The sequence below is a fragment of the Thiobacillus sp. genome, from assembly GCF_030696885.1.
In the GTDB taxonomy this organism is placed as follows: domain Bacteria; phylum Pseudomonadota; class Gammaproteobacteria; order Burkholderiales; family Thiobacillaceae; genus Thiobacillus.
This window is the reverse complement of record NZ_JAUYRI010000020.1, coordinates 1-54,926: the sequence shown is the minus strand read 5'-3', so window position 1 is coordinate 54,926 and position 54,926 is coordinate 1. Positions and strand designations below refer to the sequence as shown.

At 63.9% G+C, this 54,926-nt stretch carries 57 protein-coding genes, 1 tRNA gene, 1 pseudogene and 1 riboswitch (1 of these 60 running past the window's edge); of the genes and pseudogenes, 29 read left to right on the top strand and 30 right to left on the bottom strand.

All coding sequences use genetic code 11. The features are described 5' to 3' along the window. From Q8R61_RS10365 to Q8R61_RS10355, 3 genes are all read right to left on the bottom strand, one after another. Window positions 1-1,511, bottom strand: the 5' portion of a protein-coding gene (locus Q8R61_RS10365; protein ID WP_305536902.1) for a nitric oxide reductase activation protein NorD. The gene continues 754 nt to the left of window position 1, outside the view; only the first 1,511 of its 2,265 coding nucleotides appear in the window; its start codon is at window positions 1,509-1,511; its stop codon lies beyond the left edge, outside the window. A gap of 33 nt (window positions 1,512-1,544) precedes the next feature. After that, window positions 1,545-2,348 (bottom strand): CbbQ/NirQ/NorQ/GpvN family protein, encoded by an 804-nt coding sequence (locus tag Q8R61_RS10360; protein ID WP_305536901.1) that lies wholly within the window; start codon window positions 2,346-2,348, stop codon window positions 1,545-1,547. A 130-nt stretch (window positions 2,349-2,478) separates the two neighbouring features. Beyond that, complete coding sequence (locus Q8R61_RS10355) at window positions 2,479-3,861, bottom strand: ribulose-bisphosphate carboxylase (protein WP_305536899.1); 1,383 nt, start codon at window positions 3,859-3,861, stop codon at window positions 2,479-2,481. A 153-nt stretch (window positions 3,862-4,014) separates the two neighbouring features. Here Q8R61_RS10355 and Q8R61_RS10350 point away from each other — a divergent pair, with 153 nt between their 5' ends. The 5 genes from Q8R61_RS10350 to Q8R61_RS10330 all read left to right on the top strand — a co-directional run bounded on the left by Q8R61_RS10350 (window position 4,015) and on the right by Q8R61_RS10330 (window position 7,669). Further along, a complete protein-coding gene (locus Q8R61_RS10350) occupies window positions 4,015-4,920 on the top strand; it encodes a LysR family transcriptional regulator (RefSeq protein ID WP_305536897.1) in 906 nt (301 codons plus the stop codon). A gap of 149 nt (window positions 4,921-5,069) precedes the next feature. Beyond that, on the top strand, window positions 5,070-6,407 hold the full coding sequence (gene chrA, locus Q8R61_RS10345; protein ID WP_305536895.1) for a chromate efflux transporter: 1,338 nt from the start codon (window positions 5,070-5,072) through the stop codon (window positions 6,405-6,407). Between the two features lie 9 nt (window positions 6,408-6,416). Beyond that, window positions 6,417-6,791 carry a rhodanese-like domain-containing protein gene (locus Q8R61_RS10340; RefSeq protein WP_305536893.1) on the top strand — a complete coding sequence of 125 codons (375 nt, stop codon included), beginning with the start codon at window positions 6,417-6,419 and terminating at the stop codon, window positions 6,789-6,791. Next, window positions 6,788-7,243 (top strand): chromate resistance protein ChrB domain-containing protein, encoded by a 456-nt coding sequence (locus tag Q8R61_RS10335; protein ID WP_305536891.1) that lies wholly within the window; start codon window positions 6,788-6,790, stop codon window positions 7,241-7,243. Before Q8R61_RS10340 ends, Q8R61_RS10335 begins: the two co-directional genes overlap by 4 nt. 93 nt (window positions 7,244-7,336) lie before the next feature. Next, entirely contained in the window at window positions 7,337-7,669 is a 333-nt protein-coding gene (locus Q8R61_RS10330) for a TusE/DsrC/DsvC family sulfur relay protein (RefSeq protein WP_305536889.1), read from the top strand. A gap of 66 nt (window positions 7,670-7,735) precedes the next feature. Here Q8R61_RS10330 and Q8R61_RS10325 read toward each other — a convergent pair whose 3' ends face one another. Together Q8R61_RS10325 and Q8R61_RS10320 are read right to left on the bottom strand one after the other, a co-directional pair. Then, the gene (locus Q8R61_RS10325; RefSeq protein WP_305536887.1) at window positions 7,736-8,206 is read right to left on the bottom strand and encodes a cupin domain-containing protein; all 471 of its coding nucleotides are present in this window, start codon (window positions 8,204-8,206) and stop codon (window positions 7,736-7,738) included. Between the two features lie 102 nt (window positions 8,207-8,308). After that, window positions 8,309-8,656, bottom strand: coding sequence for a DMT family protein (locus Q8R61_RS10320; RefSeq protein ID WP_305536885.1), 348 nt, complete (start codon window positions 8,654-8,656; stop codon window positions 8,309-8,311). Window positions 8,657-8,737: 81 nt separating this feature from the next. Between Q8R61_RS10320 and purE the strand changes: the two genes are divergently transcribed. The 3 genes from purE (at window position 8,738) to Q8R61_RS10305 (ending at window position 10,815) form a co-directional block, all read left to right on the top strand. Continuing rightward, the gene (gene purE, locus Q8R61_RS10315; protein ID WP_305536883.1) at window positions 8,738-9,232 is read left to right on the top strand and encodes a 5-(carboxyamino)imidazole ribonucleotide mutase; all 495 of its coding nucleotides are present in this window, start codon (window positions 8,738-8,740) and stop codon (window positions 9,230-9,232) included. Then, a complete protein-coding gene (locus tag Q8R61_RS10310) occupies window positions 9,222-10,358 on the top strand; it encodes a 5-(carboxyamino)imidazole ribonucleotide synthase (RefSeq protein WP_305536881.1) in 1,137 nt (378 codons plus the stop codon). The genes purE and Q8R61_RS10310 overlap by 11 nt, the downstream gene beginning before the upstream one ends. A 94-nt stretch (window positions 10,359-10,452) precedes the next feature. Then, a complete protein-coding gene (locus Q8R61_RS10305) occupies window positions 10,453-10,815 on the top strand; it encodes a DUF192 domain-containing protein (RefSeq protein ID WP_305536879.1) in 363 nt (120 codons plus the stop codon). A gap of 9 nt (window positions 10,816-10,824) precedes the next feature. On the opposite strand, the gene Q8R61_RS10300 is transcribed toward Q8R61_RS10305, so the two are convergent. The 4 genes from Q8R61_RS10300 to purM all read right to left on the bottom strand — a co-directional run bounded on the left by Q8R61_RS10300 (window position 10,825) and on the right by purM (window position 14,313). Then, on the bottom strand, window positions 10,825-11,814 hold the full coding sequence (locus Q8R61_RS10300) for a DUF3108 domain-containing protein (RefSeq protein WP_305536877.1): 990 nt from the start codon (window positions 11,812-11,814) through the stop codon (window positions 10,825-10,827). Window positions 11,815-11,830: 16 nt separating this feature from the next. Next, a complete protein-coding gene (locus Q8R61_RS10295; protein WP_305536875.1) occupies window positions 11,831-12,529 on the bottom strand; it encodes a DUF3108 domain-containing protein in 699 nt (232 codons plus the stop codon). Window positions 12,530-12,531: 2 nt separating this feature from the next. Beyond that, window positions 12,532-13,164, bottom strand: a complete 633-nt coding sequence (purN, locus tag Q8R61_RS10290) for a phosphoribosylglycinamide formyltransferase (RefSeq protein ID WP_305536873.1) — start codon at window positions 13,162-13,164, stop codon at window positions 12,532-12,534. Between the two features lie 120 nt (window positions 13,165-13,284). Then, window positions 13,285-14,313 carry a phosphoribosylformylglycinamidine cyclo-ligase gene (gene purM / locus Q8R61_RS10285; RefSeq protein ID WP_305536871.1) on the bottom strand — a complete coding sequence of 343 codons (1,029 nt, stop codon included), beginning with the start codon at window positions 14,311-14,313 and terminating at the stop codon, window positions 13,285-13,287. Here purM and Q8R61_RS10280 point away from each other — a divergent pair. The 3 genes and pseudogenes from Q8R61_RS10280 to Q8R61_RS10270 form a co-directional block, all read left to right on the top strand. Beyond that, a pseudogene (locus Q8R61_RS10280) lies at window positions 14,303-15,355 on the top strand (AI-2E family transporter); the annotation flags it as partial. The gene purM and the pseudogene Q8R61_RS10280 sit on opposite strands and share 11 nt — an antisense overlap. Before the next feature lie 87 nt (window positions 15,356-15,442). Further along, complete coding sequence (locus tag Q8R61_RS10275) at window positions 15,443-16,339, top strand: phosphoribosylaminoimidazolesuccinocarboxamide synthase (protein ID WP_305537012.1); 897 nt, start codon at window positions 15,443-15,445, stop codon at window positions 16,337-16,339. Between the two features lie 175 nt (window positions 16,340-16,514). Then, complete coding sequence (locus Q8R61_RS10270) at window positions 16,515-17,777, top strand: YeeE/YedE family protein (protein ID WP_305536870.1); 1,263 nt, start codon at window positions 16,515-16,517, stop codon at window positions 17,775-17,777. Window positions 17,778-17,850: 73 nt separating this feature from the next. Here the strand turns inward: Q8R61_RS10270 and Q8R61_RS10265 are convergent, their stop codons facing one another. Further along, the gene (locus Q8R61_RS10265; protein WP_305536868.1) at window positions 17,851-18,600 is read right to left on the bottom strand and encodes a DUF3530 family protein; all 750 of its coding nucleotides are present in this window, start codon (window positions 18,598-18,600) and stop codon (window positions 17,851-17,853) included. 94 nt (window positions 18,601-18,694) lie between these two features. On the opposite strand from Q8R61_RS10265, the gene Q8R61_RS10260 reads away from it, so the two are divergent. Further along, window positions 18,695-19,816 (top strand): HD domain-containing phosphohydrolase, encoded by a 1,122-nt coding sequence (locus tag Q8R61_RS10260; RefSeq protein WP_305536866.1) that lies wholly within the window; start codon window positions 18,695-18,697, stop codon window positions 19,814-19,816. Between the two features lie 12 nt (window positions 19,817-19,828). Then, a complete protein-coding gene (locus Q8R61_RS10255) occupies window positions 19,829-22,348 on the top strand; it encodes an ATP-binding protein (RefSeq protein ID WP_305536864.1) in 2,520 nt (839 codons plus the stop codon). Here the strand turns inward: Q8R61_RS10255 and Q8R61_RS10250 are convergent. The 5 genes from Q8R61_RS10250 to Q8R61_RS10230 form a co-directional block, all read right to left on the bottom strand. Then, window positions 22,328-23,245, bottom strand: coding sequence for a crotonase/enoyl-CoA hydratase family protein (locus Q8R61_RS10250; RefSeq protein WP_305536862.1), 918 nt, complete (start codon window positions 23,243-23,245; stop codon window positions 22,328-22,330). The genes Q8R61_RS10255 and Q8R61_RS10250 overlap by 21 nt on opposite strands. 166 nt (window positions 23,246-23,411) lie before the next feature. Continuing rightward, window positions 23,412-24,224: a sulfite exporter TauE/SafE family protein gene (locus Q8R61_RS10245; protein ID WP_305536860.1), complete on the bottom strand. Its 813-nt coding sequence runs from the start codon at window positions 24,222-24,224 to the stop codon at window positions 23,412-23,414. Further along, window positions 24,225-24,680 (bottom strand): EVE domain-containing protein, encoded by a 456-nt coding sequence (locus Q8R61_RS10240; protein ID WP_305536858.1) that lies wholly within the window; start codon window positions 24,678-24,680, stop codon window positions 24,225-24,227. Window positions 24,681-24,698: 18 nt separating this feature from the next. Further along, entirely contained in the window at window positions 24,699-25,583 is an 885-nt protein-coding gene (gene argB / locus Q8R61_RS10235) for an acetylglutamate kinase (protein ID WP_305536856.1), read from the bottom strand. Between the two features lie 84 nt (window positions 25,584-25,667). Then, window positions 25,668-26,087 (bottom strand): Hsp20/alpha crystallin family protein, encoded by a 420-nt coding sequence (locus Q8R61_RS10230; RefSeq protein WP_305536854.1) that lies wholly within the window; start codon window positions 26,085-26,087, stop codon window positions 25,668-25,670. 131 nt (window positions 26,088-26,218) lie between these two features. Between Q8R61_RS10230 and Q8R61_RS10225 the strand changes: the two genes are divergently transcribed. From Q8R61_RS10225 to Q8R61_RS10205, 5 genes are all read left to right on the top strand, one after another. Further along, window positions 26,219-26,785 (top strand): sigma-70 family RNA polymerase sigma factor, encoded by a 567-nt coding sequence (locus Q8R61_RS10225; protein WP_305536852.1) that lies wholly within the window; start codon window positions 26,219-26,221, stop codon window positions 26,783-26,785. Next, window positions 26,782-27,039: a zf-HC2 domain-containing protein gene (locus Q8R61_RS10220; protein ID WP_371133599.1), complete on the top strand. Its 258-nt coding sequence runs from the start codon at window positions 26,782-26,784 to the stop codon at window positions 27,037-27,039. The genes Q8R61_RS10225 and Q8R61_RS10220 overlap by 4 nt, the downstream gene beginning before the upstream one ends. Before the next feature lie 70 nt (window positions 27,040-27,109). Next, window positions 27,110-27,460, top strand: a complete 351-nt coding sequence (locus Q8R61_RS10215; RefSeq protein WP_305536850.1) for a hypothetical protein — start codon at window positions 27,110-27,112, stop codon at window positions 27,458-27,460. Window positions 27,461-27,472: 12 nt separating this feature from the next. Continuing rightward, window positions 27,473-28,324 (top strand): DUF692 domain-containing protein, encoded by an 852-nt coding sequence (locus Q8R61_RS10210; protein WP_305536848.1) that lies wholly within the window; start codon window positions 27,473-27,475, stop codon window positions 28,322-28,324. Further along, window positions 28,299-29,063: a DUF2063 domain-containing protein gene (locus Q8R61_RS10205; protein ID WP_305536846.1), complete on the top strand. Its 765-nt coding sequence runs from the start codon at window positions 28,299-28,301 to the stop codon at window positions 29,061-29,063. Before Q8R61_RS10210 ends, Q8R61_RS10205 begins: the two co-directional genes overlap by 26 nt. Before the next feature lie 11 nt (window positions 29,064-29,074). Here Q8R61_RS10205 and Q8R61_RS10200 read toward each other — a convergent pair whose 3' ends face one another. Then, on the bottom strand, window positions 29,075-29,533 hold the full coding sequence (locus Q8R61_RS10200) for a copper chaperone PCu(A)C (RefSeq protein ID WP_305536844.1): 459 nt from the start codon (window positions 29,531-29,533) through the stop codon (window positions 29,075-29,077). 334 nt (window positions 29,534-29,867) lie between these two features. Here Q8R61_RS10200 and Q8R61_RS10195 point away from each other — a divergent pair, with 334 nt between their 5' ends. The 3 genes from Q8R61_RS10195 (at window position 29,868) to Q8R61_RS10185 (ending at window position 34,070) form a co-directional block, all read left to right on the top strand. After that, window positions 29,868-32,039 carry a TonB-dependent receptor gene (locus Q8R61_RS10195; RefSeq protein WP_305536842.1) on the top strand — a complete coding sequence of 724 codons (2,172 nt, stop codon included), beginning with the start codon at window positions 29,868-29,870 and terminating at the stop codon, window positions 32,037-32,039. Window positions 32,040-32,274: 235 nt separating this feature from the next. Then, window positions 32,275-33,531 (top strand): ATP-binding protein, encoded by a 1,257-nt coding sequence (locus Q8R61_RS10190; protein ID WP_305536840.1) that lies wholly within the window; start codon window positions 32,275-32,277, stop codon window positions 33,529-33,531. Continuing rightward, a complete protein-coding gene (locus Q8R61_RS10185) occupies window positions 33,528-34,070 on the top strand; it encodes a response regulator transcription factor (protein WP_305536838.1) in 543 nt (180 codons plus the stop codon). The genes Q8R61_RS10190 and Q8R61_RS10185 overlap by 4 nt, the downstream gene beginning before the upstream one ends. 10 nt (window positions 34,071-34,080) lie before the next feature. Here Q8R61_RS10185 and Q8R61_RS10180 read toward each other — a convergent pair whose 3' ends face one another. From Q8R61_RS10180 to thiC, 3 genes are all read right to left on the bottom strand, one after another. Next, the gene (locus Q8R61_RS10180) at window positions 34,081-34,911 is read right to left on the bottom strand and encodes an undecaprenyl-diphosphate phosphatase (protein WP_305536836.1); all 831 of its coding nucleotides are present in this window, start codon (window positions 34,909-34,911) and stop codon (window positions 34,081-34,083) included. Between the two features lie 94 nt (window positions 34,912-35,005). Beyond that, window positions 35,006-36,718 (bottom strand): diguanylate cyclase, encoded by a 1,713-nt coding sequence (locus tag Q8R61_RS10175; RefSeq protein ID WP_305536834.1) that lies wholly within the window; start codon window positions 36,716-36,718, stop codon window positions 35,006-35,008. Window positions 36,719-36,764: 46 nt separating this feature from the next. Beyond that, complete coding sequence (gene thiC, locus Q8R61_RS10170; RefSeq protein WP_305536832.1) at window positions 36,765-38,711, bottom strand: phosphomethylpyrimidine synthase ThiC; 1,947 nt, start codon at window positions 38,709-38,711, stop codon at window positions 36,765-36,767. A 49-nt stretch (window positions 38,712-38,760) separates the two neighbouring features. Next, a riboswitch (TPP riboswitch) is annotated at window positions 38,761-38,868 on the bottom strand. Between the two features lie 71 nt (window positions 38,869-38,939). Here thiC and Q8R61_RS10165 point away from each other — a divergent pair. The 3 genes from Q8R61_RS10165 to Q8R61_RS10155 are packed head-to-tail and all read left to right on the top strand — an operon-like array spanning window position 38,940 to window position 41,251. Continuing rightward, window positions 38,940-39,593, top strand: a complete 654-nt coding sequence (locus tag Q8R61_RS10165; RefSeq protein ID WP_305536830.1) for a protein-L-isoaspartate O-methyltransferase — start codon at window positions 38,940-38,942, stop codon at window positions 39,591-39,593. Window positions 39,594-39,604: 11 nt separating this feature from the next. Further along, window positions 39,605-39,922 (top strand): rhodanese-like domain-containing protein, encoded by a 318-nt coding sequence (locus Q8R61_RS10160; RefSeq protein ID WP_305536828.1) that lies wholly within the window; start codon window positions 39,605-39,607, stop codon window positions 39,920-39,922. A gap of 24 nt (window positions 39,923-39,946) precedes the next feature. After that, complete coding sequence (locus tag Q8R61_RS10155) at window positions 39,947-41,251, top strand: TolC family outer membrane protein (protein ID WP_305536826.1); 1,305 nt, start codon at window positions 39,947-39,949, stop codon at window positions 41,249-41,251. 46 nt (window positions 41,252-41,297) lie between these two features. Here Q8R61_RS10155 and waaA read toward each other — a convergent pair whose 3' ends face one another. Beyond that, on the bottom strand, window positions 41,298-42,569 hold the full coding sequence (gene waaA, locus Q8R61_RS10150) for a lipid IV(A) 3-deoxy-D-manno-octulosonic acid transferase (RefSeq protein WP_305536824.1): 1,272 nt from the start codon (window positions 42,567-42,569) through the stop codon (window positions 41,298-41,300). A gap of 98 nt (window positions 42,570-42,667) precedes the next feature. On the opposite strand from waaA, the gene Q8R61_RS10145 reads away from it, so the two are divergent. Further along, the gene (locus tag Q8R61_RS10145) at window positions 42,668-43,678 is read left to right on the top strand and encodes an NAD-dependent epimerase (RefSeq protein ID WP_305536823.1); all 1,011 of its coding nucleotides are present in this window, start codon (window positions 42,668-42,670) and stop codon (window positions 43,676-43,678) included. Between the two features lie 62 nt (window positions 43,679-43,740). Then, window positions 43,741-44,358 (top strand): hypothetical protein, encoded by a 618-nt coding sequence (locus tag Q8R61_RS10140; RefSeq protein WP_305536821.1) that lies wholly within the window; start codon window positions 43,741-43,743, stop codon window positions 44,356-44,358. 98 nt (window positions 44,359-44,456) lie between these two features. On the opposite strand, the gene Q8R61_RS10135 is transcribed toward Q8R61_RS10140, so the two are convergent. Then, window positions 44,457-44,759, bottom strand: coding sequence for a HigA family addiction module antitoxin (locus tag Q8R61_RS10135; protein ID WP_305536819.1), 303 nt, complete (start codon window positions 44,757-44,759; stop codon window positions 44,457-44,459). 22 nt (window positions 44,760-44,781) lie between these two features. After that, the gene (locus Q8R61_RS10130; RefSeq protein ID WP_305536817.1) at window positions 44,782-45,060 is read right to left on the bottom strand and encodes a type II toxin-antitoxin system RelE/ParE family toxin; all 279 of its coding nucleotides are present in this window, start codon (window positions 45,058-45,060) and stop codon (window positions 44,782-44,784) included. Window positions 45,061-45,172: 112 nt separating this feature from the next. Here Q8R61_RS10130 and Q8R61_RS10125 point away from each other — a divergent pair, with 112 nt between their 5' ends. Beyond that, on the top strand, window positions 45,173-46,588 hold the full coding sequence (locus Q8R61_RS10125; RefSeq protein WP_305536815.1) for a DHA2 family efflux MFS transporter permease subunit: 1,416 nt from the start codon (window positions 45,173-45,175) through the stop codon (window positions 46,586-46,588). Window positions 46,589-46,620: 32 nt separating this feature from the next. Here Q8R61_RS10125 and Q8R61_RS10120 read toward each other — a convergent pair whose 3' ends face one another. Continuing rightward, window positions 46,621-47,448 (bottom strand): flagellar brake protein, encoded by an 828-nt coding sequence (locus Q8R61_RS10120; RefSeq protein ID WP_305536813.1) that lies wholly within the window; start codon window positions 47,446-47,448, stop codon window positions 46,621-46,623. Window positions 47,449-47,744: 296 nt separating this feature from the next. On the opposite strand from Q8R61_RS10120, the gene Q8R61_RS10115 reads away from it, so the two are divergent. Continuing rightward, window positions 47,745-48,344: a polymer-forming cytoskeletal protein gene (locus Q8R61_RS10115; protein ID WP_305536811.1), complete on the top strand. Its 600-nt coding sequence runs from the start codon at window positions 47,745-47,747 to the stop codon at window positions 48,342-48,344. A 132-nt stretch (window positions 48,345-48,476) separates the two neighbouring features. Here the strand turns inward: Q8R61_RS10115 and Q8R61_RS10110 are convergent, their stop codons facing one another. Next, window positions 48,477-49,217: a pteridine reductase gene (locus Q8R61_RS10110; protein WP_305536809.1), complete on the bottom strand. Its 741-nt coding sequence runs from the start codon at window positions 49,215-49,217 to the stop codon at window positions 48,477-48,479. 72 nt (window positions 49,218-49,289) lie between these two features. Between Q8R61_RS10110 and Q8R61_RS10105 the strand changes: the two genes are divergently transcribed. Then, entirely contained in the window at window positions 49,290-50,435 is a 1,146-nt protein-coding gene (locus Q8R61_RS10105) for a class I SAM-dependent methyltransferase (protein WP_305536807.1), read from the top strand. Window positions 50,436-50,448: 13 nt separating this feature from the next. Here the strand turns inward: Q8R61_RS10105 and Q8R61_RS10100 are convergent, their stop codons facing one another. The 6 genes from Q8R61_RS10100 to Q8R61_RS10075 all read right to left on the bottom strand — a co-directional run bounded on the left by Q8R61_RS10100 (window position 50,449) and on the right by Q8R61_RS10075 (window position 54,884). Further along, the gene (locus Q8R61_RS10100; RefSeq protein ID WP_305536805.1) at window positions 50,449-51,303 is read right to left on the bottom strand and encodes an HlyC/CorC family transporter; all 855 of its coding nucleotides are present in this window, start codon (window positions 51,301-51,303) and stop codon (window positions 50,449-50,451) included. A gap of 7 nt (window positions 51,304-51,310) precedes the next feature. Continuing rightward, window positions 51,311-51,769 carry an rRNA maturation RNase YbeY gene (ybeY, locus tag Q8R61_RS10095; RefSeq protein ID WP_305536803.1) on the bottom strand — a complete coding sequence of 153 codons (459 nt, stop codon included), beginning with the start codon at window positions 51,767-51,769 and terminating at the stop codon, window positions 51,311-51,313. Then, window positions 51,759-52,718 carry a PhoH family protein gene (locus Q8R61_RS10090; protein ID WP_305536801.1) on the bottom strand — a complete coding sequence of 320 codons (960 nt, stop codon included), beginning with the start codon at window positions 52,716-52,718 and terminating at the stop codon, window positions 51,759-51,761. The genes ybeY and Q8R61_RS10090 overlap by 11 nt, the downstream gene beginning before the upstream one ends. After that, entirely contained in the window at window positions 52,715-54,055 is a 1,341-nt protein-coding gene (miaB, locus tag Q8R61_RS10085; protein WP_305536799.1) for a tRNA (N6-isopentenyl adenosine(37)-C2)-methylthiotransferase MiaB, read from the bottom strand. The genes Q8R61_RS10090 and miaB overlap by 4 nt, the downstream gene beginning before the upstream one ends. Before the next feature lie 78 nt (window positions 54,056-54,133). Beyond that, a tRNA-Met gene (locus tag Q8R61_RS10080) sits at window positions 54,134-54,210 on the bottom strand. Window positions 54,211-54,329: 119 nt separating this feature from the next. Beyond that, entirely contained in the window at window positions 54,330-54,884 is a 555-nt protein-coding gene (locus Q8R61_RS10075) for a hypothetical protein (protein ID WP_305536797.1), read from the bottom strand. Window positions 54,885-54,926 lie beyond the last annotated feature (42 nt).

Here is a 54,926-nt window from a genome sequence, read left to right as displayed (position 1 = left end):
GCGAGCGCGCTGTGCTTGGCGAGCAGGCGGTCGATGTCGGCGGCGTTGCCGGCAGGATGCAGCGCGGCGTAGACGCTGGCCCAGTCGGGGCGGTAGGTCTGGCTCGCGTAATCCCATTCGGGGTAGTGGCGCGGCGGCAGACCCTGGATTTCCTCGCCCGGTTCGATCGTGCGCGTCTCGTCGAAGGCCTCTTCCTCGTCGCCCGCCTCGATGAATTTCCACAACTGGCGATTGTCGTCGCGGTAGTCGACCACGGTGTCGTCGAAATGCACGCGGGCGAACTGGTCGCTCTGCAGGCGGGTCTTGGCGACATAACTGAGCGCCAGCGCGGCGATTTCTCCGGTAGAGGATTCGCCTTGCTGCATGACGGCATGGAAGCGGCCGACGAAGTCGTTCAGGGCCGCATCGACATAGCCGTGATCGGGATCGAGCAGCGCGCGCGACAGCATCGCCATGCGGTGGCGCAGGCAAGAGGTGGTTTCGGGATCGCAGGCGTTCTCCGCAGGCTTCGGATGCAGCGCGAGGAACAGGCGGCGCAGGCCGGGGTATTCGCGGATCAAGAGCGTCTCGATGCGGCAGTCCTCGAAGAACTCGACCGCCATGCGCTGGAACGGGCTCCAGTTGTCGGCGATCTGCGCCTCGGACCAGCGGCGGTGGCCGACGATATGGGCGAGCACGGCGCGATAACGGTCGATGCCGGATATTTTACCGGCGTCGTCGTACACGTCGGGCAGGCGGATGCCGAGCTTGTCGTAGTAGGGAATGGGTTTCCGCAGTTCGTCGAACGCCGTGGAATACGGCACCAGGTGGTCGCCGTCCTGCCACAGGCCGCGCAGGTACAAATCGAGCTTGTGTTCGACGTCCACCAGCAGGGTACCGTGGCGTTCGCGCTGCAGCACGGCGCGGGCGTCGGCCGACTGCAGGCTGAAATAATCCTGCTGCCGCTCGGGGTGGGTGCGGTAGTTGCGGATGCCGTATTCGACCCAGTTTTTCAGGCCGGCGAGCGTCAGCTGGTTGAGGAGCGCCGGCGCCTGGGCGAGAAAATCCGGCAGGCCGGGACTGGGAAAGGTGGTGTGGTGGCCGTGGATGGAACCGGTGGTGCGCGCCTTCAGGTCCAGCGTGATGTCGAGGTAGTGCTGCAGCTGCTCTTGCGACTGCAGCCGGCGCGCCACCGGCGCCAGCGTTTCCAGAAAAGGCGTGATGGCGCTGCCGTTGGGCGACTTCTGCAAGCGCTGGATCAGCGCCATGACCGCCGGCAACGCCGCCTCGCCGACCGCATTGGCGGTGGACGGCCACTCTTCCATGAACGCCAGCATCGGCTCGACGCCGCGCCCCAGCTTGCCGATGACGCGGCCCGCTTCGAGATAGGCGTCGATGCCTGCGCGCGTCAGCACCGCCAGCGCTTCCGCCATCAGATCGTCAAACACCGCCTCGACCTGCGGAAAGCGGGTGTCGAGCTGCTTCCAGTAGGCAGCCATCAGGGGATGCTGGTACACGGTTTCGGTCGTCATGCCGGGCGAGCCTTGGCGTATATCGACGCAGGCTTAGGCAAACGTCGCATCGATCGCGTGATCCAGTGTGTCGCGGATGTCGGCATCGTCGGTGATCGGGCGCACCATGGCCATGCGGCAGGCGTCGCGCGGCTCGACGCCGTCCTTGATCAGCGTTGCGGCGTACACCAGCAGGCGGGTGGAAATGCCTTCGTCGAGGCCATGCCCTTTCAGGTTGCGTGCCACACCGCCGATCTTCACCAGCTGCGCGGCGACCGTTTCATCCATGCCGGTTTCCTTGGCCACGATCTGCGCCTCCAGTGCGGCGTCAGGGTAGTCGAAATCGAACGCGGTGAAGCGCTGCTTGGTCGACTGCTTCAGGTCCTTCATCAGCGTCTGGTAGCCGGGGTTGTAGGAGATCACCAGCTGGAAGTCGGGGTGCGCGTGGATCAGCTCGCCCTTCTTGTCGAGCGGCAGCGTACGGCGGTGGTCGGTCAGCGGGTGGATCACGACCGTCGTGTCCTGGCGCGCCTCGACGATTTCATCCAGATAGCAGATCGCGCCGATGCGCGCGGCGGTCGTCAGCGGGCCGTCGAGCCAGCGGGTGCCGTTGGCTTCCAGCAGGTAACGCCCCACCAGATCGGACGCGGTCATGTCCTCGTTGCAGGCCACGGTGATCAAGGGCTTGCCGAGCTTCCACGCCATGTATTCGACGAAGCGCGACTTGCCGCAGCCGGTGGGACCTTTCACCATTACCGGCAGGCGGTTGCGGTAGGCCGCCTCGTACAGCGCGACTTCGTTCTTCTGCTGTTGGTAGAAGGGTTCCTGCTCAAGCTTGTACTGGTCTTTGTTCGTCATGTTGATTCCTCACGGCGGAAGAAAAAACGCCCCCAGCAAGCCGGGGGCGTGTAGCGCTGGGGCGGCTTGCGGCGGCTAGGCCCGCCTCAACTGCCCCACAAGGGGACGATATGCTTCGTCCTCCGCGTACTTACTTGTGCACGCCCAGCTTTTCACGCCAGCCGGGGAAAATCTTGTCGGCGTCGCCGGGGAAGGACTCGAACGCGCGGGCGAACTCCTTGTGCTCTTTCGCGTATTCGATCGGGTCTGCGCCCGACTTCCAGCACTCGTACGACTGGCGCAGCGAGATCGCGCCGGCCGCCGGGCTGTCGATGTGGCCGTAGGAGCCGCCGCCGGAGGTGTTGATGACGTTGCCGTGACCCAGGTTCTCGAAGAAGCCGGGCAGACGCAGTGCGTTCATGCCGCCGGAGATGATCGGGGTGGTGGGCTTCATGCCGTACCACTTCTGGAAGTAGACCGGGCCCTGGCACTCGTCGCGCTCGATCATGTAGGCGATGTTCTTGTCGCTGTTCTCGCCTTCCATCTTGCCGTAGCCCATGGTGCCGACGTGGATGCCCGACGCTCCCTGCAGACGCGAGATCTTCGACAGCACGAAGGCGGTGTAGCCGCGCTTGGCGGACGGCGAGGTGATCATGCCGTGGCCGGCACGGTGGTAGTGCAGGTACTGGTTGGGGTACTGACGGCGGGCGGTGGTGATCATGCCGGGGCCGCCGACGAAACCGTCGACCAGGAACGCGACTTTGTCCGCATCGGGGCCGAAGGCTTCCAGGATGAAGTCGGCGCGGGCGCACATTTCATAGTGGTCGTCGGCCGTGATGTTGGCGGAGAACAGCTTGGCCTGGCCGGTTTCGTCCTGGGCGCGCTTCATCGCGTCGTACACCAGCGGGTAGACCTTCTTGGCCGGGCAGAACACCTGGTTGCCCTGGGGTTCGTCGTTCTTGATGAAGTCGCCGCCCAGCCAGAACTGGTAGGCCGCCGCCGCGAACGGCTCGGGACGCAGTCCCAGCTTCGGCTTGATGATGGTGCCGGCGATATAGCCGCCGTTGACGACCGGGCGGCCGAGGATGCGCCACATGTCGGAAATGTCCTTGGACGGGCCGTCAAACAGCTGGATCGCGCGCTCGGGCATGTAGAAGTCGTGGATCTTGGCGTGCTCGATGTCGCCCATGCCCTGGTTGTTGCCGATCACCAGCGTCAGGAAGGAGACGATCATCATGCGGCCGTCGGTGATGTTGCGGTCGAACAGCTCGATCGGGTAAGCGATCCGCATGTCTTCGGTGGCTTCGTCGATGTAATAGACCAGCGCGTCGACGCCTTTGGTGAAGTCGTCGGTGGTCGAGACTTCAACGTTGGTGCCGGTCGACGACTCGGCGGCGAAGTGGGCCGCACACGACAGGTAACTGCCGAAACCGGGCTTCGGCTTCATCTTGTAGGCGACGAGGATGTGCTTGCCGCCCTTGATCAGGTCTTCTTCCTTGAGGGAAAGGTCGGCGTAACGTGCGGATTGGTCCATAGATTGGCTCCTGCGGGTGATTAATACAGCCCAGGAGCCCTGCCCCTGAACACGACAGGGGCGGACTATACGGACGGGTTTATATAATTAATATTCAATTATTATGATAAAAACCATATCAATAGACTTATACATGGACAAACACGCCCACGCATGCGCCGTCTGACGCTCCGCCAATTCCGGGTTTTTGAGGCCGTCGCCCGTCATCTTTCTTTTTCGCGGGCGGCGGAAGAGCTGCACCTCTCCCAGCCTGCCGTCTCGATGCAGGTCAAGGGAATCGAAAAGATTCTCGGCCTGCCGCTCACCGAACAACTGGGCAAGAAGATCTTTCTCACCGAGGCGGGGCGCGAGGTGCTGCACGCCAGCCGGACCATCACCGCGCGGCTCGACGACCTGCAGGCCAACCTCGCGCAGCTGCAGGGCATCAACAGCGGCCGTCTCAATCTCGCCGTGACCTCGACCGTGAACGCCGTTGCCACCAATATCCTGGTGCGTTTCCGCGGGCGGCATCCGGGGGTCTCGATCCACCTGGGCGTGGCCAACCGCGAGTCGGTGCTTGAGCAGCTCACCGCCAATCGCATCGATCTCGCCATCATGGGCCAGGTACCGGACGGGCTGGAACTGGAGGCCACCCGCATCCTGGACAACCCGCTGGTGGCCATTGCGCCGCCCGATCACCCTTTCGTGCGAGCGAAAAAACTGTCGCTGCGCGAGCTCGCCTCCGAGCCCTTTCTGGTGCGGGAAGCCGGCTCCGGCACGCGCGCCGTAATGACGCGCTTTTTTGCGGAAAAAGGGCTGGAGCTGCGATCGAGCATGGAAATGAGCAGCAACGAAGCGATCAAGCTGGCGGTGCAGGCCGGGCTGGGACTGGGCATCCTGTCGCTGCAGACGCTGGAAATGGAACTGGCGCAAAAGCGGCTGGCCGTGCTGAACGTCGAAGGTTTCCCCATCATGCGCCACTGGTATGTCGTTCATCGTGCCGACAAGCGGCTGTCGCCGGCGGCGCAGGCATTCAAGGATTTCGTGCTGGGTTCGGCGGCAGTCGCAGCACCCGCCTGATCCGCCAGCGGGCCGCGGCTTGGCGGATCGCGTCCGCTGCTCTAGAATCGCGCCAGTCGGGGTACCAGCCCCCGGCGTCTGGATGTCCCATCCGCAAGACGGTGTCCCGTCCAAGTCTGGTTTCATCCTTATTACTTGGAGCATCATCCTTGGACACCGTACCCACCACTGCACCCGCGCGCCCCACCCTGGGCGAAGCCTTCAAATACTGGCTCAAGCTCGGCTTCATCAGCTTCGGCGGCCCCGCCGGGCAGATTTCGATGATGCACCAGGAGCTGGTGGAAAAACGCCGCTGGATTTCCGAACACCGCTACCTGCATGCGCTCAACTACTGCATGCTGCTGCCCGGCCCGGAGGCGACCCAGCTGGCGATCTACATCAGCTGGCTGATGCACGGGATTCGCGGCGGCATCATCGCCGGCGTGCTGTTTTTCCTACCGTCCTTTCTGCTGCTGTCGCTGCTGGCGGGGCTGTATCTCGCCTACGGCAACCTGCCGTGGGTGCAGGGCCTGTTCTACGGCATCAAGCCAGCGGTGGTGGCGATCGTGCTGTTCGCAGCGTGGCGCATCGGCAGCCGGGCGCTGAAGAACGCGGTACTGTGGACGATAGCGGCGCTCGCTTTCACCGGCATTTTCTTTTTCGACATTGCGTTTCCGTGGATCGTGCTGGCCGCGGGACTGATCGGCGCGATCGGCGGCAAGCTCGCGCCGCACAAGTTCAAGGCAGGCGGCGGCCACGGCGCCAGCGCGAAGGAATACGGCCCGGCGATCATCGATGACGACACTCCGCCGCCGGACCATGCGCGCTTTTCCTGGCGCAAGCTGGCGTGGAAGCTTGCTGCCTTCGTACTGATCTGGCTGGGGGCGATGGCGGCAATCTATGGCGCGCCGGATCTCTTCCACATGGGCGATTTCTTCACCAAGGCGGCCTTCCTCACCATCGGCGGCGCCTATGCGGTGCTGCCCTACGTCTACCAGGGCGGCGTTGAGCACTACCAGTGGCTGACCGGTCCGCAAATGATGGACGGCCTGGCGCTGGGCGAGGCCACGCCGGGGCCGCTGATCATGATCGTCACCTGGGTCGGCTATCTGGGTGGCGTGGCCAAGGGTGTGTTCGACAACCCGATTCTGGCTGGACTCGCGGGCGCGGCGGTGGCGACCTTCTTCACCTTCCTGCCGTCCTTTCTGTTCGTTCTGGTCGGGGGCCCGCTGATCGAAGCCACGCGCGGCGAAATCCGCTTCACTGCGCCGCTGACCGGCATCACCGCAGCGGTGGTCGGTGTGATCCTCAACCTCGCCGCCTTCTTCGCCTGGCACACCTTCTGGCCGCAAGGCACCGCCGACGCACCCTTCGCCGGGGTGTTCGACGTGTTCCCCGTCGTCGTGGCGATTGCCGCCTTTATTGCGCTGTGGAAATACAAGGCCGACATCATGCAGGTGATCGGCGTCTGCGCCCTCATCGGGCTGGTTTATTCATTCTTCATCTAAGGACACATCATGGAATCCGGTACCCAACCCCTCAAGCGCTGCGGCTGCGGCACACCCACCGAAAAATGTCCGGACCTGCCGCGCACGATCGCGCCCGCGGAGGTGAATCCAGACGCCACGCTGGTGTTCGACGTACGGCGCGAAGCCGATTACGCCACGTCCGATGAAATCATTCCCGGCGCGATGTGGAAAAACCCGGACAAGATCGACGTCTGGATCGGCGCGCTGCCGCTCACGCTCGACGTGGTGATCTACTGCGTGCGCGGCGGATCGGTCTCGAACAGCGTGGTCGACCGCCTGCAGGCCGCGGGCGTGAAGGCGCGCTACATCGAGGGCGGCCTGGAGGCGTACAAAGCGGCGGGCGGCAAGGTTGCGAAGAAATGAAATGGGTCACGCGCGCGCGGCCGAAGATCGACCGCATCGCCTGCCCCTGGCTGGTCGCGCGCTTCATCGATCCGGCGGCCGAGTTTCTCTACGTGCCCGCTGACCAAGTGCTGAAGGTGGCGGCAGAAACCGGCGCGACGCCTTACGACATCCCGGGCGTGGATTACGGCCACGTCGGCGAGCTGTGCAGCTTTGATGCCTTTTTGCGCCTGCACCGACTGGGCGATCCGGCCTTGCAGCAGCTCGCTGTCATCGTACGCGGGGCCGACACCGGACGGCTCGACCTGGCTCCGCAATGCCCCGGCTTACTGGCGCAATCGCTGGGCCTGTCGGCCCTGTTCCCGGAGGATCACGTGATGCTGCAGCACGGCAGGGTGATGTATGACGCCTACTACGCCTGGCTCAAACAGGCCCAGGGCGAGCCCCATGCCTGGAAACCGGCCGCCGCCTGAGACCCCACCTACCCATCGGGAGTGGTTGACTAAATTACTTGGTTATTCTATGGTTCGGCATTGCAATTTTTTACTGAACACAAGGACGGCATCATGGAACGCGAAATCAACGGCAAAATGGTCGAGACCGACCCCGAAGGCTATCTGGTCAACCTGGAAGACTGGTCTGAGGAGCTGGCTGTCGAGCTAGCCAAGGAAGACAATCTGGAACTCGGCGACGACCACTGGAAGATCATCCACTTCATGCGCGACCAGTTCGCCGCGAACGGCACTGCGCCCAACCTGCGTTTCCTGCAGAAGGGGCTGAAAGAAGAGTTCGGCGCCGAATGGGGCGAGAAGAAATTCCTGTTCGACCTGTTCCCGTTCGGTCCCGCCAAGCAGGCCGGCCGCTACGCCGGCACCCCGAAGCCGACTGGTTGCGTGTGACGCTGCCTGCTTCGACAAAAGCCCCGCCGATGCGGGGCTTTTTTTCGGGCGGTGGCGGGCTGTTCGCTAGTTCGCCGGCGGCTCGCCCGCCACTGCATCCACCGGCGATTCGAACGCGATAAAAAGCACGCAGGGACCGGATTTTCTGCAGCTTGCCTTGTGCGGCAGCCGGGCCGGGCCGTAGGCGTAGGTACCCGGCTTCATGACCGCGGTCGGGTGTCCGTCATAGGTCACGTGGAGTTCGCCGGAGACCAGCACCATGCGCTCGGCCGAGGTGTGCCAGTGGCGCGGAATCTCCGCATTAGCGGGCACCTTGAAGAAAACGTCGGCATTGTTTTTGGCAGGATCGCCATGCAGCACTGCTATCTGGCAACCTTGGGGCATGAAGTCAGGGCAGCCGCCCCACTGGAGCGCAGTATCGCCCGCCGTGCGTGTCAGGGGCGCATCCTGCGCCCATGCCGCGGCAAACGGTCCTGCCAGCAGTAGCGACAAGGCTGCGTTGATCGCTACGTGACGCATTCCGGTTGGCTTGCTCATTACGTTTCCTCCCTTGGATTCGAGACGGACAGCCGGGCGGCCGCCAGGCAGCTACAACCTTAGACGAGATTCGCCCGCGTGGCAGGATTCCGCCCGCCGGACTTATTGCGTGCCGCGGAACATGAAGTACACCGCGCCCACCAGGCACAGCGCGGCCCACAGAAAATCCCATTTGAGTTCGGCTCGCATGTAGAAGATCGCGAAGGGCACGAACACCGACAACGTAATCACCTCCTGCAGAATTTTCAGCTGCGGCAGGCTCATGACGGTATAGCCGATGCGGTTGGCCGGCACCTGAAGCAGATATTCGAACAGCGCGATGCCCCAGCTCACCAGCGCTGCGATGATCCACGGCTTGTCCGCCAGGTTCTTCAAATGCGCATACCAGGCGAACGTCATGAAGACGTTGGATGCGGTGAGCAGCAACACGGTTTGCAGGGTGGCGGGCATGGCATCGATCCGAAATGGCGACGCGCGAATTGTAGGAGCCTCTCGCGGTAAAATGCCGCTTTTCTTCGACGAGTCAGACCTATGAATGCGCCTCTGGTCGGTGTGGTGATGGGCTCTTCCAGCGACTGGGAGGTAATGAAGCACGCGGCGATGCTGCTGAAACAACTGGGCATCCACTTCGAGACCAAGGTGGTGTCGGCGCACCGCACGCCGGATCTGCTGTACGAATACGCGGCCAGTGCGGAAGCGCGCGGACTGAAGGCCATCATCGCCGGCGCCGGCGGCGCCGCCCACCTGCCGGGCATGCTGGCAGCCAAGACCATCGTGCCGGTGCTGGGCGTGCCGGTACCGTCGAAATATCTGAAGGGCATGGATTCGCTGCTCTCGATCGTGCAGATGCCGAAGGGCATCCCGGTCGCCACGTTCGCGATCGGCGAGGCCGGCGCGGCTAACGCGGCGCTGTTTGCGGCGGCGCTGATTGCGCGTTACGACGCCGGCCTAGCCCAGCAACTCAACGACTTCCGCCGCGGCCAGTCGGATTCGGTGATGGCGATGGACCTGCCCGATGCCGAGTAAGTCGCTGCCCGTTTTGCCCGGGGCAACCCTGGGGATTCTCGGCGGCGGCCAGCTCGGCCGCATGTTCACGATCGCCGCGCGCACCATGGGCTACAAGGTGATGGTGCTCGACCCCGATTTTTCCAGTCCCGCTGGCCTGATGGCCGACGTCCACCTGCAGGCCGACTACACCGACGCCGACGCGTTGCGGCAACTCGGCGAACGCTGCGACGCCGTCACCACCGAATTCGAGAACGTGCCGGCCGCCAGCCTGATCGCCCTGGCCGGCTGGTGCCGCGTTTCGCCCGGCGCCGACGCCGTCGCCATCGTGCAGGACCGCAGCCACGAGAAATCCTGGCTCGCCGACAACAGTTTCGCCACCGCGCCGTTTGCGCTGGTCAACAACGAGGCCGACCTCGATACCGCACTGGCGAAGACTGGCACGCCGGCATTGCTGAAGGTGTCGCGCTTCGGCTACGACGGCAAGGGTCAGGCGCGTGTCGCCACCCTCGATGAAGCGCGCGCTGCCTTCCGCGAATTCGACAGCCAGCCCTGTGTGCTTGAAGGCTTTGTCACGCTGGAGCGCGAGGTGTCGGTGGTGCTGGCACGCAGCGACGACGGCGCATGCGCGCTGTTTCCGGTGGCCGAGAACCGTCACGAAAGCGGCATTCTCGATGTCTCCATCGCACCTGCCCGCGTGTCTGACAGTCTGGCGCAGCAGGCGCGCAACATGGCGCGCGACATCGCCAACAAGCTCGGCTATGTCGGCGTGATGGCGGTCGAATTCTTCATCGCAGGTGACCAGCTGATGGTCAACGAAATCGCGCCGCGTCCGCACAACTCCGGCCACTACACGCTCGACGCCTGCGTCACCGACCAGTTCGAGCAGCAGGTGCGCGTGCTCGCCGGCCTGCCGCTGGGCGACACCCGCCTGCTGTCACCAGTGGCCATGGTCAACATTCTTGGCGACCGCTGGCACAACGGTGGGCCGCACTGGGACACGCTGCTCGCGCACCCGAACATCAAGTTGCATCTCTATGGCAAGGAAGCCGCGCGACCGGGCCGCAAGATGGGCCATTTCAACGTGCTCGATGCCGATCTGGACGCCGCGCTGCAGCTGGCCGAGCAGATGCGTCATGCACTTTAGTGCATCAAATATAAGGCGGCGCTTTAACGCATTTCATACAAGCGTTTTCACCTGGGCACTGTTCCTGTTGTGCGGCGCGGTCAGCGCCGCCGGCATGGCGCCCCTGCTCCCGCTGCATATCGGCCCGCATGCCTTCCAGGTCGAACTGGCCGCCACGCCTGAACAGCGTCAGCGCGGCCTGATGGGCCGCACCCACCTTGCCGCCGATGGCGGCATGCTGTTTGTGTTCGGCCAGCCCGACCGTCATTGCTTCTGGATGAAAGACACGCCGCTGCCGCTGTCGATTGCCTTCATCGATTCGGTGGGCCGCGTCGTCAGCCTCGCCGACATGCAGCCGCGCAGCGAGACCCTGCACTGCCCTCCCGCCGATATTCGCTATGCGCTGGAAGTGAAACAGGGCACCTTCCGTCAGCGCGGCATTGCGCCGGGCGCACGCGTGGACGGCCTGCCGCGCTAGAGTCAACGTCTAGGGCGCAATCGACTGCACCCTGAGTTCCACCTCATTGCCCTTGTCATCGCTGCGCAGCACTCGCACCGGCAGGTAATGCCGATCGATCGCCAGCCAGATTTCAAAACGGCCGTCGCCGTCGAGCTGGCGCACCAGATGCAGCGTGCGCAGCGTACCCAGTGCGGTTTCCAGCATGTCCTCGCCGCGCACGGTGTAGACGTAGTTGCGCAGCTTGCGGCCGTTGAATACGGTGTACGCCAGCTCGGTCTCGGTCGGCGGCGCAGTCAGCGCAAACTGGAAAAACAGACTGAGCGCATCCTGCGGATCGTCCCCGGTCGTGTCGAAATGACGCGGTGGTCCGCTGGCCGGCGTCAGCGTGTAGCGACTGTGGGCTGCATCGAAACGGGCGCTGCTGCGGCGGTCGGCGCGCTGGTCCCAGAATTCTTCGGGCTGCAGGCCCTGCGGGGTGATGCGGCCGCGGCTGGTTTGCACAAAACGGCCGCTGTAGAACACACCGACCAGGCCGGTGGCTGCCGCCACGCTGGTCAGGGTGTAATGCGTGCCGTCGCTGACCCACAGCAACGTCTGCTCGCCCGACGCGAAGCCGTAGCGCACCTGGAAGCGCATGTCGATGCGCGGGGGCAGCGCATTCAACACCGGTAGTGGCGCCTCGAGCGCGGTGTCCGCAACGGGCTCGGCAGCGGGTTCTGCGACGGATTCAGGGATCTCGCTGACGGGGTCCGCCGCGATCAGCTCGTCCGTCACGGCCGCTTCGGGAAGGGGCTCGGGTGCCATCGCGGGCAGCGGTTCGCGACGGGGGGGCCGCATCGGCGGTTGCGCAGGCGGGGTTTTCGCTGCGGGCGCCGCGACCAGCCGCCCCTCGATCAACGGTGGCACGGGTGCAGGCGTCCCCGACACCCGGCTCCAGCTCAGCGCACCCAGCAGCAGGCCGACATGCAGCAGCAGCGAGATCGCCAGCGCCAGCCCCCACAGGTGTCTGTCGTGCACGCGCTGCCCGGCCCTTCTAGCCCTTGATGCTGGCGCGCACCAGGCGCTGTTCCAGCGTGACGCCGTCTTCGCTCACCCGAATCTGCACCGGCAGATTGCCGCGCGCCGGCGCCACCCAGACGGTGACGGCCTTGTCGTCGGACTGCTGCGTGATGCGCTGAAACTGCTGCGTGGCCAGCGCGCCCAGCGGCGTCGTCAGCGTGCCACCATCGGTGCGGACATAGCGGTAGTCCTTGAGGTCGCGCCCGCTTACCACCTGCAGGCCGAAGTCGGTGGGCAGGCGAGGCGCGAACATGAACTGATAAAGCTGCGACAACTGATCCTGCGCGCCCGCTTCCAGTCCGTTCATCTGCCACGATTCGCTCTTGTACTGGTAGGCAATGGTGCGCGCTTTCCAGTCGAGGCGTGCGGTTGCCAGCTTGTGCGGCGCATCGCTGCGCGCGTGTTTGAATTGCGCGGGCTGCAGGCCCTGCGGCGTCACGACACCGGCGCTTTCAAGGCGGATGCTGCCCGGCCACAGGGCCTTCAGCGGGCCGGTTGCCCGGGTTTCACTGACGAGCGTGTAGCGATTGCCCTCGCGGGTCAGGGTGTCGGTCACCTGGCCGAGCTTGTGGCCGTTGCGGTAGAGGTCGTAGACGACGCTCACATGCTGCGGAGGGGCGGCCTGGACGGTGGCGGCGAGCAGGCTCAAGGCCAACAGCAGGGTTTTTGACATGATCACGCTCCAGTGGATAACACTGACTGTGACGTCGGATCGTCCTTCAAGTTTACGCAGCCGCGGTTTATTTCCAGTCGCCCTTCGGCAAACCAGCGAATCGCCTGGGGATAGATGCGGTGTTCCTGCATCAGCACGCGGGCTGCCAGCGTGGCAGGGGTGTCGTCCGTGCGCACCGGCACCGCCGCCTGGATGACAATGGGACCGTGATCGAGCTGGGCGGTGACGAAGTGCACCGTGCAGCCATGGACCTTGATGCCTTCCGCGAGCGCGCGCTCATGGGTTTTCAAACCCGGGAACATGGGCAGCAGGGAGGGGTGGATGTTCAGCAGGCGGCCCTCGAAGCGCGCGATGAACGCGGCGCTGAGGATGCGCATGTAGCCCGCCAGCACCACGAGATCGGGTTGATGGCGTTCGATTTCGTCGGCCAGCAGGGTATCGAAAGCTTCGCGATCGGGGTGATCGGTGTGATCGAGCGCGACGGTGTGAAGACCGCGCGCGCGCGCGTAGTCGAGCCCCGCCGCCTGCGGCCGGTTGCTGACGACGGCGACGATGTCGATCGGCAGCTGCGCCTCGACTATCGCCTGAAAATTACTGCCGCGGCCGGATAAAAGAATGACAACGCGAATAGTCATTTAAGCGTTCAAGCCGTCATCGTCAGGCGCGCAGCGCCGTGGCGATCCAGAAAGCTCGGCAGCATGCCTTCTGGATTGCTTCGCTGCACTCGCAATGACGGCATTCGTGGATGAGAACTTCTAGGCGTAAATCACCTGCTCAGCGCCCTCGGGACGCACGACGATTTCGCCGATCTTCCAGACAGTTTCACCGCTGGCCTGCAGATGCGCGATGGCGGCTGCGGCATCGCTGGCCGCCACCACCACACACATGCCGATACCGCAGTTGAAGGTGCGCAGCATTTCGGCCGGCTCGACGTTGCCGACCTGCTGCAGCCAGTCGAACAGCGGCGGCCGCGTCCAGCGGGTTTGATCGACGCGTGCGGCGAGGCCTTCCGGCAAACAACGCGGCAGGTTGCCGGTGATGCCGCCGCCGGTGATGTGCGCCATGCCTTTGACGTCGAGTTTTTCCATCAGCGCCAGCAGCGGCTTGACGTAGATCCGCGTCGGCGCCATCACGGCGTCGGCGAACGGCCGGCCGTGGAAATCGGATTTGAATCCGATATGGCTGAGGTCGATCAGCTTGCGGATCAGCGAATAGCCGTTGGAATGCGCGCCGGAAGACGCCAGCCCCAGCACCACATCGCCCGCCGCGATGGTCTGGCCACCGATGACCTTGGACTTCTCGACCACGCCGACCGCAAAGCCGGCCAGATCGTATTCGCCGTCGGGATACATGCCGGGCATCTCGGCGGTTTCGCCGCCGATCAGCGCACAGCCCGCCTGCTCGCAGCCGGTGGCAATGCCGGTGATCACGGCTTCGGCGGTGTCGATCGAGAGCTTGCCGGTGGCAAAGTAATCGAGGAAGAACAACGGCTCGGCGCCCTGCACCAGGATGTCGTTGACGCTCATCGCGACGAGGTCGATGCCGACGGTGTCGTGGCGATTCAGCTCGAATGCGAGCTTGAGCTTGGTGCCGACACCGTCGGTGCCGGACACCAGCACCGGTTCCTTGAATTTCTTGGAAATCTCGACCAGTGCGCCAAAGCCGCCGATGCCGGTCAGCACTTCGGGGCGCATGGTGCGTTTGGCCAGCGGCTTGATGCGCTCGACCAGGGCATCGCCCGCGTCGATATCGACCCCGGCATCTTTATAGGAAATGGATGACACGCCCGGCTCCAGAATCAAAAAGTGCGGTATTTTACCGCCTATGACGACTCCCCGCCCGTTCAACCTGCCCTGGCTCGCGCTCTCCCTCCTGCTCGTCGCGGGTGGGCTGATTTATCTGCTGGGGCCCATCCTCACCCCCTTCCTCGCCGGCGCCCTGCTGGCCTACATGTTCGATCCGCTGGTCGATCGGCTGGAAACACACGGGTGGTCACGCGTTTTTGGAACCGTTGCGGTGATCGTACTGGCGGGCCTCGCAATTTCTGGCCTGATTCTGATTGCCCTGCCCCTGTTTCAAGGCCAGTTTGCCGAACTGAGCCAGCGCCTTCCGGCCTTCCTCGACCTGCTGCAAACCCGCTTCCTGCCCTGGCTGCAAGAGACCCTGGGCATCACCATCGCCCCCAACCTCGATGCGCTCAAAAGCTGGATGACCGAACAGGCCACTGAAAACAGCGACAGCTGGCTGCCCTCCCTGCAAACCGGTGCGCTTGCCGTCCTGGGCCTGGTGATCAACCTGCTGCTGATTCCGGTGGTGATGTTTTATCTGCTGAAGGACTGGGACGTGATCGTGGCGCGCGTCGCCGCACTGGTGCCGCGCCCCTGGATGGGGACCGCCACCCGCGTCGCACGTTCGATGGACGCGGTGGTCGGCGAATTCATGCGCGGGCAGCTGGCGGTCATGACCCTCCTCGCGCTCTATCACGCCATTGCACTGTGGGTGCTGGGGCTCGACTATGCCCTGCCGATCGGCATTCTCACCGGACTGCTGTCCTTCGTGCCTTTTCTCGGAATCGGGTTGGGCCTGACGCTGGCCTTGCTGGTGGCGCTGCTGCAGTTTGGCGACTTGAACGGGGTGGCCTGGGTGGCAGGGATTTTCATGGTCGGCCAGCTCCTCGAAGGCTACGTGATTACCCCGCGCATCGTCGGTGAACGGGTCGGTCTGCATCCGGTGGCGGTCATCTTCGCGCTGGCCGCATTCGGTCAGTTGTTCGGTTTTGTCGGCGTGCTGCTGGCGGTGCCGCTGGCGGCGGTGCTGCTGGTGGCGCTACGCGAACTGCGCGGCGTGTACGAGACCAGCACGCTTTACCGCGGCGGCTATAATGCCGCCTCTTTTCCGCCTACCGATCCCGCCATGTCTGCGTCCCGCCCCGGCCAACCGCTTCTCGAATCGCGCATTGCTTCCCTGCCGCGGGTCCACAAGGGCAAGGTGCGCGACATCTATGCCGTCGGCGACGACAAGCTCTTGATCGTGACCACCGATCGGCTGTCGGCCTTCGACGTCGTGATGCCAACCCCGATTCCCGGCAAGGGCCAAGTGCTGACGCAGGTGTCGGCTTTCTGGTTCGACAAGCTCAAAGCCATCGTGCCGAGCCAGGCGCTCGACATCGCGCCGGAAACCGTCGTTCTCGACACCGAGCGCGACCAGGTGATCGGCCGCGCCATCGTGGTGAAAAAGCTGAAAGCGCTGCCGGTCGAGGCGATCGTGCGCGGCTATCTGGTCGGTTCAGGCTGGAAGGAATACCAGACCAGCCAGTCGGTGTGCGGCATCGCGCTGCCCGCCGGCTTGAAACAGGCCGATCGCCTGCCCGTACCGATCTTCACGCCATCGACCAAGGCAGCGGTCGGCGCGCACGATGAAAACATTGCGTTCGAGCAGATGGCCGGGTTGATCGGAATGGAACTGGCCCAGCAGGTGCGCGACGTCAGCCTTGCCCTGTACAAGGCTGCTGCAGAGTATGCGCTCACACGCGGCATCATCATCGCCGACACCAAGTTCGAATTCGGACTGGATGAAAAGGGCCGGCTGGTGTGGATCGATGAGGCGCTAACCCCCGATTCGTCGCGCTTCTGGCCGGCCGACCAGTACCGCCCGGGCAGCAACCCGCCCAGCTTCGACAAGCAGTTCGTGCGCGACTGGCTCGAAGCCAGCGGCTGGAACAAACAGGCGCCGGGACCGGAACTGCCCGCGGAAATCGTTGCCCAAACCAGCGAGAAATACCGCGAAGCGATGACGCGCCTGCTGGGTTGAACCGGCGTCCGCCCCCCCGGCTAAACACAAACCGGCGCATGCGTAAACAGCATGAATGAACCGGTCTCTGTCGCACGCATGCCATTGTTATTCAAGGGAAAAGCGCTATAATGCCGCGCTTCCTCCGGACGCGCGCCTGGCGCCGCCTCCCCATCCCAGACCAGAGAGTACAGTCATGATTTACGAAGATTTTGCCAGCGCCCAGTCGTTTTTCCTGTGGTCGACCTTTGCCATCGCCCTGATCCTGGGCGCGGTGGCCAACAAAACCAATTTTTGCACCATGGGCGCGGTGTCCGACTGGGTCAACATGGGCGATACCGGCCGCATGCGCGCCTGGGTGCTGGCCATTGCCGTCGGCGTGCTGGGCGTGATGGGCCTCGAAGCAGCCGGTATGGTGAACGTCACCAGCACTTTCCCGCCCTACCGCCAGACCAATCTTGTCTGGCTCGAAAACGTGCTCGGCGGCCTGCTGTTCGGCATCGGCATGGTGCTCGCCTCCGGGTGCGGCAACAAGACCCTGATCCGCGTCGGCGGCGGCAACCTCAAGTCGGTCATGGTGCTGCTGATCATCGCGGTAATTGCTTACTTCATGATCAACCCCTTCCCCGGCAGCGACAAGACCCTGTATTCGACGCTGTTCTACTCGTGGACCAACCCGACCTCGGTGTCGCTATCCACCAACCAGGATCTCGGTGCCATGCTGTTTGGCGACAACGCCGCCACCGGCCGCATGGTGATGGGAGGCCTCATCGGCGGCCTGTTGCTGATCTGGGCGTTCAAGTCGGCCGAATTCCGCGGCAGCTTCGACAACATCCTCGGCGGTCTGGTGGTCGGCCTCGCGGTGCTCGGTGCCTGGTACATCACCAGCAACATCAACATCAACGCCGAAGGCGACATGATGACGCTGCAGTCCTACGCCCAGGACTGGGAACTGTATGCGCCGAGCGACGCGGTCAAGCCCGCCTCCACCGCTGCACTGGCCTCGCAGTCCTTCACCTTCATCAACCCGATGGGCCAGACGCTGGGCTACGCCGCCAACGGCTTCGACCGCACCCTGCTCACTTTCGGCATCATGGCGCTGGCGGGCGTGATCCTCGGCTCGCTGCTGTGGGCGCTGATCTCGCGCAGCTTCCGCATCGAGTGGTTCGCGTCCGGGCGCGACTTCGGCAACCATTTCATCGGCGCCGTGCTGATGGGCTTCGGCGGTGTGCTGGCGATGGGCTGCACCATCGGCCAGGCGGTCACCGGCTTCTCGACGCTGGCGCTGGGTTCCATCCTCACCTTCCTTGCCATCGTACTCGGCAGCGCCCTTACCATGAAAATCCAGTACTACAAGCTGGTGTACGAAGCCGACGCGACCTTCTTCAAGGCGCTCGTCACCGCGCTGGTCGACTTCAAGCTGCTGCCCGCCGGCATGCGCAAGCTGGAGGCGGTGTAAACAACCCGGGCACCCGCCCAGCAAAAAGCCCCGCTTCGGCGGGGCTTTTTGCTGGCTGCGACAAACGGCCGGCTTATTTCAGCGTCACGTTCAGGAAGTCGGCCACTGCCGCCACCATTTCACCCTCGCGCCCGGTGAAAAAGTGGTCGGCGCGCGCCACCACCACCTGCTTTGAACCCGCGGCCGACAAACTTTGCTTGCGCTTGCCCGCATTGGCCAGCACCGGCGGCAGGTCGTTGTCGCCGTACAGGTCCAGCACCGGCAGCTTCAGGGCCTTGTAGTCGCCCACCGAGATGCCCAGACTGGCCCACGCCTTGACCGCAGGGTCGGGCTTGCCCGACAGGTACACCAGGCTCATGCGCGAGCCCATGCTGTGGGAGACGATCGCAATCTGCGTGTAGCCCTTGCCTTTCAGAAACGCGACCGCCTCGCCGATGCGTTCGGCCGCCTCGGGAAATGTCGGCGGGTATTGCTCGCCCCGGGCGTCAGCCGCCAGGATCGGCATCTGGATCGACAACGTGGTGAAGCCGCGGTCGGCCAGATCGGTACGCAGGGTGCCGACCATGCCCCAGTCGGGGTGGATGCCGAGACCGTGCACGACAATGGCGGCCTTGTCGGTGCCCTCCACGGGGGTGAACAGGGTCAGGAATTTATGGTGCCCGCGCGGTGTCTGAAGATAGACCGGATCGCCCACCACCAGCCCCGGCACCACTTCATCGGCCCATTTCTTTTCACGGGCGTAATCGGACGCGGCGGCGGGCACGCTCAAACCCAGCACCGCAACCAGACCCGTGACCCAAGCCAACAACATGTTTTTCTTCATGTTTTGTCTCCAGCGCATTAAAGTAAACGATCCACCACCCGATACATTAATCAAAACGGCACAATAACCAACCGTTCACGGCAGAGAATACATCATGGCCTCCACACCCTTGCGCATCGTGCCTCCCGACTTGCCCAGCACCCCGACAGGGGACGCGCGGCCGCGTGGCGGCGCGCGGGTGGTCATTGTCGACGACCGCAGCACCGCGCGCAGCCTGCTCGAAGGCCTGGCACGCACGCTGGAGCCCGGGGTGGTGGTCAGCAGCTTTGCCGACCCGCTGGAAGCGCTGGCGCACATGCAGGTCGAGACGCCGGACCTGATCATCACCGACTACCGCATGCCCGGCATGGACGGCATCGAATTCACCCGCCGTGTCCGCGCCGAACGCCGTCTGTCCGACGTGCCGCTGATCATCGTCACCGTGGTGGAAGACCGCCAGGTGCGCTACCAGGCACTGGAAAACGGCGCCACCGACTTTCTCACCCGCCCGATCGACCCGCTGGAATGCCGTGCGCGCTGTCTCAACCTGCTGACGCTGCGACGCAGCCAGAAAGTGGTGGCCGACCGCGCGCAGTGGCTGGAAGAGCAGGTCATGCAGGCCACCCGCGCGGTGCGCCTGCGCGAACGCGAAACCCTGATGAAGCTGGCCAAGGCAGGCGAATACCGCGACGAGGAAACCGGCAACCACATCATTCGGATGTCCCGCTACGCCCGCCTGATCGCCGAGGAGCTCAAGCTCACCGCGATGGAATGCGACGAAATCGAGGCGGCCTCGCCGATGCACGACATCGGCAAGATCGGCATCCCCGACCACATCCTGCTGAAGCCCGGCCGTCACACTCCGGATGAACAGGTCGTCATGCGGCGCCATCCGCAGATTGGCCATGAAATCCTGTCCGACAGCCCTTCACGCTATCTTCAGATGGGCGCGGTGATCGCGCTCGGCCATCACGAGAAATTCGACGGCAGCGGCTACCCACAGGGGCTCGCCGGCGAAGACATCCCGCTGCCCGCGCGCATCGTGGCGGTGGCCGACGTGTTCGACGCCCTCACCTCGAACCGGCCCTACAAGGGTGCGTGGTCGTTCCAGGACGCGCTCGCCTACCTTCAGTCCGAAAGTGGCCGGCACTTCGATCCCGCCTGCGTGCGCGCATTCGAACTGCGCATCGACGCCGTCGCCGCGATCATGCGGGAACTGGGCGACACGCCCCGCTGACGCCGTAAGCGCATGATGGCGAGGCTGCCGCTACCCGCTTTCGTTCAGCGCCTGAGGGCGCATATACGTGCGCGGCCAGACACCGAGTTTCAGCAGGCGCTGATCCGTTTTGTCATCGGCGTCGTTTCCTACTTCTATTTCAGCTCGAGCTGGGTGGAACACCCCGAGTACATCTACTCCAGCATTCACTTCGTCGCGCTGTTTTTCCTGTCGACTGCCACGCTCATCCTGGCCGGCACCCTGATCAGCCTGCAGGCATCGCCGCCACGACGTATCTTTGGGGCCGTGGTGGATTTTTCGACCGCATCCTTCCTGCTGCTGATTGGCGGAGAAACCTCTGCACCACTGGTGGGCGTCTACCTCTGGGTCACGCTCGGCAACGGCTTCCGATACGGTGTGCCGTATCTGTATTTTTCCACGGCGCTCACCACTGTGGGATTTGGCGCGGTGCTGGTTTTCAATCCCTTCTGGCAAACGCAGCTGGCACTGGGCACGGGCATCATGTTCACCATGATCATCGTCCCACTGTATGCCGCCGCCCTGATGCGCCAGCTGCATTCGGCGATCAGGCGCGCCAACGAAGCCAACCAGGCTAAGTCGAATTTTCTTGCCAACATGAGCCACGAGCTTCGCACGCCGCTGAACGGCGTCATCGGCGTATCCGACCTGCTGTCGGAAACCCGACTGGACAAGGAGCAGAAAGAACTCACCCGGATCATCCGCGCATCGGCCAATACCCTGCTGGACCTGATCGAGAGCGTGCTCGACATTTCCCGCATCGAGGCCGGGCGCATCCTCACCGAAAGTGAGAATTTCGACCTCCACCGGCTGGTCAACGGCACCGTCTCGATGATGGAACATCAGGCGCGGGGCAAGGGACTGGGGCTGTCACCGCATATCGCGCCACAGACGCCTTTCAATCTGCATGGCGACGCGCGGCATTTGCGCCAGATCCTGATCAACCTGATCGGCAATGCCATCAAGTTCACCGAAAGCGGCCGGGTCGACGTCTATGTGCGCCCCATCGGGCAGAGCCATCAGCCGCAACGCCTGCGCTTTGAGATCGTCGACACTGGCATCGGCATTCCGGAAGCCGCGCAGGCCCGGATTTTCGACAGTTTCACCCAGGCCGATCCCTCCATCACCCGCCGGTTCGGCGGTAGCGGCCTGGGCACCACCATCGCCCGCCAGCTGGTGGAAACCATGGGCGGACAAATCGGCCTGCACAGCCGCGAAGGCGAAGGCACGACGTTCTGGTTCGAACTGCCGTTCGCGTTACAGACTGCCGACGAGCTTGCGCCGCCCGAAGCGCAATTCGAAGCGCCCATGCGGGTCGCCATTCTTGCCTCGGGTGAATTGTCGATCCGTTTGCAAACCATGATCCACGGCTGGGGCGCCGAATCCATGCGGGTGGGCAACACCGTCCGTCTGGCGGCCGAGCTGTCGACCGACCTCTCGGGCGGCACGCCGCTGGGCGCGGTCGTGGTGGAACGTAGCGCGCTGTCGGACGATCCGGTCGCGTTGTTGCATCGGCTGCGTGACGACCCCGGCCTTTCTACGCTGCCCCTCATCCTGATCGAATCCGACGCCAGCACACCGTTGCGTGACCAGGCGCTGGAACGCGAAGGTTATGCCGCGGTGTTGCGCACGCCCGTCAACGCCACGCTGCTGTTCAACGCCATTCATGCTGCAGTCAGCCACGAGATGCCGCCCAATGTGGTGTCGATGGCCCAGCACCTGCAGGCGCAGGGCGGATTCGGGCTGCGCATCCTGGTGGCCGAAGACAACCCGGTCAACCAGCGCGTCATACGTGGCTTGCTCGAACACAGCGGGCATACCGTCCATCTCGCGCGTGACGGCGAAGAGGCCCTGGCCATGCTCGAAGCCGGCGAGCCCGCCTACCAGCTCGCCATCGTCGACATGCATATGCCGCAGTTGTCGGGACCGGAAGTGGTCAAGCGCTGGCGCTTCATGGAAAAAGGGCATCTGCCCGTCATCATGCTCACGGCCGACGCGCGCGTCGAAGCCCAGGCGGCATGCGAGGCGGCTGGCGTCGACGCCTTCCTCACCAAGCCCGTCAACGGCCGTGAACTTGCAGAGCTGATCGGACGCCTCGCCGGGCAACAAACCCAGACGGGCGTCGCCGCCGCGCGCGAGGTCCGTCATGCCGACGGGCTGGACGAGTCGGTTCTCGACGAATTGGCGCTGATGGGAGGAAACACCCTAGTGGAAGACCTGCTGACGAGTTTCGAGGAAGACAGCCGGCGTGCCGTGCAGGACATCGAACACGCCCTGTCCACCCAGGATTACGGCCTGTGGAACGACCAGCTCCACATGTTGAAAGGCGGCGCCCGCGACATCGGCGCCCACCAGCTGGCGCAACAATGCGCCGACGCCGAGCGCGTCAAGCCCTTCGAGTTCACCAGCCAGCTGGCCCATGACCGTCTGCACGCGGTGCAGACGGCCCTGACGGCCACGCAGGCCGCCCTGATGGCCTATCAGGCCCGCAAGCTAAGCGCTGAACTTCTGTGATGCGGTCGTGGCTGCGGGTGTTGCCGGCACGGCTTCCGCCTTGCCCGTTTGGCGGCTCACCAGACGCTCCATCATGCGGATGTCCTTCGCTTCCAGACGCAGGGCGGCATCGACCCAGATATCGGTAATGCGCATCAGCTCCCCGTACGAAATGGGCTGGATTTCGTCGCGCGCACTGCGCAGGGCCAATGCGCCATTGCGCGAACGGGTTTCACGCCGAATGTAATCGTGTACCGCCCACTCGCCCTCTCCCGGCTCGGCCAGCACGTCCACCACGCCCATTTCGTGCAACTCCTCGGCAAGGTACAGACGCCCGCTGAGAATGATCTGCTCTGCCTTCTGATAGCCCACCCGGCGCCCCAGCAGGCTCAATGCGCCCATGCCCGGAAACAGGTTGAACAGGATTTCAGGAAATCCAAGCTTGCAACCCCGTTCGGCGATCAGCACATTGCCGGACAGCGCACATTCAAATCCGCCGCCCAGCGCGTCGCCCTGCACCAGCGAAATGGACTTCAGACCGGGCCGGTTCAGATGCACCGCATACAGATACAGCGGCTCGATGCACGCCTGGGCGTACTGCGCGAGACGGTCGCGCTCGCCCGACACGATCAACTCGGCAAAACGGTTGAGATCGCCGCCGTAATTGAACACCCCCGGATGGGACGACGCCGTCACCATGTAACGCACATCAGGCTGATCAGGGTCGTCGATCTGTCCGGCAATTTCATGGCACCACGCCAGCAACTCCTGCAGCAAGGTCGGCGTGAAACAAGGGCGCGGCTCCGCGTGCATGTAGCCCCAGGAAATCTGGTTGTGCGCATCGAAATACGTGGTCAATTGGGTGAATGTGTTTTGCTGCGGTTGCAGCGAAGTCCGAACTGCCTGTAAGTGCGCCATGTGATTCTCCACGGAGTTGATGATCAGCCATGCGACGAATTTTCAGCATGTGTCGAAAGACTAACGCGCGCCGCGTGGCGGCTCAAGCACGCAATCATTACTGTCACATATCCCCCACATTTAGTGGAGTGCATGCCTCACGCTCTCCACATATAGGCTATCAAGCTCAATTCTGGAACGTCCATACCATGCGCAGCGCCAGCGTCACCAGCAGCAGTGCAAATATCCGCTTCAGCGGCCGCACCGGCAGGCGGTGCGCGGTGCGCGCGCCGAGCGGCGCGGTGAACACGCTGCCGATCACGATGCCGGCGAGCGCCGGCAGGTAGACGAAGCCAGCACTGCCGGGCGGCAGACCCGCTGTATTCCATCCGCCCAGTACATAACCGACCGCACCGGCGATCGCGATCGGAAAGCCGATTGCGGCGGATGTGGCGATCGCGCGATGCAGCGTCACGTTGTGCCACAACATGAACGGCACCGACAGCGTGCCGCCGCCGATGCCGACCCAGCTCGACACCGCGCCGATCACGCCGCCTGCCAGCGTGGTCCCGATGCGTCCTGGCAGCGCACGGTGCGGGGCCGGCTTGAAGTCGAGCCACATCTGGGCAGCGGCATAAAACAGGAAGGCAATAAAAAAAACTTTCAGTACCAGCGCCGGCATCTGCGCGGCAAACAAGGCGCCCGCCAGCGTACCGAGCAGGATGCCGGGCGTGATGCGCCACACCAGCGGCCATTCGACAGCGCCATGACGGTGGTGCGCACGCACGCTGGACAGCGAAGTGAAAAGAATCGACGCAAGCGAAGTACCAAGCGCCAGCTGCGGTTCCATGCCGGCAGCCAGGCCCTGCGCGTGCAGCAGCATGATCAGCACCGGCACGATGATGAGGCCGCCACCGACCCCGAGCAGGCCAGCGACGAAGCCGACCACCAGGCCCAGGCCGATGTAGGCTGCCAGCAGCGCCGGGGCGAGCTCGGGCATCTAGAGCTGCTTGACGATGAATTGATACTCGGCCGGGTCGACCGGGGTGATCGACAGGCGGTTGCCCTTCTGCAGGATGCGCATGTTGGCGAGTTCGGGATGGCTGCGGATTTCGGACAGCGGCATCAGCCGTGTCTTCTTCACCAGCTTGACGTCGACGTTGAACCAGCGCGGCGTTTCCGCTGTTGCCTTGGGATCGAAGTATTTGTTCTTGGGATCGAACTGGGTCGCATCCGGATACGCCAGCACGCTCACCTCGGCCAGCCCGGCGATGCCCGGCTCGGCGCACGACGAATGGTAGAACAACACCTTGTCGCCGGGCTTCATCTGGTCGCGCATGAAATTGCGCGCCTGATAGTTGCGCACGCCGTACCAGGCGACGCTTTGCCCGGGCATGGCAGCGAGATCGTCGATGCTGACATCGCTCGGTTCGGATTTCATTAGCCAGTAGCGCATACAGGGGTCAGGGTGTGGCTAGGCTCGTTTGACCAGCGTGCCCACGCCTTCCGGCGTCAGGATTTCCAGCAGCAGCGCATGCTCGACCCGGCCGTCGATGATGTGCGCGGTTTTGACGCCGCTGTGCACCGCGTCGACCGCATAGCCCACCTTGGGAATCATGCCGCCGGAGATGGTGCCGTCGGCGATCAGTTCGTCGACCTCGCGCGGGGTGATCCCGGTCAGCAGCTGCATCTGCTTGTCGAGCACGCCCGGCGTGTTGGTCATGAAAATGACTTTCTCCGCTTTCAGCACGCCCGCCAGCTTGCCTGCTGCGACATCGGCATTAATGTTGTAGGCGTTGCCTTCCTTGTCGGTGCCGAGCGGCGCGACCACCGGGATGAAGTCGCCCGAGTCCAACAGCTGGATGATCCTCGGGTCGATGCTGGTGATCTCGCCCACCTGACCAATGTCAACGAATTTGCCGAGCTCTTCCGGGCTTGCGACCAGCATTTTCTTGGCGTGGATGAAGTTGCCGTCCTTGCCGGTCAACCCCACCGCCTTGCCGCCGTGCTTGTTGATCAGCGTCACGATATCCTGGTTGACCAGGCCGCCGAGCACCATCTCGACGACGTCGAGCGTTTCCTCGTCAGTGACGCGCATGCCCTGGATGAAGTCGGACTGCTTGCCGATTTTCTTCAGCAGATTGGCGATCTGCGGGCCGCCGCCGTGTACCACCACAGGGTTCATCCCCACCAGCTTCAACAGCACCACGTCCTTGGCAAAGGCCTCCATCAGGTGGCGCTCGGTCATGGCGTTGCCGCCGTACTTGATGACGATGGTCTTGTCGTAGAAACGCTGGATATACGGCAGCGCCTCGGACAGGATATGGGCTTTTTCGGCGGCGGTATGGGGTGAAGGCATGGCGGCTCCGGACACGATTGCGCGAATTTTACGCCAATAAAAAAGGCGGCGCGCGGCCGCCTTTTACTGCCGGCCGGATCGTGCTTACTGCACGGCCAGCCGCCTGGCCGCGGCAGCGGCCTTCTTCGGCAGCACCAGCTCCAGCACGCCGTCGCGATAGCGGGCAGTGGCGGACGCCTCGTCCACCTCGTGCTCCAGCGCGAAACTGCGGCTGACCCGGCCGAAAGCGCGTTCGCGCCGCAGCACGGTCTCGCCATCCTTCTGCTCGGTGCTCTTCTTCACTTCGGCGCTGATTGCCACCGTGTTGCCGTCGATGGAGACGTGGATGTCATCCTTGTCGACCCCCGGGATATCGGCGTGGACGGCATAGCCGCCCTCGTTTTCCTTCACGTCCATGCGGATCTGCGGCACTTCTGTGTCCATGCGGACCGGGTGTAAGAAGCCCCGGAACAGCGCGTCCAGCGGGTCAGTCATTGCACGCGGGTCGTAGGTGATATGGGCCATCATGTCCTCCTTCAGGTTGACGAATGTCGATGCAACCGATCTGGGGGGTGCGCGGCGCATTTCAAGAGCCGCAGTTGTCGGTTTTGCGAACTGCCCCTAAAGTGCCCGCAAGCCGAAAAAAAGGACCCCCGATGAACACGCTCGACGCGCACACCTGGCTGACCGATCACGGCGATTATCTGTTCCGTGTGGCGCGCCGCCAGCTGCATTCGGACGAACTGGCCGAGGACGCGGTCCAGGAAACCCTGCTGGCGGCGCTGTCGGCGCAGGCCCGCTACGCTGGCGACGCCAGCCCGCGCACCTGGCTCACCGGCATCCTCAAGCACAAGATCGTCGACCTGATCCGCCGCAATGTGCGCGAGGTGGAAATCCCGCGCGACGAGGACGGTGAAGAGGCGATCGACCTGCTGTTCGTGCAGGACGGCCACTGGGCCGAGCCGCTGCGCCCCTGGGGCAATCCGCACGCAGAGGCGGAACTGGGCCAGTTGCGGCGCGTGCTCGACGACTGCGCCGACCGCCTGAAGCCGGTCATGGCCCAGGTGTTCAGCCTGCGCGAGGTGGCCGGCATGGAAACCGAAGAAATCTGTAAGGAATTGAATATCACGCCGACGAACTGCTGGGTACTGCTGCATCGCGCACGATTGTTCATGCGTCAATGCCTTGAGTTGAACGGGTTTTCGAAAGTGGGTGCCGTATGAATTGGATGGCGACATGCAGGGAAGCAACCGAACTTGCCTCGCGCGCCATGGACCAACGGCTGCCGCTTTCCAATCGCATGGCCTTGCGACTACACCTTGCGATCTGCAAGAACTGCGCCCGATTCAGCCAGCAACTGCAGGAAATGCGCCGTCTGTTTCGTGAAGAAGCTGCGGCCAACGATGATGCTAACGGGCTGACACCCGAAGCCCGGCAGCGCATCGCAAGCGAATTGCAGAAAAAGCTCGGCTCGTGAGCCTTTTGCAACAATCCGGAATCGTCCGGTAATTTGGTCCCTCGTTAAATTTTGTTAGGAGAGAAATACCATGTCCAAGAAAACCCTGATCGCCACCGCTGTGGGCTCCGCTTTCGTCGCCAGCATGGCCGCCGCCCCCATCGCCGCGGCCGCTGAAAATCCTTTCGCCCTGACTGGTCTGTCCTCGGGCTACCAGGTCGCCGACAACCACGGTGCAGCCAAGCCGGCCGAAGGCAAATGTGGCGCCAAGGCCGGCGCCAAGCCCATGGACGGCAAATGCGGTGGCGCCGCCAAAATGAAGGATGGCAAGTGCGGTGAAGGCAAATGCGGCAACAAGGCCAAGATGAAAGACGGCAAGTGCGGTGAAGGCAAGTGCGGCGCGACCAAGAAGCCGGCCGCCGCGCCGGAGGCCGCGCAGTAAGCTGCCAGTCTGATGACCCCCCTGCGCCTGTCCGGCGCGGGGCTCGGGTTTCGGCGCGAACTCATACCTGCGCTGAAAACCCGGGTTCCCGACGCCATCGATTTTTTCGAGATCGCTCCGGAAAACTGGATCGACATGGGCGGCGCCTATGGCCGCGACCTGCGCGGCTTTACCGAGCGCTATCCCTTCGTCTGCCACGGTTTGTCGCTGTCGCTCGGCGGCCCTGCGCCACTCGACGAAATGCTGCTGAAGAAGACGCGGCAATTCATGGATGCCCACGGCATCCAGCTCTATACCGAACATCTGTCGTACTGCTCGGACGACGGGCATCTGTACGATCTGCTACCGATTCCCTTCACGGAAGAGGCGGTGAAACACGTCGCTCGCCGCATCCGCCGCGCGCAGGACATTCTCGATCGCCGCATCGCGATCGAAAACGCGTCGTACTACACGGCCGCGCCGATTGCCGAAATGGACGAGCTCGCCTTCATTCGCGCCGTGCTCGACGAAGCCCGCTGCGACCTGCATCTGGACGTCAACAACGTCTACGTCAACAGCGTCAACCACCGCTACGATCCGCTCGATTTCATCCGCGCGCTGCCGAGCGAGCGCATCGTCTACCTGCACGTGGCCGGGCATTACGTCGAGGCCCCGGACCTGCTGGTCGACACCCACGGCGCCGACGTGATCGATCCGGTGTGGGCGCTGCTCGACCAGACCTACCGCATCCACGGCGTTGCGCCGACGCTGCTGGAGCGCGACTTCAACATTCCGCCGCTGGACGAGCTCACCCGCGAGGTCGAGCACATCGCGCGCATCCAGGCCGCATTCACACGCCATGAACACAACGTCCGCGCCTCCTGAATTCCAGCGTTACCAGTTCGCCTTCACCGCGCACATCCGCGACCCGAAGGCGCACCCGCGCCCGGCCGGCGTCGAAGCGCGGCGGATGAACATCTACAACGGCCTGTTGTACAACAACATCGAGGGCTTTTTGCTGAGCTGTTTTCCGGTGCTGCGGCAGGTTCTGGGAGCACGCAAATGGGCGCGGCTGGTGCGCGCATTTTTCAGCACCCATCGCAGCCATACGCCCTACTTTCGCCAGATTCCGGACGAGTTCATCCAGTTCCTGCAGAACGAATGGACCGCGCCCGAGGACATGCCGCCCTATCTGCTGGCGCTGGCGCATTACGAATGGATCGAGCTGGTGCAGTCGGTGTCGACCCGCAGCGCAGACCGCGCGTTCGACCCGGCGGGCGACCTGCTTGACGGCGTGCCGTTGTTGAATCCGGTACTGGCCAATCTGCGCTACGACTGGCCAGTGCATCGCATCGCGCCGCGCCGCAAGGTGCAGCCGGCAGAAACCCATCTGCTGGTGTTTCGCGACGCCGGGGACACCGTTCAGTTCAGCGAGATCAACGCTTTTACCGCGCGCCTGCTAACGCTACTGGAACCGGGCACGCTGACCGGTCGCGCCGCGCTGGAACAGATCGCGGCCGAAAGCCGCCATCCCGATCCGGGGCTTATCCTGCAGGCCGGCGGCGCCCTGCTCGACGACTTGCGCGCGCGCGGTGCGATCCTGGGCGCGGTGCGTCCGGCTTGAGACCGCGTCGCTCAGTGATGATGATGGTGCTGCATGGGCTGATTGGGCGCGCGTGCCTCGGCCTTTACCTCGACCGTCTGCCGCTTGCCGCCTGACTCGATCGTCAAGCTAAGCGGAATCAGATCGCCGGCCGCAATCGGCTTTGGCAGATTCATCAGCATGATGTGATAGCCGCCGGGCTCGAGTGCAACGGCCTGGCCTTTCGGCAGCTCGATCGCGGTGACCTCCCGCATGCGCATGATGTCGCCGTCCATTTTCATTTCGTGCACCTCGACCCGCGGCACCGCCGGGCTGGATGCGCCAATCAGCTTCGCATCGACATCCGACTGAATCCGCATGTAGGCGCCACTGACCTTCTGGCCCGGCATGGTCGCGCGCGCCCATGCGTCGCTCACGCTGACGTTGGCGGCCCACGCCGATTGCGCGGCCAGCGCGGCGATGACGGAAAACATCCACACATTCAGTTTCATCTTTGCTCCATTTTTTACGGAAGACTGCGCCCGCAGCGCGACACGGCCACGCACGGCGCTACGTTCTGATCGCCTGCAACGATAGGGGATTATGGCGCGGAATGCGATGCGTCAAATCGTCGCAGCGCGCCGTCCGGCAAGGCTTGCGGCAATTTGCCACATTCTCGCACGCGCTTGACGTCCCTAGACTCGGGAAAATTCCAACAATTCAGAGAAAAACATGTTGTTTCCCAAAAAGCCGGTCTTCCTCGCGGTATCCCTTGCCCTGTCGGCACTAAGCAACAACGCAGTTGCGCAAGGCGCATCGCCAGCCCAGTCATCGGATACCCCCCTCATGCCCGTGGTCGTCGTGGGTTCACAACCCACGGACGTCGATCTCAACAGCGTGACGCTGGAAGCAGCGGATCTTCTCCTGATGCGCGCCGCCACCAGCGACACGGCCACGCTGCTGAGGGACGTTCCCGGCCTCAGCTTCTACGGCGCCGGCGGCGTGTCCAGCCTGCCGTCGATCCGTGGGCTGGCAGACGACCGGCTGCGCATCAAGGTGGACGGGATGGACCTGATCGCGGCCTGCCCCAACCACATGAATCCGGCGCTTTCCTATATCGATCCCACCCGGGTCGACCGCATCACGGTCTACGCCGGCATCACGCCCGTCAGCGTCGGCGGCGACAGCATCGGCGGCACCATCCTGGTCGAATCGGCCGCACCGGAATTTGCCAAGTCGGGCCAGAGCTCAATGACAAAGGGCGAATTCGGCACCTTCTACCGCAGCAACGGCAATGCCATGGGTGCCAACCTGTCGGCGACGCTTGCCGGCGAGAACCTGAGCGTGAGCTATGCCGGCTCGACCGCGCAGTCCGACAACTACACGGCGGGCGACAACTTCAAGACGACGACCGCGACCGGCCGCATCGGCCACACGCTGCCGCTCGACGAAGTCGGTTCCACCGCCTACAAATCGATCAACCATGCCCTCGGTTTTGCCTTGCGCAATGACAAGCATGTGTTCGACCTGAAGCTGGCGCATCAGAATATTCCCAACGAGAATTTTCCGAACCAGCGCATGGACATGACCGACAACACAAGCAATCTGGTCAATCTGGGCTACACGGGTGAATATCAATGGGGCACGCTGAAAGCGCGCATCTACCATGAGAAGACCGAGCATGAAATGGACTTCGGCGATGACAAGCGGTTCTGGTACGGCTCCAACTCGGGCGCCGGCGCGCCGTGTTCGCCGATTCGTTTTCATGGAGACCCGCTCGGAACCTGTGCAGCCGGCATGCCCATGTATACGGAAGGCAAAACCACCGGGGCATCGGTCAACGCTGAGGTACCGCTTTCCGCACGCGACACCCTGCGCGTCGGCACCGAGTTCCAGGCCTATCGCCTGGATGACTGGTGGGCGGCGTCTGGCGGTGGCATGGGACCTGGCACCTTCTGGAACATCAACAATGGTGAACGCGACCGCTACGCCGTGTTCGGGGAATGGGAAGCGAAGATCCATCCGCAGTGGACGAGCCTGGTGGGTGTACGCCACGAGACCGTCAGGATGGATACCGGCGACGTGATGGGGTACTGCACCAGCGGCATGTGCATGGGAAACCAGTTGGTCGACAGTGCCAATTTCAACAACCAGGATCATGACATAACCGACCGCAACTGGGACCTGACCGCGCTGGCGCGTTATGAACCGGCCGCGACGCAAACCTACGAGCTCGGCGTCGCACAGAAGTCCCGATCGCCCAACCTGTATGAGCGCTATACCTGGTCCACCTGGACCATGGCGGCGGTGATGAACAACTTCGTCGGCGACGGCAATGGCTATGTCGGCAACCTCGATCTGAAGCCGGAGGTGGCCCGAACCCTGAGCTTCGCCGCCAACTGGCACGATGCCGGCAAGAAGTCCTGGGGGGTGCGCGTCGCGCCGTACTACACGCACGTGAAGGACTACATCGACGCGACCTGCAACAACACCTCCTGCCCGGATGACCAGTTCAACGTGCTGAAGTATGTCAACCAGTCGGCCCGGCTGCTTGGCGTCGATCTGTCCGGCCACTTCCTGGCGGCACGCAGCGCCGCCTACGGAGACTTTACCGTCAGCGGTATTGTGAATTACACCCGCGGCGAGAACCGCGATACCGGCGACAATCTCTACAACATCATGCCCTTGAACGCGAAGCTGATGCTGACGCAAAAGCGGGGGCGGCTGACCAACACGCTGGAAGGGCGGTTCGTCGCAGCGAAGAACGACGTCTCGGATATCCGCAACGAAATCGAGACTGCGGGCTATAGCCTGTTCAGTCTGCGCAGCAGCTACGAATGGAAGCAGGTCCGTCTGGACCTTGGCATCGACAATCTGTTCGACACCGGCTACGCGTTGCCGCTGGGCGGCGCCTATGTCGGCCAGGGCACGACGATGTCGATCACCGGCGTCCACTGGGGAATCGCCGTTCCCGGCCCCGGCCGCTCGTTCTACGCCGGGGTGAATGTGCAGTTTTAAGCTACCGCCCGAAGCCTTGCACAACAAAAAGCCCCGTGAGCCAAACACGGGGCTTTTTCAATTCCGTCACCGCCCCTTCGGCAGCGCGGGCAAAAAAATCCCGCCAGCAGGCGGGAAGGGAGCGTGAGGTACGCGATGACGCGTGATCCCACTTTAGGCGGGACGCGCGCCGAGCACAATTGGACAAATTGTCGCAGCCCGCAGTCCGCGCCGGCGCGCGCATTACAATGCCGCCATGTCGTCCGCGCCCACTTTCACGCTGCTGTCCACCCTGCCCGCCCGCGCCCTGCTGGGGCGGCTGTTGGCGGTGCGCGTGTCGCTGATTGCCGGCTGGGCGGCCGGCATCGTCTGGTTGCACTGGGGTCTGGGCGTGCGCATGCCGCTGTTTCCGATGGCCTCGGTGCTGGTGCTGATGGCGCTGTTCTCGCTGTCCACCGCGTGGCGGCTGCGGCTCGATGTGCCGGCCACGCAGATGGAATTTCTCGCGCACCTGCTGGCCGACCTGACGGCATTCGCGGTGCTGGTGTTCTTCAGCGGCGGCGCGACCAATCCCTTCGTCTCGCTGATGCTTGTGCCCATCATCATCGCCGCCATCAGCCTGCGCCCACGCTGGGTGTGGCTGCTGGCGGCGGTGGCAGGCGGCTATTACGCGCTGCTGCTGTTCTACTACCAGCCGCTGGCGATCGCCGACCCGGTGGCCGCCTACGGCATGCACCTGGGTGGCATGTGGTTCAACTTCCTGATCAGCGCGGCGCTGATCGCCTTCTTCGTCACCCGCATGCACGCCGCGCTCCGCGCGCGCGACCAGGAGCTGTCGGCGCTGCGCGAAAAGCAGTTGCGCGACGAGCGCATTGTCGCGCTCGGCACCCAGGCCGCGCTGGCGGCGCACGAACTCGCCACGCCGCTGGCCACCATCCAGACCACCGCGCACGAGCTCGCAACCGAATTCGCCAACGACCCCGACATCGGCGCCGACTGCGCACTGCTCGAAAAGCAGGCGCAGGCCTGCAAGCGCATCCTGACCCAGCTCGCCGCGCGCGCGCAGGACACGCCGCCCGCCGCGCTACCGCTGGACGCCTGGCTCGCCGCAGTGATCGAGCGCTGGCAGGTATTGCGCCCGGATGCACGGATCGCGTCCGAACTGCCGGCAGACGGCCGCGATTTCGCCGCGCCCGACGGATTCGAGCAGGCGATCCAGAACGTGCTGAACAACGCGGCTGACGTGTCGCCCGATGCCGTTGAATTCCGCACCGAGACGCACGCTGACGCGCTGGTCATCGAGATCGCCGACCGCGGCCCGGGCTTCACCCCCGCGCAGAAGGCGCAGGCCGGACGCGTGCTGTTCAGCGGCAAGCCAGGGCGCGGCTGGGGCATGGGCCTGGCGCTCACCCATGCCACGCTGGAACGGCTCGGCGGCAGCCTCACCCTGACCGAGCGCGACGGCGGCGGCACCTGCGTGCGCATCCGCCTGCCCTGGAGCTCGGCACCATGAACGCTGCTGCGATGAAACTATTGATCGTCGAGGACGACGCCGATTTTGCCGCGGCCCTGGCACGCGCGATGACGAAACGCGGCTTCGAGGTGGCACTGGCGCACGACGGCGGGGAAGCGCGGGCCGTGGCGGAAACCTTCGTCCCCAGCCACGCGGTCGTCGACCTCAAGCTGCCGGGCGAATCGGGACTCAAGGTCGTCGAGCAACTGGCCGCGCGCACGCCCGCGCCTGCCATCGTCGTGCTCACCGGCTACGCCAGCATCGCCACCGCGGTCGAAGCGGTGCGGCTCGGGGCACGGCATTACCTGGCAAAACCCGCCGACGCCGACGAAATCCTCGCCGCGCTGCTGCGCGATCAGCCCGACGCCGCGCTCGAAGTCAGCCCCGAACCCCTGTCGGTGGCGCGGCTGGAATGGGAGCACATCCAGAAAGTGCTGAGCGCGCACGACGGCAACATCTCGGCCACCGCACGCGCGCTGAAAATGCACCGCCGTACGCTACAGCGCAAACTCGACAAGCACCCGCCCAAGCCAGTCTAGGTCTGGTCGATCAGGCCGACGCGTTCCAGTCGACCCACCCGAGATAGGCAGTCATCAGCACCACCCCACCGAACACGATGCGGTACCAGGCGAACAGCGTGTAGTCATGGCGGCTGACGAACTTGATCAGCGTACGCACGGCGATCAGGGCGCTGACGAACGACGCCACGCCGCCGACCACGAACAGCGGCACGTCGTGCACGTCGAACAGATGCCAGTTCTTGTAGAGGTCGTAGGCCGTGGCGGCGAACATGGTGGGGATGGCGAGGAAGAACGAGAACTCCGCCGCCGCCTTTCTCGACAGCCCAAGGAACAGGCCGCCGATGATGGTGGCGCCCGAGCGTGAGGTGCCGGGGATCATCGCCAGCGCCTGCGCGAAACCCACCGCCAGCGCGCGGCGCCAGTGGATGTCGTCCACGGTCGGCGTGCTGATCACATGCGTGCGTCGCTCCGCCCACAGGATCAGCACGCCGCCGATCACCAGTGCAGACGCCACCACAATGGGGTTGAACAGGTAGTATTTGATCTGCTTGTAGAACAGGAAGCCCAACACCGCCGCCGGCAAAAACCCCGCCATCAAGTTGATCGCCAGCCGCTGTGAAAGGGGGTCGGAATGCAGCGTCGTCGCCACGTGCCCGAGCTTCGCCCGATATTCCCACACCACCGCAAAAATCGCCGCCAGCTGGATGGCGATCATGAACACCTTGGCCTTCTCGCCGGTGAAACCCAGCAGCTGGCCGGCGATGATCAGGTGGCCGGTGCTGGAGATCGGCAGGAATTCGGTGACGCCTTCGACCAGGCCGAGGATCAGGGCATACAGCAGCAGGGTGGGGTCGGTCATGGCGACGTGTCGGTGATAAAAAAGGCGCGCCTGTGGAGCGCGCCTGCGGATTATACGAGGGTTGGGGCGTGGCTTTTCGATACGGCCCGGTCGGCTATCTCGGGGCGCACTGTCCGGCTGCGCAGCCCGCCACCTGGTTGCGGCCCTGCTGCTTGGCTTGGTACAGGCACTCATCGGCGGAGGCAATCAAGGCATCCAGCGTGGAATGGTGGTCCTCCATCTGGGCGATGCCGAAGCTTGCCGTCAGCACGGTTTCACCCGCTTCCGCCGGAACGCGCAGGGCCGCGATCAGGATGCGCAGGCGTTCCGCCAGCGCCATCGCTTCCTCCCGGCTGGTTTCGGGCAGGAACACGATGAACTCCTCGCCGCCCCAGCGGGCGAGCACATCCTCCTCCCGCATCGAGGCCTTCAACACCTGCGTCACCGCTCTCAGCACTTCATCGCCGTGGGCATGGCCATGCGCGTCGTTGATCTGCTTGAAGCGGTCGATGTCGAGCAGCATGACCGAGGTGGCGTGGCCATGACGCACCGTCTGACTCCACAGCGCGCTGGTCTTGTCGTAGAAGGCGCGCCGGTTGTTCAGCCCCGTCAGCGGGTCGAGCTGCGCCAGGCGTTCGGCGCGCAGGCGCTCTTCCTGGCCGACGCGAAACTGGTAGCCGAGCGCCAGCGCCAGCAGCGTGGCGTCGATCAGCATGCCGATCTCCACCGCACGGAAGGTCCAGCTGTTGTAGGGGATGAAGCCCCAGGTGGACAGTGCCGTCAGCAGCGCGCCCACCATGCCGGCGAGCGCAGCGATCAGAAAATAACGGGCCGGCTTCTGGCCCGCGCGGACCGAGATGACGCCCAGGAACAGCATGATGGCGGTGAACAGGATGGCGAACGTGAAGGCCGCCAGCAGGGCCAGCTTCTGGCTGTCCAACAGGAAGGCGGCCACCAGCAGCGCGCCGAATGTCGCGCAGAACGCGATGACGGTCTTGCGTGCCCGCGGAAAATACACCCGCAGATCGAGAAAGCGGATGGCGAACACGAGACCGCTGGTGCCATACAGGAACATCAGGACCGGGTTGGACCACTGCTGCCAGGCCAGCGAATCGGGCCACAGCCAGGCGTAGCCGTGGCCAGTGTAGGCGACGTTCATTGCCACGAACATCGCCAGATACAAGGCATAGTAGAGGTAACGCGTGCTGCGCAGGCTGAGATAGAGAATGGCATTGTAGGCCATCAGCGCGAGCAGGAAGCCGTACACGATGCCGTAGCTGAATGCCTGCTGCATCTGCCGGTCGCGCGACACCTCCGGATCCAGCAGGTGGATCGGGACGACCATCGGGTCGGGCGTTTCGACGCGGACGAACACCTCGCTCGTACCCGCCCCGAACGCGTGGTCGAACACAAAATAGCGGCTGGCGACCGAGCGCTGCGCATAGGGTTGCCGGTCGCCGACATGATGGGTCGTCAGGCTGCCGTCCGGATTCCGGATATAGAGCTCGATCCGGTCGAGCCAGGCAATCTCGATCGACAGCCGTTTCTGTACCGGCGCCGGGGCCGGGTTATCCAGCGCGAACTGGATCCATACCGGCTTCGCGCCGATGCCGAAACTCAGCACCGGGCTGGTGCCGGGCGTGAACTGTCCGGCCTGCAAGGCGACCGTCGCCTCGGCCAGGCTCAAGCGACTCTGGTTTTCCTGCAGGGTACGGGTTGACAGGCCAATCGCGGATACCGGGTCCTGGGCAACTGATAGCGGCGCCGCACTCGCCAGCGCGCCCAACAAGCCGCCCAGCAGCACAACACACCCGACAAGCCGTCTCAAAAATCCGCTACGCAAATCCCCGTACCCTGTCGGATGTAAAAAAGCCTCAGACCTTGCGATAGACCTCGGCGCCCTGCTTCACGAACTCCACCGCCTTGACTTCCATGCCCTTGGCCAGCGCGTCGGCTTCGTTGAGGCCTTCCTTCGCGGCGTACTCGCGCACGTCCTGGGTGATCTTCATCGAGCAGAAATGCGGGCCGCACATCGAGCAGAAATGCGCGACCTTGGCCGACTCTTTCGGCAGCGTCTCGTCATGGAAAGACTTCGCCTTGTCGGGGTCGAGGCCGAGGTTGAACTGGTCGTCCCACCTAAACTCAAAACGCGCCTTGCTCAAGGCGTTGTCGCGGATCTGCGCGCCGGGATGGCCCTTCGCCAGATCCGCCGCGTGCGCGGCGAGCTTGTAGGTGATGATGCCTTCCTTCACGTCATCCTTGTCGGGCAGGCCCAGATGTTCCTTCGGCGTCACGTAGCAGAGCATCGCGGTGCCGTACCAGCCGATCATCGCGGCGCCGATGCCGCTGGTGATGTGGTCGTAGCCGGGGGCGATGTCGGTGGTCAGCGGGCCGAGCGTATAAAACGGCGCTTCGGAACACTGCTCCAGCTGGATGTCCATGTTCTCTTTGATCAGGTGCATCGGGACGTGGCCGGGACCCTCGATCATCACCTGCACGTCGTGCTTCCACGCCACCTGGGTCAGTTCGCCCAGCGTCTTCAGCTCGGACAGCTGCGCTTCGTCGTTGGCGTCGTAGATCGAGCCGGGACGCAAGCCATCACCCAAGCTGAAGGCCACGTCGTAGGCCTTCATGATTTCGCAGATGTCCTCGAAGTGCGTGTAGAGGAATGATTCCTTGTGGTGCGCAAGGCACCACTTCGCCATGATCGAGCCACCGCGGGAAACGATGCCGGTCATGCGGTTGGCGGTCATCGGCACGTAGCGCAGCAGCACGCCGGCGTGGATCGTGAAGTAGTCGACGCCCTGCTCGGCCTGCTCGATCAGCGTGTCGCGGAACATTTCCCAGGTCAGGTCTTCGGCCTTGCCGTCGACTTTTTCCAGCGCCTGATAGATTGGGACTGTTCCAATGGGTACGGGCGAATTGCGGATGATCCACTCGCGCGTCTCATGGATGTTCTTGCCGGTGGACAGGTCCATCACGGTGTCGCCGCCCCAGCGGATCGCCCAGGTCATTTTCTCGACTTCTTCCTGGATGCTGGAACCGAGCGCCGAGTTGCCGATGTTGGCATTGATCTTCACCAGGAAATTGCGGCCGATGATCATCGGCTCGGATTCCGGGTGGTTGATGTTGTTGGGGATGATGGCGCGGCCGCGCGCGACTTCGTCGCGCACGAACTCGGGCGTGATCTCGTTCTGCAGGTTCGCGCCAAAGTTCTGGCCAGGATGCTGGCGGTTCATCAGCGCGGCGAGCTTCTCGCCCATCGGGCCGGTTTGCTTCAGCGATTCGAGATAGGCAGTGCGATTGTTGTTCTCACGGATCGCGATGAACTCCATCTCCGGCGTGACGATGCCCTGGCGCGCGTAGTGCATCTGCGTGACGTTCATGCCGGCTTTCGCGCGGCGCGGCGTGCGCGCCAGATCGGGAAAGCGCATCGCGGCGAGTTCGGGGTTGGCGGCCTGCTGGCGACCGTATTCGGAGGAGAGGTCGGCCAACACCTCGGTGTCGCCGCGTGCCTCGATCCAGCGGGTGCGCAGCGCGGGCAGGCCTTTGCGGATGTCGATCTGCGCCGCCGGGTCGGAATACGGGCCCGAGCAGTCGTAGACGAAAATGGGCGGATTGGGCTCCGAGCGGGCGGCGTCGCCTTTGCCGGGTTCGCCGCTGAACATCAGCGGCGTGTCGGCCTGGCTGATTTCACGCATTGGCACGCGGATATCGGGCTGGCTGCCCTGCACATAGATCTTGCGCGAATTGGGCAGGGGGTGCACCGCTGCTTCGTCGACGTGGGCCGTGGCGGCAAGAAACTTGGGGTTGGCGTTCATGGGCGCTCCAGTCAGACAGGAGGCCTCGCAAGCCTCGCTGCAAAAATCCGCGGGAGGCCTACAGCCTCCCTACGGCGGTATCAACCGCATCAGGTTCGAAGGGTATGTCTCACTCCATCCGGAAAAAGCTTCCGCACGGAGACCCCTGGCGAGCGGCCAAGGTAGCCGAAATGTGGAATAATTGCAAGGCAAGTCCCCATCTAACTTATTGATATTCAAGGGCACCGCATGGACATCGAGCAAGCGCGCTTCAACATGGTGGAACAGCAGATCCGTCCCTGGGACGTGTTGGATCAGGAGGTGCTGGATCTGCTGTCCAAGGTGCGTCGCGAAGACTACGTGCCGCAGGCGCACCGCGCGCTGGCCTTCGTCGACATGGAAATCCCGCTCGGCCACGGCCAGGCCATGTGGACGCCCAAGCTGGAAGCGCGGGTGGTGCAGGAGCTCGACATCCGCCCCACCGACCGCGCGCTGGAAATCGGCACCGGCAGCGGCTACCTGACCGCGCTGCTGGCCTCCCGCGCCGCCGGCGTGGTGTCGGTCGACATCCTGCCTGAATTCACCACCACGGCGACGCAGAAACTGCGCGCACACGGCTTCGACAATGTGGTGCTGCATACCGGCGACGCCGCCACCGACTGGGCCGACGATGCCGGCTTCGACGTCATTGTGCTGACCGGTTCGACGCCGCTGCTGTCGGACGCGCTGCTGCGCCGCCTCAAGCTCGGCGGCCGCCTGTTCGCCATCACCGGCGAGGCACCCGTGATGGAAGCGCAGCTCATCACCTGCACCGCGCCCGGCGCCTATCGCAGTGTAACGCTGTTCGAGACCTGCGTGGCGCCGCTGCTCAACGCGCCGCACCCCGCCGCATTCGTTTTCTGAGCGTCTGCCTGATGCGCCAGTTTCGTCCCGCCGAACTCGCCGCCCACCTGCAGGCCGGGCACGCGCCGGTGCTGCTCGACGTGCGCGAGCCGTGGGAATGGAACCTGTGCCGCCTGCCCGGCACGGTGCTGATCCCGATGCGCGAGCTGCCCGAGCGCCAGGCCGAATTGAACAAGGACGCCGAAACCGTGGTCATCTGCCATCATGGCGTTCGCAGTTATCACGCGGCACGCTATCTTGAAAGCCTGGGCTTCGGCAATGTCATCAATCTGTCGGGCGGCATGGCTGCCTGGGCAGACGAAGTCGAACCGGCCATGCCGCGCTACTGAACCGCTACAAGAACTGGATCCAACATGCAGCTCAAGCCCCTGTTACTCGCCCTGACCCTGGCGCTGGCCCCCACTGCCCACGCCACCAACCTGACCGACGTCTACCGCGACGCGCTGGCCTACGACGCGCAATTCGCCGCCGCGCGCGCCGCATACGAGGCCGGCAAGGAAAAAGCGGTGCAGGGCCGCGCCGGGCTGCTGCCCAACGTCAACCTAGGCGGCAACGTGCGCTACCAGAATGTCGACGCCTCCTACGGGGAAGACACCTTTTCCTCCAACAGCATCGGGATCAACGCCGCGCAACCCTTGTTCCGCAAGCAGAACAGCGTGCAGTACGAACAATCGAAGAATCAGGTGAAGATCGCCGAAATGCAGTTGAAGGTGGCCGAGCAGGAGCTGATCCTGCGGGTGGCGCAGGCCTATTTCGACGTGCTGCAGTCGCAGGACAACATCGCCTTCATCAATTCGCAGAAGGCCTCGATCACCGAACAGCTGGCCGCCGCCAAGCGCAATTTCGAAGTCGGCACCGCCACCATCACCGACACTCACGAAGCGCAGGCCCGCTTCGACCTCGCCGTCGCGCAGGAAATCGCCGAGCAGAACAGCCTCAACATCCGTCTGCGCGCGCTGGAAAAACTGATCGGCAAGCCGGCCGGCACCCTCGACAGTCTGGTCGACAACAAATTGCTGCGGGCCGAAGCCGGCACCCTCGACGAATGGGCCGCGCGCGCCGCCGACGGCAACCTGCAGGCCGAAATCCAGCGCATCGCCAAGACCATCGCCGACCAGGAAGTCGAGCGCAACCGCGCCGGCCATTATCCGACGCTGGATGCGGTGGCCGGCTACACCGTTAACAACAACCAAAGCTTCGGCACCGGGAAGATCGATACGAAGACAGCCAGCATCGGCGTCGAACTCAACCTGCCGATCTACCAGGGCGGGCTGACCAGTTCGCGCGTGCGCGAAGCCGTCGCCTTCCAGGAAAAGGCGCGCCAGGATCTGGAATTCGCCACCCGCGAAGCCGGCTTGCAGGCCCGTCAGGCCTGGCTCAACGTCAACAGCGGCGTCGCCCGCGTGCGTGCGCTGGAACAGGCGCTGATCTCCACCCAGGCACAGCTCGACTCGACCAAGCTCGGCCTCGATGTCGGCGTGCGCACCAACCTCGACGTGCTCGATGCCGAGCAGCAGGTGCTGTCCGCCCGCCGCGACCTCGCCGCCGCACGCTATGCCTACCTGCTGGCTACGCTGTCACTGAAGGCCGCCGTCGGCACGCTGAGCCCGGCCGATCTGGCCGAGATTGATCAGCACCTGAGACCCGTTCCGCAGTAAACGTCCGAGGGGCGGTGCCGCCGCACGCTACCGTCGGCTTGAAGGATTAAACCAACGCTGACACCAGCTCCGCCACCCGCGTCGCCGCACCGCGGTGGCGTGCGGCGAACGCCAGTCCGGCCTCGCCCATGCGCGCACGCATCGGGCCATCGCCCAGCAGCTTCAGCGCATTTTCCAGCAGGTCGGCGGCGTCGTTCACCCGCAGCGCCGCGCCCGCATCGATCGCCCGCTGGGTCGCCTCCTCGAAGTTGTAGGTATAGGGCCCCACCAGCACCGGCCGTCCCACGCTCGCCGCCTCGATCAGGTTCTGTCCGCCCAGCGGCTGCAGACTGCCACCGACGAAGGCGGCATCGCAGGCCGCGTAATACGCAAACAGTTCCCCCAGGCTGTCGCCCAGCAGCACCCGCGTGCCCGGATTCAATGCCGTTCCCTCCGCAACGCTGCGCCGCTGATACGGCAAACCCGTCGACTCGACCAGCGCCGCCACCGCATCGAAGCGTTGCGGATGCCGCGGCACCAGCACCAGCAGCACGTCGACCGGCGCGGCGTCACTGAAGGCGCGCAACAAGGGCAGTTCCTCGCCTTCGCGCGTGCTTGCCGCCAGCAGCACGGGGCGGGCGCCCCATGCCGCTTTCCATGCCGCGCCGCGTTCGAGCTGATCGGTCGGCGGCGCGATGTCGAATTTGAGATTGCCAGTGACGTGAACCGACGCCGCGCCCAGTTTGAGCAGGCGCGCGGCGTCGGCTTCGGTCTGCGCGGCAATGCTGTCGATCCGCTGCAGCGACGCCCGCGTCAGCGCCGGCAGCCGCGCATAGCCGCGCGCCGAACGTTCCGACAGCCGCGCATTGGCCAGCACCAGCGGCACGCCCGCGCGCGCAGCAGCGCGGATCAGATTGGGCCACAGCTCGGTTTCCATCAGGATGCCGACGCGCGGCTTCAGCCGCCGCAGGAAGCGGCGCACCAGCCAGGCATAGTCGTAGGGCAGATAGACAATGTGCGCAAAACCACCGTACAGCGATTCGGCGGTGGCGCGCCCGGTCGGCGTCATGCAGGTCAGCAGCACGGGCGAATCCGGATGCGCGGTGCGCAATGCGGCGATCAGCGGCTGCGCCGCGCGCATCTCGCCGACCGACACCGCATGGATCCACAGTGCGCCGGTCACCGGCGCCGGCCCGAGCGCCAGCCGCTCAGCCCAGTGCCGCCAGTAGCCGCGCTCGCGTCGGCCCCGCCACAGCAGGCGCAGCGGAATCAGCGGCGCGGCCAGCAGCAGCGCCAGGCGGTAGAGCGTCCAGTCGAGAATCAGACGGATTTTGAACATCGCCGGATTGTAAGGGTGGCAGGGCCTGCGCCCAAACCAGGTGTCATCGGCCGGCATGCGGCCGGTGCTAGAATCGACGCCACCCTGAGGGAGAAAAAATGAAAATCCTGCTCACCGGCGCGGCCGGGTTTATCGGCATGCACGTCGCGCAAATCCTGTTGAAGCGCGGCGACGAAGTCGTCGGCATCGACAGCCTCAACGACTACTACGACCCGGCGCTGAAGCTCGCGCGGCTGGAGCAGCTGAAGCCCTACCCCAACTTCCGCTTCCTCAAGGACGACATCTCCGACCGCATGGTGATGGAAGACCTGTTCGAGAAAGGCCACTTCGACGCCGTCATCAACCTCGCCGCGCAGGCCGGCGTGCGCTACTCGCTGAAGAATCCGCACGCCTACGTGCAGTCCAACATCGTCGGCTTCGCCAACCTGCTCGAAGGCTGTCGCCACCACGGCGTCAAGCACTTCGTCTACGCTAGCTCGTCCTCCGTGTACGGCGCCAACACCAAAATTCCGTTCTCCACCCACGACCCGGTCAACCACCCGGTCAGCCTGTACGCCGCCAGCAAAAAGGCCAACGAGCTGATGGCGCACACCTACTCCCACCTCTACGGCCTGCCCACCACGGGCCTGCGCTACTTCACCGTCTACGGTCCGTGGGGTCGGCCCGACATGTCGCCGTGGCTGTTTACTTCCGCGATATTGGAAGGCCGCACCATAGACGTCTTCAACCATGGCGACATGATGCGCGACTTCACCTACATCGACGACATCGCCGACGGCACCGTCAAAGTGCTCGACCGCATCCCGCACGGCAATCCCGACTTCGACCACAAGAATCCCGACCCGGCATCGAGCCACGCGCCTTACCGCCTCTACAACATCGGCAACCACACCCCGGTGCAGCTGATGGACTTCATCGGCACCATCGAAGCCGCGCTCGGCCAGACCGCGAAAAAGAACTTCCTGCCGATGCAGGACGGCGACGTGCAGGCGACCTACGCGGATGTGGACGACCTGATCCGCGACACCGGGTTCACGCCGGCGACGACACTGGAATACGGGATTGGGAAGTGGGTGGAGTGGTATCGGAGATATAAACAGCTGGGCTGACAGGAAGAGGTAACCGAAGCGGCCCCCCCTTTAGCTGCTAGTGAAGACAGGGGAAACAATGGATGCATGAACGTTCGCACAAGCAATACTGGATGAGGCGCGCCTTACTTGAAACATACGGGCAAATCACTCCTGCCATGGAAAAAAGCCTGAAAAGAAGGGAAGCTGTCGAGCAGGCCCGCGAAAAGGTGGGGGATCCGACGTTTGATCATGATGCAAGGCGACGCTACTGGGTAGGGTTTTGGCAGAGTCTTTTGGCTGGATCTGCTGCCGGCACTCTGGCAGTTGTTTCTTATGCCTTTTTGCGTGCTCTGAACGAGACAGTGGCTCTAGTGAGCACGATGCTACTTTTGTCGATAGCAGCATACCTGTTCTTCTGGAAATCCCGGACTTGTGGGGCGTGCGGGGGTAAATTCATATACCGTTTTCCAATCTATTGCATTGAGTGTGGCGAGACGTACCTGTTCCACAAAGCCGGGAGGTGGCTGTTTGAAAAAACACAAGTCAGGACAGCCGATCGGACAAGAGCGCACAGGGAGGAGAAGTTCGGGCATCAGGATCGTCTGCTTGCCGAGGCCGACGAGATTGCGTCGAGCAAGGACAATGAGTTTAGTCCTGAAGAAATCTCCCGTCTGGAAGAAATATTGCAGGACTTGGCCAAATACAAACTTAAGAAGTAAAAATAACGCGGGATAAAGGGGACGCTACCTTTATCTGGGATCGTGCCCGAAACCACTTTGGGGTCAGGTCTTGCAATATCACATACGCCACGCACGACTCACGCAGCCGCCGCCAGCGGCTGAATCGCCGCCAGATTCTCAGCCAGCGCCTCGCGCGTGAGAGCCAGGTCGTAGTGCGCCTGCAGGTTCAGCCAGAACTCGGCTTCCATGCCGAAGTAGACGCCCAGGCGCGCGGCGGTATCGGCGGTGATGCTGCGCTTGCCGGCGACGATTTCGCCGATGCGGCGTTGCGGCACGCCGATTTCCTTGGCCAGTCGGTATTGGGTCACGCCCAACGGCTTGAGGAATTCTTCCAGCAGGATTTCGCCGGGGGTGGCGAGCGGAATTTGACGTTTTGCCATGATGGCTCCTGATGAAATTGAGTTAGTGATAATCAACGATTTCCACGTCCCACGCTGCGTCGTCTTTCCAGACAAAACACACACGCCACTGGTCGTTGACGCGGATGCTCCATTGACCTTTGCGGTCGCCTTTGAGCGCTTCGAGCCGGTTTTGCGGCGGAATGCGCAAGGACTCCAAACGCTCGACGGCGTGTAGCATCTGCAATTTGCGGATCGCCACGCTTGCGATGTTGGCAAACCGCGGGGAGCGTTTCCCCTCGAACAGCGCTTGTGTTTCGCGACACTTGAATCGCTTGATCATGCCGCCACACTAACGCCTCGCGTTAGTAGTGTCAAGCGATCGTCCTGGTGACTTGCAACACCGTTGCTAACGTAAATTGAGCCGCTCAGAACCGACCCTTTCACACCCACCGATGAACAGCGCCACCGTCAAAACCTACCTGCCTTGGGTCGTAGCCGTGGCGCTGTTCATGGAGGGGCTCGACACCACCATCGTCAACACGGCGATCCCGGCGATCGCGGAGGGGCTGCAGGTGACGCCGCTGAGCCTGAAGGCGGTGGTGACGAGCTACATCCTGAGCCTGGCGGTGTGCATCCCGGTCAGCGGCTGGATGGCGGATCGCTATGGCACGCGCCGTGTGTTCAGCATCGCGGTCGCGGTGTTCACTGTGGCCTCGATCCTGTGCGGCCTGGCGCAAAACGCGCCGATGCTGGTGGCGGGGCGCATCCTGCAGGGCGTGGGCGCGGCGATGATGATGCCGGTGGGGCGACTGGCGATCATCCGCACCTTTCACAAGTCCGAGCTGCTGCGGGCGATGAACTTCGTCATCATCCCGGCGCTGATCGGGCCGTTGCTGGGGCCCACGGTCGGCGGCCTGATCGTGCACTGGTTCTCGTGGCACTACATTTTCTTCATCAACGTGCCGGTGGGGCTGGGGGCGCTGTGGCTGGCGCATCGCTACATGCCGGATTACCGCGGCGATTCACGACGTCCGCTGGATATCATCGGCCTGGTGCTGTTCGGCAGCGGCGCGGCGCTGCTGTCCTGGCTGCTGGAAATCTTCGGCGAGCATCAGATCGACGCGACCTCGGCGGCGGTGCTGCTGGCGCTCAGCCTCAGCCTGCTGGCCGCGTATGTGCTGCATGCCCGCGAGACGCCCCATCCGCTGTTGCGCCTGGCGCTGTTCCGGGTGCGCACGTTTCGCGTGTCGGTGGTGGGTGGCTTCGTCACGCGGCTGGGCGTGGGCGGCATGCCCTTCCTGCTGCCGCTGCTCTATCAGTTGGGCCTGGGGATGCCGGCGTGGCAGTCGGGCCTGTTGATGATGCCGGTGGCGGCGGCGGCGATGTTCATGAAGCTGATTGCCTCGTGGGTGTTGGCGCGCTTCGGCTACCGGCGCGTGCTGACGGTGAACACGGTGATGATCGGGATCGTGGTCAGCCTGTTCTCGCTGGTGACGCCGGCCACGCCGATCGGGCTGATCGTGCTGCTGGGGCTGGCGCTGGGTTTCTTCAATTCGCTGCAATACACCAGCATGAATTCGATGGCTTATGCCGACATCGACACGCCCGATTCGAGCATGGCCAGCACGATCGCCAGCTCGATGCAGCAGATGTCGATGAGCTTCGGGCTGGCCTGTGGCTCACTGGTCGCCGGCTGGTATCTGGGCGAGCTGCCGCAGACCGACCGCGCGGCAGTGATGACGGCGCTCCACTACACCTTGCTGACGGTGGGTGTGTTCACGATGCTGTCGTCGCTGTCGTTCTGGTCGCTGCGCGCGCGGGATGGCGAAAGCGTGAGCCGCGGCAGCGTGCGCGTGGCGGAAGAGTAGGCACGGCCGGAGCGCTCGCGCCCGGCCTGCCGTTACAGATCCGACGCCTGGGCGCTGATCATGTTCTGGTAAAGCATGGTGGAGATGACCAGGGTGTCCTGGCTGGTCAAGGCTTCGAATGACAGGCCATGCAGTGTGGCGGGCTTTTCATCGTCGGCCGTACGTGAGGCATTCACTGAACGAATGATGCACGCCAGGGCCAGCACATGCTCGGTGTCGCCGACCTTGACGCGGAATTTGAGCGTGAGCGGCGCGCCGACTTCGCCAATTTTTTCGCTGACGGCGATCAGCGCCCCGCCGATGCTGATGTCTCGCGCGACGCACGCATACCCACGGCCGTCTTCAACCGTGGCATGGCAGATGATGTTGATCCGTCCACGCGGGCTGCCTCGGATGACCAGCCCCCGCACTTCCTTCGGGTAGGAAAGATGGAGGTGGGGATACGGCGTGTTGGTCACGCGGATTGCCTTGGACGAAAAGGCGTAGACGCTCTTTCCGCTGAACAGGCGAATGACGAAGTCCTGACCTTCGCGAACCAGCATCATGGTGCCGTTGATGATGGGCGTGGTCACGATAACGCTTTGGCCCTTGAGGTAGCCCACCAGCGTGACGAAGCTGCGCGATGGCTCGATATCGGACTGGAACTGCAGCTGGATGGAATCGCCGACGCTCAGCTTGACCTGGTCCAGCGTCATCACGCCGGATTCACGTTGCGCCGAAGCCGGTGTCCCCTTGCCTGTCTGGGCAGACTTGTCGTCAGGGCTTCTGGACACGGCGTTATCAATCAAGGTTTTTAGGTGCTGTACAGGTTTGAGGAAAGACCCAACGTGCATTGCATTTGCCGGGGCATCGTAGAGCATCCGGAGTCAGGCTGCAAACCGTCGTCCATCGCCTCAAGTCGTCCAATGACGACAGGACAAGTCCCGTCTAAGATTTTGTTTTACTGAGGATTCTTCTAATCCGCCGGATTTGGCGTCGCTGTCAGGCGACGTTTTGCCCGGTTTTTTGCCTGTTTGCAACGCAGCAAAATCCTTATCCCTCTGTTTATCAAACGCTTTTGAGCGCTGGCTCGTGTATTGCTCTAAGACAGTGCGGCCAGATCCGGTCGCAAGCACACCAGAGCGTTTTGCAAACCGTTACCGAGAGAGCCCATCCCATGCTGAAGAATTTTATGCACACCAGCAATGAAAAAACCGAGTCCAACCGGGTCAGCCCTTCGACGCTCGACGCCACCCGGCGCACCGCGCCGCTGGCCAAGGCCGCCGAACCCGTACGCGAAGAGACCCCGACGGTCCGCGTGCCGAATGACGTGACGAGCGATGACGGCAACAAGCTGATCGTCGGCCCCAACATCAAGCTGAAAGGCTCCGAGATCACCGATTGCGAAATCCTGGTGGTGGAAGGCCGTGTGGAAGCGTCGATGAACAGCCGTGACATCCGCATCGCCGAGGGCGGCGTGTTTTCGGGCAAGGCCGAAATCGATGTGGCGGAAGTGCGTGGCACCTTCGAAGGCGACCTCACCGCGCGCAAGCGTCTGGTGATCTACGCCACCGGCAAGGTCAGCGGCGTGATTCGCTATGGCGCGATGATGGTCGAGGAAGGCGGCACGATCTCCGGCGACGTGGCCACGCTGGCGTCAGGCCCCAGCCTCGCCAAGGTGCCGGACGCCGAGACGCAGGCCGAATCGGACACGCACACCCCCACCGCGCAGGACCTGATTTCCGGCGCGGCGTTTGCGCGCGGTCAGCGACGCTAGGGTTGAACTCTGTCTAGCGGCATTCCCGCTGTCGCCAATGCGCGACGGCGGGGTGCTGTTGTTGCTGCACCCACCCCCGAAACCGCCCCGCCTTCAGCCGGCGCAGGCGGGGCGCCCGCTTGGGCCGCTTTCTTACAGCTTCGCGCTGCGTCCGCCGTCCACCGCCAGAATCTGACCCGTCACGAACTGCGTGTCCATCGCGAAGAAGCGCACCGCAAGCGCGATGTCGTGGGGATCGCCGGCGCGCTTCAGCATGGTGTGCGAGACAATGCGCTGGCGCGAGACCTCGTCGAAATTCGCATCGTCTTCCGGCCACATGATCGGGCCCGGCGCGATGCCGTTGACGCGCACTTCCGGCGCCAGCTCGCGCGCCAGGGATTTGGTCAGCCCGACCAGGCCGGCCTTGGCGACGGAATAGACGACGTAGTTTTTCATCGGCCGGTCGGCGTGGATGTCGGTGATGTTGATGATGCAGCCGCGACGCTTCTTCAGTTCCGGCGCGGCGGCCTGCGACAGAAACATCGGCGCCTTGAGGTTGCTGCCCATCAGGTCGACCCAGTCCTTTTCGGCGATGCTGCCCACCGGCGTGGGATAAAAGCTCGAGGCATTGTTGAGCAGCACATCGAGCCCGCCGAAGGTGATGACGGTCTGGTGAACCAGGCTCGGCAGCCCGCCGATATCAAGCAGGTCGGCCTGGATCAGCGCCACCGAATCGGGACGGACCGCGTTGAGCTCGTTCTGCAGCGCACGCGCCTCGGTGGCCGAGCTGCGGTAGTGGATCATCAAGTTGGCGCCGGCCGCGTGCAGCAATCGCGCCGACGCGGCACCCACCCGCCTGGCCCCACCGGTAATCAACACCACTTTGCCTTGCATCGGGATTCGCCCTTATAGTCGCGTGATTCTGGATTATCCAACCGTCCGCATTATCCCTGATTCATTCGCCGCATGCTGCCTGCTCCTACTCCCGACGCGCTTGCCCACAGCCAACGCGTCACCGCGCACCTGCGGTCGCTGATCGACGACGCCGGCGGCTGGATCCCGTTTTCGCGCTATATGGAAACCGCGCTCTATGCGCCGGGGCTGGGTTATTACGCCGCCGGGGCGATGAAGTTCGGCGCGGCGGGCGACTTCGTCACCGCGCCGGAAATGACGCCGCTGTTCGGCCGCACGCTGGCGCAGGCGATTGCGCCGGTGCTGCAGGAAACCGGCGGCGAGGTGCTGGAACTGGGCGCCGGCAGCGGGCGACTGGCGGCGGACCTGCTGGCCGAACTGGACCAGCTCGGGAGCAAGCCGGCGCGCTACAGCATTCTAGAAGTGAGCGCTGACTTGCGGCAACGCCAGCAGCAGACGCTGGCGCGCGAACAGCCGCGGCTGCTCGAGCAGGTGCGCTGGCTGGAGGCGCTGCCGCAACATTTCAACGGCGTGATCCTCGGCAACGAAGTGCTCGACGCGCTGCCGGTGGAGCTCGTACACGGGACAAATGCCGGGCCGCAGCAGCGCGGCGTGACGTGGACGGGCGACGGCTTCGCCTGGCAGGACCGGCCGATCGACGACCCGGTGCTGCGCGCCCGCGCCGACGCCCTGGCGCTGCCGCCGGGCTACCTCACCGAAATCAACCTGGCGGCGGACGCACTGATCGCTTCGCTCGCCCACGGCCTCGATCGCGGTCTGATCCTGATGATCGACTATGGTTTCAGCGCGAGTGAGTACTACCACCCACAACGCCACATGGGCACGCTGCGGGCGCATTACCGCCACCATGCGCTGGACGATCCGTTCTACCTGCCGGGGCTCGCCGACCTGACCGCGCACGTCGACTTCAGCGCGGTGGCCCGGGCGGGAACGGATGCGGGGCTGGAACTCGCGGGCTACACCAGCCAGGCGGGCTTTTTACTGAACAGCGGGCTGACCGAGCTGCTGATGCAGACCCCGCCGACCGAGGTCGCGGCTTACCTGCCGCAGGCGAATGCGGTGCAGCGGCTGGTATCGCCGGCCGAGATGGGGGAGCTGTTCAAGGTGATCGGCCTCGCCAAAGGCGCGCTGGCGCCCCTGGCGGGATTCGCGCGCGGCGACCGCCGGCACACGCTGTAAATCAAACTGGCTTTTACACTAGCGGCAGCTGGGCGTCGTCTTCATCTTGCAGTCGCGTCACCCGCACCGCATGCAGGCGGCGACTGTCGGCACGCAGGATGCTGAACAGGAAACCGTCGAACTTGACCGATTCGCCACGCTTGGGCAAATGGCCGAAGCGCGAGACGACCAGCCCGCCGACGGTGTCGAATTCCTCGTCGGAGAAATGCGCGCCCAGGGTCTGGTTGAAATCGTCGATCTCGGTGCCGGCTTTTACGCGGAACACGCCTTCGTTTTCGCGGATGATGTTGTCCTCGGTCTCGTCGAAGTCGTATTCGTCCTCGATGTCGCCGACGATCTGCTCCAGCACGTCCTCGATCGTCACCAGCCCGGCGACGCCGCCGTATTCGTCGACGACGATGGCAATGTGGTTGCGGTTGGAACGGAATTCCTTCAGCAGCACGTTGAGCCGTTTCGATTCCGGAATGAACACGGCCGGGCGCAGCATGCCGCGGATGTCGCTGTCGGACTCGGCGTAGTGGCGCAGCAGGTCCTTGGCCAGCAAGATCCCGATGACGTCGTCGCGGTCCTTGTCGATGACCGGGAAGCGCGAGTGCGCAGTTTCGATGACATGGGGAATGAAAGCCTCGGGCGCGTCGTTGATGTCGACGACGTCCATCTGCGCGCGCGGGATCATGATCTCGCCAACGCGCATTTCGGACACCTGCAGCACGCCCTCGATCATCGCCAGGGCGTCGGCATCCATCAGGCTGTTTTCGTAGGCACCGTGGAGCAGCTCGATCAGCTGTTCACGGTCTTCGGGTTCGCGCATCAGCCAGTGGGAGATGCGCTCGAGCAAGCTCGGTTTGGGACTACTGTCAGACTCCATTTTCGTATCAGGAAGTGTAGGGATTGGGGATATGAAACCGCTTCAGTATAGCGATTTCGCGTGATTCCATGATATTGGCCTCGGCCGGGTCGAGGTGATCGTGACCCTGCAGGTGCAACACGCCATGGATGGTCATGTGGGCGTAATGGTGTTGCAGCGGCTTGCCCTGCTCGCGCGCCTCGCGCTCGACCACCGGCGCACAGATCACCACGTCGCCGCCCAGCACGCCGCGCCCGGCGCCATCGTGGCCAATCTCGCCGTATTCGAAAGTCAGCACGTTGGGGACATAGCCCTTGTGGCGATAGTCCTGGTTGAGCGCCTGCGCTTCGTCGGCGTCGACGATGCGCACCGTGATCTCGGCCGGAAACTCGAGCGCCGCCGCAACCCAGCGACGCACTTGTGCGCGGCTCGGCAACTCGGTCGCCGCGCTGGCGAACTGCACCGACAGGCTGAATTCAGGCGCCACGCTTTTCCGTTTCCGCACGGCGCGCGGCGTAGGCGTCGACAATGCGGCCGACCAGCGGGTGGCGCACCACGTCTTCGGACAGGAAGTGGGTGAAGGCAATGCCGCGCACGTCGCCCAGCACCTCGGTCGCATCCAGCAGGCCGGACTTGATGTGCTTGGGCAGGTCGATCTGCGTCGGGTCGCCGGTCACCACGGCGCGCGCGCCAAAACCAATCCGCGTCAGAAACATCTGCATCTGCTCCGGCGTGGTGTTCTGCGCCTCGTCGAGAATGATGAAGGCGTGATTGAGCGTGCGCCCGCGCATGAAGGCGAGCGGTGCGACCTCGATGGCGTGCCGCTCAATCAGCCGCGTCACCTTGTCGAAACCCATCAGGTCGTACAGCGCGTCGTACAGCGGGCGCAGGTAGGGGTCGACCTTCTGCGTCAGGTCGCCCGGCAGGAAGCCGAGCCGCTCGCCGGCTTCGACCGCCGGCCGGGTCAGCACGATGCGCTTGACCTGCTCGCGCTCCAGCGCGTCGACCGCGCAGGCGACGGCAAGATAGGTCTTGCCGGTACCGGCCGGGCCTACGCCGAAGGTGATGTCGTGGCTGCGGATCTGCTCGATGTATTCGCCCTGGCGCGGCGTGCGCGCGCGGAGATCCGCACGGCGCGTACGCAGCGCGGGACCTTCCTCGTCGGCACGGCCGCGGGTGAGTTCGACCAAGCCCAGCTGGATGTCGTCGAGCGAGAGTTCGTCGTGCGCGCGGTTGTAGAAATGCTCGATCGCCTGTGCGCCCTTTTCGGCCTGGGCGGCATCGCCGCTGAAGCGGAAGCTGGAACCACGGCGGCCGATGGTGACGTCGAACGCCGCCTCGATCTGGCGCAGGTTCTCGTCCATCGGGCCACACAGGTTGGCCAGGCGCCGGTTGTCTTCCGGGGCGAGGCGCAGTTCAACGATATCGGTTTTCAAGCGCTTGTGGTCTCGGTGAGGGCGACTTCGCCGCGCAGGCTGTGCGGCAGGGCCTGGGTGATGGTGACGTCGACGAACTGCCCGATCAGGCGCGGCTGGCCGGCGAAGTTGACGATGCGGTTGTTGTCGGTGCGACCGGCGAGCTCCTCGGCGTTTTTCCTGGCGTGGCCTTCGACCAGCACGCGCTGCATGCTGCCGACCATGGCCTGGTTCACTTTCTGCGCCTGCGCCTCGATCTGCGCCTGCAATCTCATGAGCCGCTGCGTCTTCAGTTCGGCCGACACGTCATCCGGATAGTCGGAGGCCGGCGTGCCGGGGCGCTTGCTGTAGATGAAGGAGAAGCTGGCGTCGAAGTCGAGCTCGACGATCAGCTTCATGGTCGCCTCGAAATCGGCCTCGGTCTCGCCGGGGAAGCCGACGATGAAGTCGGACGACAGGCAGAGGTCGGGGCGCTGTTCGCGCAATTTCCGCACGATGGATTTGAATTCGAGCACGGTGTGGCCGCGCTTCATCGCCGCGAGGATGCGGTCGGAACCCGACTGTACCGGCAGATGCAGATGCGACACCAGCTTGGGCAGCGTGCCATAGCACTCGATCAGCCGCTGCGTCATTTCACGCGGGTGGCTGGTGGTGTAGCGGATGCGCTCGATTCCTGGAATCTCATGCACCATTTCCAGCAAAAACGCGAAGTCGGCGGTGCCGCCCTCGTGCAACGCGCCCTGGTAGGCGTTGACGTTCTGCCCCAGGAGCGTGACTTCCTTCACCCCGTGTTCGGCCAGACGCGACACTTCGGCAATGACGTCGTCGAACGGGCGCGAGACTTCCTCGCCGCGCGTGTAGGGCACGACGCAGAAGGTGCAGTACTTGGAGCAGCCTTCCATGATCGAGACGAAGGCCGACGAACCCTCGACCCGCGCCGGCGGCAGGTGGTCGAATTTCTCGATTTCGGGAAAGCTGATATCGACTTGGGCGCGGCCGGTCTCGCGGCGTTGCGCGATCAGTTCCGGCAGGCGGTGCAGGGTCTGTGGGCCAAACACCACGTCGACGAAGGGCGCACGCGACACGATCGCGGCGCCTTCCTGCGATGCGACGCAGCCGCCGACGCCGATGATGAGATTGGGGTTGAGCTGCTTCAGATGGCGCACCCGGCCGAGGTCATGGAACACCTTCTCCTGCGCCTTTTCGCGCACCGAGCAGGTGTTGAACAGGATGACGTCGGCGTCTTCGGGTGTGTCGGTTTTCACCAGACCATCGGATGCGCCCATCACGTCGGCCATCTTGTCCGAGTCGTACTCGTTCATCTGACAGCCGAAGGTTTTGATGTAGATCTTCTTCATGGGGTGCCGGGACAGTGAATAGACTGAGGGCGGGGATTTCGCCGCTGCAATTGAGCCGCAGCCACGAAATGAGAAATGTGGTGGTGATGAGTGGACTTGAACCACCGACCCCCGGATTATGAATCCGATGCTCTAACCGACTGAGCTACATCACCTTGGGGACTGCTTCTTCGGCCAGCGACCGCCGAAAAGGCGCGCATTTTAGCTGATCGGGACACACACTGTCAAAGCGCGTTGCCGGGAGGAAAGGCGGCGATTCCGGTTGGCGCGGGATTCACTGCGGCCGCAGTTTCGCCAGTTCGTCGAGCAGGCTAATCAGCAGTTCGCGTCCTAGCGGCCCCATGCCGGCGACCAGCTGGTCGGTGTCGCGTTCGCCGTTGACCAGCCGGCGCATGCGTCCACCCAACAGCGCCATGTCACCGCCCGCCTTCATCATCTGCTCGGCCATGTTGGCGAGTACTGACATCGCCTGTGCGTCGCCCCGGGCTGCGGCATCGATCAGCGCGGCCAGCCCCGGCGCGGCGGCGCTGCCGTCCGGCTGGGTGTCGAGCGCGGGCAGCGTGGCGGGGTTGTCGATGCCGCGCAGGATGGCGTCGAGTAGGATGCCGTCTTCCTCGTCCAGCCCCAGCTTGATCGAGGGATCGCGGCGGCCATTGATGACGTGGCGCAGCGCGCCGACCAGGCGCGGCCAGCCGGCCTGCTCGGCGGCGTCGAGCTGTTTCATCAGGTCGGGCAACTGGCTGCGGTCGCGCAGCGCGTTGACGACGGTGTGGATGAAGGCGGCGTGGACGCGCAGGACTTGTTCGACGGCGGAGGGGAGTTGGGCCATGGCAGGGGTCAGGGGTCAGGGGTCAGGGGTCAGGGAGAGCGA

Coding starts and splice junctions, on each gene's coding strand:
- Q8R61_RS10360 (WP_305536901.1), bottom strand. CDS start 2,348: ATGACGAACAAAGACCAGTACAAGCTTGAGCAGGAACCCTTCTACCAA.
- Q8R61_RS10355 (WP_305536899.1), bottom strand. CDS start 3,861: ATGGACCAATCCGCACGTTACGCCGACCTTTCCCTCAAGGAAGAAGAC.
- Q8R61_RS10350 (WP_305536897.1), top strand. CDS start 4,015: ATGCGCCGTCTGACGCTCCGCCAATTCCGGGTTTTTGAGGCCGTCGCC.
- Q8R61_RS10340 (WP_305536893.1), top strand. CDS start 6,417: ATGGAATCCGGTACCCAACCCCTCAAGCGCTGCGGCTGCGGCACACCC.
- Q8R61_RS10335 (WP_305536891.1), top strand. CDS start 6,788: ATGAAATGGGTCACGCGCGCGCGGCCGAAGATCGACCGCATCGCCTGC.
- Q8R61_RS10330 (WP_305536889.1), top strand. CDS start 7,337: ATGGAACGCGAAATCAACGGCAAAATGGTCGAGACCGACCCCGAAGGC.
- Q8R61_RS10325 (WP_305536887.1), bottom strand. CDS start 8,206: ATGAGCAAGCCAACCGGAATGCGTCACGTAGCGATCAACGCAGCCTTG.
- Q8R61_RS10320 (WP_305536885.1), bottom strand. CDS start 8,656: ATGCCCGCCACCCTGCAAACCGTGTTGCTGCTCACCGCATCCAACGTC.
- purE (WP_305536883.1), top strand. CDS start 8,738: ATGAATGCGCCTCTGGTCGGTGTGGTGATGGGCTCTTCCAGCGACTGG.
- Q8R61_RS10310 (WP_305536881.1), top strand. CDS start 9,222: ATGCCGAGTAAGTCGCTGCCCGTTTTGCCCGGGGCAACCCTGGGGATT.
- Q8R61_RS10305 (WP_305536879.1), top strand. CDS start 10,453: ATGGCGCCCCTGCTCCCGCTGCATATCGGCCCGCATGCCTTCCAGGTC.
- Q8R61_RS10295 (WP_305536875.1), bottom strand. CDS start 12,529: ATGTCAAAAACCCTGCTGTTGGCCTTGAGCCTGCTCGCCGCCACCGTC.
- purN (WP_305536873.1), bottom strand. CDS start 13,164: ATGACTATTCGCGTTGTCATTCTTTTATCCGGCCGCGGCAGTAATTTT.
- Q8R61_RS10275 (WP_305537012.1), top strand. CDS start 15,443: ATGTCTGCGTCCCGCCCCGGCCAACCGCTTCTCGAATCGCGCATTGCT.
- Q8R61_RS10270 (WP_305536870.1), top strand. CDS start 16,515: ATGATTTACGAAGATTTTGCCAGCGCCCAGTCGTTTTTCCTGTGGTCG.
- Q8R61_RS10265 (WP_305536868.1), bottom strand. CDS start 18,600: ATGAAGAAAAACATGTTGTTGGCTTGGGTCACGGGTCTGGTTGCGGTG.
- Q8R61_RS10260 (WP_305536866.1), top strand. CDS start 18,695: ATGGCCTCCACACCCTTGCGCATCGTGCCTCCCGACTTGCCCAGCACC.
- Q8R61_RS10255 (WP_305536864.1), top strand. CDS start 19,829: ATGATGGCGAGGCTGCCGCTACCCGCTTTCGTTCAGCGCCTGAGGGCG.
- Q8R61_RS10250 (WP_305536862.1), bottom strand. CDS start 23,245: ATGGCGCACTTACAGGCAGTTCGGACTTCGCTGCAACCGCAGCAAAAC.
- Q8R61_RS10245 (WP_305536860.1), bottom strand. CDS start 24,224: ATGCCCGAGCTCGCCCCGGCGCTGCTGGCAGCCTACATCGGCCTGGGC.
- Q8R61_RS10240 (WP_305536858.1), bottom strand. CDS start 24,680: ATGCGCTACTGGCTAATGAAATCCGAACCGAGCGATGTCAGCATCGAC.
- argB (WP_305536856.1), bottom strand. CDS start 25,583: ATGCCTTCACCCCATACCGCCGCCGAAAAAGCCCATATCCTGTCCGAG.
- Q8R61_RS10230 (WP_305536854.1), bottom strand. CDS start 26,087: ATGGCCCATATCACCTACGACCCGCGTGCAATGACTGACCCGCTGGAC.
- Q8R61_RS10225 (WP_305536852.1), top strand. CDS start 26,219: ATGAACACGCTCGACGCGCACACCTGGCTGACCGATCACGGCGATTAT.
- Q8R61_RS10220 (WP_371133599.1), top strand. CDS start 26,782: ATGAATTGGATGGCGACATGCAGGGAAGCAACCGAACTTGCCTCGCGC.
- Q8R61_RS10215 (WP_305536850.1), top strand. CDS start 27,110: ATGTCCAAGAAAACCCTGATCGCCACCGCTGTGGGCTCCGCTTTCGTC.
- Q8R61_RS10210 (WP_305536848.1), top strand. CDS start 27,473: ATGACCCCCCTGCGCCTGTCCGGCGCGGGGCTCGGGTTTCGGCGCGAA.
- Q8R61_RS10205 (WP_305536846.1), top strand. CDS start 28,299: ATGAACACAACGTCCGCGCCTCCTGAATTCCAGCGTTACCAGTTCGCC.
- Q8R61_RS10200 (WP_305536844.1), bottom strand. CDS start 29,533: ATGAAACTGAATGTGTGGATGTTTTCCGTCATCGCCGCGCTGGCCGCG.
- Q8R61_RS10195 (WP_305536842.1), top strand. CDS start 29,868: ATGCCCGTGGTCGTCGTGGGTTCACAACCCACGGACGTCGATCTCAAC.
- Q8R61_RS10190 (WP_305536840.1), top strand. CDS start 32,275: ATGTCGTCCGCGCCCACTTTCACGCTGCTGTCCACCCTGCCCGCCCGC.
- Q8R61_RS10185 (WP_305536838.1), top strand. CDS start 33,528: ATGAACGCTGCTGCGATGAAACTATTGATCGTCGAGGACGACGCCGAT.
- Q8R61_RS10180 (WP_305536836.1), bottom strand. CDS start 34,911: ATGACCGACCCCACCCTGCTGCTGTATGCCCTGATCCTCGGCCTGGTC.
- thiC (WP_305536832.1), bottom strand. CDS start 38,711: ATGAACGCCAACCCCAAGTTTCTTGCCGCCACGGCCCACGTCGACGAA.
- Q8R61_RS10165 (WP_305536830.1), top strand. CDS start 38,940: ATGGACATCGAGCAAGCGCGCTTCAACATGGTGGAACAGCAGATCCGT.
- Q8R61_RS10160 (WP_305536828.1), top strand. CDS start 39,605: ATGCGCCAGTTTCGTCCCGCCGAACTCGCCGCCCACCTGCAGGCCGGG.
- Q8R61_RS10155 (WP_305536826.1), top strand. CDS start 39,947: ATGCAGCTCAAGCCCCTGTTACTCGCCCTGACCCTGGCGCTGGCCCCC.
- waaA (WP_305536824.1), bottom strand. CDS start 42,569: ATGTTCAAAATCCGTCTGATTCTCGACTGGACGCTCTACCGCCTGGCG.
- Q8R61_RS10145 (WP_305536823.1), top strand. CDS start 42,668: ATGAAAATCCTGCTCACCGGCGCGGCCGGGTTTATCGGCATGCACGTC.
- Q8R61_RS10140 (WP_305536821.1), top strand. CDS start 43,741: ATGCATGAACGTTCGCACAAGCAATACTGGATGAGGCGCGCCTTACTT.
- Q8R61_RS10135 (WP_305536819.1), bottom strand. CDS start 44,759: ATGGCAAAACGTCAAATTCCGCTCGCCACCCCCGGCGAAATCCTGCTG.
- Q8R61_RS10130 (WP_305536817.1), bottom strand. CDS start 45,060: ATGATCAAGCGATTCAAGTGTCGCGAAACACAAGCGCTGTTCGAGGGG.
- Q8R61_RS10125 (WP_305536815.1), top strand. CDS start 45,173: ATGAACAGCGCCACCGTCAAAACCTACCTGCCTTGGGTCGTAGCCGTG.
- Q8R61_RS10120 (WP_305536813.1), bottom strand. CDS start 47,448: ATGCTCTACGATGCCCCGGCAAATGCAATGCACGTTGGGTCTTTCCTC.
- Q8R61_RS10115 (WP_305536811.1), top strand. CDS start 47,745: ATGCTGAAGAATTTTATGCACACCAGCAATGAAAAAACCGAGTCCAAC.
- Q8R61_RS10110 (WP_305536809.1), bottom strand. CDS start 49,217: ATGCAAGGCAAAGTGGTGTTGATTACCGGTGGGGCCAGGCGGGTGGGT.
- Q8R61_RS10105 (WP_305536807.1), top strand. CDS start 49,290: ATGCTGCCTGCTCCTACTCCCGACGCGCTTGCCCACAGCCAACGCGTC.
- Q8R61_RS10100 (WP_305536805.1), bottom strand. CDS start 51,303: ATGGAGTCTGACAGTAGTCCCAAACCGAGCTTGCTCGAGCGCATCTCC.
- miaB (WP_305536799.1), bottom strand. CDS start 54,055: ATGAAGAAGATCTACATCAAAACCTTCGGCTGTCAGATGAACGAGTAC.
- Q8R61_RS10075 (WP_305536797.1), bottom strand. CDS start 54,884: ATGGCCCAACTCCCCTCCGCCGTCGAACAAGTCCTGCGCGTCCACGCC.